Here is a 57,185-nt window from a genome sequence, read left to right as displayed (position 1 = left end):
GGTAGGAAAAGACCCGTTATAATGAGCCCGATTTTAACCGCAAGCCAAGCGCGCTCCATCCACATCGAGCGCGCCTTTTTATTGGAGAGATTACATGCCGTCGTTCGACGTGGTATCCGAACTGGACAAACACGAACTCACCAACGCGGTCGAGAACGCCGTGAAGGAACTCGATCGTCGTTATGACCTGAAAGGCAAAGGCAGCTTCGAGTTCAAGGAAAAAGACCTGACCGTCAGCCTCACCGCCGAAGCCGCTTTCCAGCTCGAAGCGATGATCGAAATCCTCAAGCTGGCGCTGACCAAGCGCAAGATCGACGTGCAATGCCTCGAGGTCAAGGACGCCTACGCTTCGGGCAAGCTGATGAAGCAGGACGCCATCCTCAAGGAAGGCATCGACAAAGAGCTGGCGAAGAAGATCGTCGGCCACATCAAGGAAGCCAAGCTCAAGGTCCAGGCCGCCATTCAGGGCGAGCAGGTGCGTGTCACTGGCAAGAAGCGCGACGACCTGCAGGAAGCGATCGCGGCCCTGCGTGCCAAGGAATTCGGCATGCCGCTGCAGTTCAACAACTTCCGCGACTAAGCTTGGTCTGAAGGCTATGTGGGAGCGAGCCTGCTCGCGAATGCGGTGTTTCATTCAGCGAAAAGTTGACTGACACGCCGCATTCGCGAGCAGGCTCGCTCCCACAGTTGTTTTGAATACACCCCGGGAAGCCGGAAATCAGGAGATAGAACATGGATTTGAATGCGGAAGTGGACCACCTGGTCAAGGCGTCCCAGGCGTGGATCCCGATGATCATGGAATACGGCAGCCGCGTACTGCTGGCAGTGATTACCCTGGCCATCGGCTGGTGGCTGATCAACAAGGTCACGCAGAAACTCGGCGGTCTGCTCGCTCTGCGCAATGCCGACCTCGCGCTGCAAGGCTTTATCAGCAGCCTGGCCAATATCATTCTCAAGGTGCTGCTGATTGTCAGCGTCGCGTCGATGATCGGCGTCGAAACCACCTCGTTCGTCGCGGCCATCGGTGCTGCCGGTCTGGCGATCGGTCTGGCCTTGCAAGGCAGCCTGGCCAACTTCGCTGGCGGCGTGCTGATTCTGCTGTTCCGTCCGTTCCGTATCGGTGACTGGATCGAAGCCCAAGGTGTAGCGGGTACCGTCGACAGCATCCAGATTTTCCACACCGTGCTGCGTACCGGCGACAACAAGACCATCATCCTGCCCAACGGCAACCTGTCGAACGGCATCATCACCAACACCAACCGCCAGCCAACCCGCAAAGTCGTGTTCGATGTGGGCGTGGATTACGAAGCGGATCTGCAGAAGGCCCGTCAGGTATTGCTGGATCTGGCCAAGGATCCCCGCGTCATGCAGGACCCGGAGCCACAGGCAGTGATTTCGACATTGGGTGACAGCTCGATCACTGTTTCCCTGCGCGTATGGGTTAAAACTGCGGATTATTGGGATGTGATGTTCATGTTCAATGAACAGGCGCGAGATCGTTTGAAGGCTGCCGGGATTGATATTCCGTTTCCGCAGCGGGTTATACGCGTAGTGCAGGAATCTGCCACGCAGTAATCGTCTTTGAAGTTGGCTTGGCAGTCAGCAACTAATATAAAACCCGAGCAGTGTGCGCACTCTCGGGTTTTTTATCGGCGGGATAAAACTATGCGGGCTAATAAGTAGCTGGCTAATGTTTTTTCTGTTTGATCAGTTATTCATCCATAAAAAAACCGCCCTCCTGATTCAGGAGGGCGGTTTTGTTAGAGCAGAGCTCTACAGTACGTCAGCTTCGCAACCTTATTAGAGGATGCTCAGTGGATATTCAACGATCAAACGCAGGTCGTTGTTATCACCACCGTTGTAAGAAGTGTTGGAGCGATACCAGGCGCTACGCAGGCGGAAAGACAAGTCTTTCGCTGGACCGTTTTGCATAACGTATTTGGATTCGAAGTCCAGTTCGTGCTCTTTGCCCTCTTCAGCGCCGGTGCTGATGTTGTCACCTTTGATGTAACGGGTCATGAAGCTCAGACCAGGTACGCCGAAGGTGGCCATGTTCAGGTCATAACGGCCCTGCCACGAACGCTCGTCTGCACCGTTGAAGTCAGAGTACTGCACGGAGTTGGCGAGGAAGATAGTGCCGCCGCCGTCCACGCCGTACACGTAACCGGTGTCACCGCTGGAGCGCTGGTGGGCGAGGGTGAATTTGTGCGCGCCGATGCTGTAAGCAGCGCTAAGGGACCAGATGCGGTTGTCGATGTCGCCGGACAGGTCTTGACCTTGGCTCTTGCTCTTGTACCCGTTGAAATCGAAGTTCAGAGACTGTTCGTCGTTGATCGGCAGGGTGTAGTTCAGATTGACGTATTGCTTCTTGAAGTGGTCTTCCACGTCGGATGCTGCAACACCGGCGACAAAACTGTCGGTGAACTGATAGGTAGCACCGGCGATGTCAGCGGATTTCAGGCCACCTTCAACGATGGAGTCACGACCCATCTGGCTTTGCGCGCTCAGCGCGGTAAAGCGACCTGCGCTCAGTTCCAGGCCCGGGATCTCTTTGGATACGAGCATGGTGCCGGTAGCGGTCTCAGGCAGCAAGCGGCTGTCGTCGGTGGAAAAAACCGGGCTGGCGACAAACTGGTTACCGTATTTCAGGACGGTGTCGGAAAGACGGAACTTGACTGCTCCACCGCTTTTCGACTGAGTATCTTCAGCTCTGCCGTCGCTATCGGGAGCGAACAGACCGTTGCCAGTGCGGCCGCGTCCAGTGTCCAGCTTGATGGAGCCAAGACCGAAAGCGTCTACACCTACACCGATGGTGCCTTGGGTGAAGCCGGACTCGTAAATGGCATGCATGCCAATACCGGTTTCTTCACGATAGCCCTGGCGCTCACCCGACGGGCTGCTTTTCAGGTTTTCGTTCTTGAAATCACGGTTCATATACAGCATGCGAGTCTTGACGCTGAAGCTGCTGTCTTCAACAAAACCTTTCGATTCATCCTGAGAAGACGCCATTGCGAACTGCGAGGTGCCTGCTGCAACAGCCAGGGCGATCATGCTCCACTTCATCACGCGCATCGTGATTTGCTCCTTTGGTTTTTAGAAGAGTACTGCCGTCCCACCTGTTTTATTATCTGGGCGGCTCTTTCTTTTTGTGTCGGCGCAAACTTATATCACGCCGACATTGTTGGCGATACTTGCGAAATCAACCTTTCAGCCTCTTTACGGCGTTGTCGCAGAAGGAGCGCTGGATGTCGCAAATCCACAGTACCGATGCAACCGGGCTGACAACTTTATCGCTGTTTCCGGGCCTTTTTGCATCGCTAAAAAAGAGTCCCTGGCAAAACACTTGAATCTCCATCGGGCAACCCTGCCACTGTTTTTATTGGCTTCAGGCGACCACTTCCAGTGGTGCGCTTATAGTCCATACCTTTACGAATGCAACAAGCGTGCACAAACCGCAAAAACGCTGCGGTTATTTTTCTGTGTGCAGCTCTCAGATGTGAAAACCTTGTGAAAACGGGGTCTCGGGGCTGTTTTGTTACGGGCTTGACGACGATCCCCCAATGGTGTTGCAACGCACCAAAGACGCGCAGGACAACCAAAAACGTTACCGGTTCACCCCGCATTGAGTATTTGGCGGATGCCCGACCCACTGAGCGTAGACGTGTTGTGCAGTTTTGGTGCAAAAAAATCACAATCGGGCCCGAGTAAAACTGGCGCCGCCCGATTCGAGGGTCGACAGATCAGGGGTTTTCATGCGGATCTTCACGTCAAGGCTCATGTCCGGGGCTGTATTGGTGCGTCGGCGAGATAAATGTCTTATGTCGGCGCGCTTACTGAATTACTGTCGGAGGGAAGCGTGAAGCCCGCTGCATTCGCAGGTATGCTGCCGTTCTGTCGCTTGGCGCGCTGCTTTCACGGCGCCGCCGCTAAGCTGAGTCATAGGATCAGCGGGAGTGCTCACAGTGTTTGCTTTGGATTCACGACTTCAACAGGACGCCCTGGTCATCGGCGACTTTCCGTTGTGCCGGCTGTTGCTGTCCAACGACAGCAATTACCCTTGGTTCATCCTGGTACCTCGTCGCGAGGATATAAGCGAGTTGTTTCAGTTGGATGTCGCCGATCAGCAACAGCTATGGCGGGAAACCAACACCCTTGCCGAGTTACTCAAGGATTCGTTCGACGCCGACAAGCTGAACGTGGCAACCCTGGGTAACGTTGTCAGTCAGTTGCACATGCATGTGATCGTGCGTAAACGCGACGACGCCGCCTGGCCGGCGCCGGTCTGGGGCAGGCACCCGGCCAAGCCGTACAGCGCGGAACAGGTAGCAGCCATTCGCGAGCGCTTGCGTCTGGTGCTGACCGAAGAATTCACCTTTGTGGAGGGCTGAGTCATGAGCCTTGAAGAGCGCGTAACCGATCTGGAAAGCCGTCTGGCCTTTCAGGATGACACCATTCAGGCTTTGAACGATGTGCTGGTGGCCCAGCAGAAAGTCATCGAGCGCCTGCAATTGCAGATGGAAGCGCTGATCAAGCGTCACGAAGAAATGGTCGGGCAGTTCGGTGCTTTTGAAGAAGATGCGCCACCGCCGCATTATTGAGCCATTCGGCAGGCATAAAAAAACCGCGAACAGCCAGGCTGTTCGCGGTTTTTTTGCTTTGGATCAGCGACGCGGCAGAGCGGCGATCACGTCCTCGGCTTGCAGGCCCTTGTCGCGGTTCATCACCGAGAACTCGACGCGCTGGCCTTCGACCAGGACGCGGTGGCCTTCGCCACGAATGGCGCGAAAGTGCACGAAAATATCATCGCCGGAATCCCGGGAGATAAACCCGAAACCCTTGGAAGTGTTGAACCACTTCACGGTGCCGGTATCGCGATTGCTCATGTCATAGGTAGTCGGCGCAGCGGCCGGTGACGATTTGTAGAAGCTGACAGCCAAATGCAGCAGCACGGCAACCAGGGCGATCACCAGGCTGAACAACACCGCCGGCTGGCCAGCGATGACCGGCATCGGCGCGATAAGGGTCAAGGTTTGCAGGACGACAGTCAGTACCAGAAGGGCGCTGACCAGATTTTGCAGATGCTGGCGCGGGCCTTTGTTCCAGTAGGGAATCACTGGAGCGATGACCAGGTTCAGCAGGCCGAAAAAGGCCAGGTAAAGTGCATCGGGCTGTTGCAGGTAAGGAACGGCTTCGGCTTTCAGGCTGGGTATGAACGACAGCAGCAAGGCTGCTGCGCCCATTAGCAGGTGGACGATTTTCAACATTTTGATTGGCTCACGTTATGACGGCTCACAAGGAAGAGCTGAAGGCGCACGGTTCGCTTCAGGACAAAATAAGAGGCGGTGGACACGTACACGGCATCAGCCTATGCGCAACGCCCCGAAAAATAGGGCATGGCGACACACTGCCTATTTAACAGCAAAGCCTGCGGCTACTCAAATCAGCCCGGCCAGCGGCAGAGAAACGGTCGATTTGTCGCAGTCTGTTCGCCCTTTCATGGCTGCATACCGGCGAATGCCTTGCTAAAGTGGGGCTGAACCTGCTGGATGAATTCAATCACTGTTAGGGGGTAAGCATGGCAATTGATATCGGTATCAGCGAAGAAGACCGCAAATCCATCGTCGAAGGGCTGTCGCGGCTGCTGTCGGACACCTACGTGCTGTATCTGAAGACCCATAACTTTCACTGGAACGTCACTGGCCCGATGTTTCGCACGCTGCATCTGATGTTCGAGGAGCAATACAACGAGCTGGCGCTGGCCGTCGATTCGATCGCCGAGCGTATCCGCGCGTTGGGCTTCCCGGCGCCGGGTGCCTACGCGACCTACGCGCGTCTTTCTTCTATTAAAGAAGAAGTCGGTGTGCCGAGCGCCGAGGACATGATCAAGCAATTGGTCGAAGGCCAGGAAGCGGTGACCCGCACCGCGCGCGGTATCTTCCCGCTGCTGGACAAGGTCAGCGACGAGCCGACCGCTGACCTGCTGACCCAGCGTATGCAAGTGCACGAGAAAACTGCGTGGATGCTGCGCGCGCTGCTCGAGGAGTGACCCGGCCGCTGCGGACGGCGTGAGGTCGTCCGCATGCTCTCCAGACTCTTACCGTTGTCGTTGGCTTATCCTACGAGGCTGGTCAACAAGTCGTATGGCGCTAACTTTGTCACTGGGTTTTTATGAAGGCGCAGGATGTTGCCTTATAAATCAGCAGTCATGGCAAAGGAGTGTCAACGCTATGGTAGAAGGAGACAGGCGAAGCGACAGGATGTCGGCTTCGCGGCACGTAATTAAAGTCGACCCGTTTGTCAGCGAGTTCGACATGAATCTGATCCGGCCGTTGTCGCGATCGATTCGCCTCAACGGTTTTGCGACCTGCCTGCGCCTGGAGCAGGTCTACTGGAATATTCTCGGCGGCATGGCCGAGGACAATCATTGTTCGGTCAGCACACTGTTATCCCACGTCGATCGCGAGGTGCATCTGCGTTACGGCGGGGTGAAGAATTTCAGTGCGCTGGTACGGGTGGTTTGTGTCATGAAAGGGATCAAAGATCTCGCACCCGCCGTTTCGCGCTGAAACGGCGGTTGCAACGAGGTTGCAGGCTGTGCAGCGTTACGGCTGCACAGCCTGCATTTAATCGATATAATCCCGCGCTTTCGCCGCAAAGCCCTGCGCGCGGCAGCAATCTGATCGCCGAGACACCTCCATGCCAATGTACGATTACCAATGTGCTTCCTGTGGTCATCAGTTGGAAGCCATTCAGAAGATCAGCGACGCACCGTTGGTCGATTGCCCTGCCTGCCAGGCGCCCGAACTGAAGAAGCAGCTGTCCATGCCGGGTTTTCGCCTCAGCGGCAACGGTTGGTACGAGACCGACTTCAAGACCGGAGCCAAGAAGAATCTGGCCGGTGGCGACAAAGCTGACTAGGGTTCCAACCCTGAACGAACGACACGCGTGAGTTTCCGCCTTGCTTGATGGCGGCGGGATCTCCACCGAATTTCGAATTACGAGAAGCGAACCACACCATGATGCGCAGCCACTATTGCGGCCAACTGAACGAAAGCCTGGAAGGCCAGGAAATTACCCTTTGCGGATGGGTTCACCGTCGCCGCGACCACGGCGGGGTGATTTTCCTCGACATCCGTGATCGTGATGGTCTGGCCCAGGTGGTGTTCGACCCGGATCGCGCCGAGAGCTTCGCCGCCGCCGATCGCGTGCGCAGCGAATACGTCGTGAAGATCACCGGCAAGGTGCGTCTGCGTCCGGCCGGCGCGACCAACGCCAACATGGCCTCGGGCATGATCGAAGTGCTCGGTTATGAACTGGAAGTGCTGAACGAGTCGGAAACCCCGCCGTTCCCGCTCAACGAGTTCTCCGACGTCGGCGAAGAAACCCGCCTGCGCTATCGCTTCCTCGATCTGCGTCGTCCGGAAATGGCCGAGAAGCTGCGTCTGCGTTCGCGCATGACCACCAGCATCCGTCGCTTCCTCGACGAGAACGGCTTCCTCGACGTCGAAACGCCGATCCTGACCCGGGCCACTCCGGAAGGCGCGCGTGACTATCTGGTGCCGAGCCGTACCCACGCCGGTTCGTTCTTCGCCCTGCCGCAATCGCCGCAGCTGTTCAAGCAACTGCTGATGGTGGCCGGCTTCGACCGTTACTACCAGATCGCCAAGTGCTTCCGTGACGAAGACCTGCGTGCCGACCGCCAGCCGGAATTCACCCAGATCGACATCGAGACCAGCTTCCTCGATGAAAAAGAGATCATGGGCCTGACCGAGCAGATGATCCGCAACCTGTTCAAGGAAGTGCTGGATCTGGAATTCGGCGAATTCCCGCACATGACCTTCGAAGAAGCCATGCGCCGCTACGGTTCGGACAAGCCGGACCTGCGTATTCCGCTGGAACTGGTCGACGTTGCCGACCAGCTCAAGGAAGTTGAATTCAAGGTGTTCAGCGGCCCGGCCAACGATCCGAAGTGCCGCATCGCCGCACTGCGTGTTCCAGGCGGGGCGAGCATGCCGCGCAAGCAGATCGACGACTACACCAAGTTCGTCGGCATCTACGGTGCCAAGGGCCTGGCGTACATCAAGGTCAACGAGCGTGCCGCCGGTGTTGAAGGTCTGCAATCGCCGATCGTGAAGAACATCCCGGAAGACAAGCTCAACGTGATCCTCGATCGCGTTGGCGCAGTCGATGGCGACATCGTGTTCTTCGGTGCCGACAAGGCCAAGATCGTCAGCGAAGCCCTGGGCGCGCTGCGCATCAAGCTCGGTCACGACCTCAAGCTGCTGACCTGCGAGTGGGCACCAATGTGGGTCGTCGACTTCCCGATGTTCGAAGAGAACGACGACGGCAGCTTCTCGGCGCTGCACCACCCGTTCACCGCACCGAAGTGCACCCCGCAGGAACTCGAAGCCAACCCGGCCGGCGCACTGTCCCGTGCGTACGACATGGTGTTGAACGGCACCGAGCTGGGCGGCGGTTCGATCCGTATCCACCGCAAGGAAATGCAGCAAGCGGTATTCCGCCTGCTGGGCATCAACGAAGCGGAACAGGAAGAGAAGTTCGGCTTCCTGCTCGACGCGCTGAAGTACGGTGCACCGCCGCACGGTGGTCTGGCTTTCGGTCTGGACCGTCTGGTGATGCTGATGACCGGCGCCCAGTCGATCCGTGAAGTGATCGCCTTCCCGAAAACCCAGAGTGCTGCCGACGTGATGACGCAGGCTCCGGGCGTGGTCGATGCCAAGGCACTGCGCGAGCTGCACATTCGCCTGCGCGAAACGCCAAAGGCTGAGTAAGACGGGCCTGAAGGCGCATCTTCGGATGCGCCTTTTTTCTTTCTCAGGTCGAATTTTTCAATTGCCGGCCGCTGCCTCGGCAGGGCGGGCAAGGTTTCAAAGAGCATTCGGAGCAAGTTATGGCAGGTCATTCCAAGTGGGCAAACATCAAGCACCGCAAAGAACGTCAGGATGCCAAGAGGGGCAAGATCTTCACCAAGTGGATCCGTGAACTGACCGTTGCGGCCCGTCAGGGTGGCGGTGATCCGGGTTCCAATCCACGTTTGCGCCTGGCCCTGGACAAGGCGTTGAGCGCCAACATGAGTCGCGACATCATCGATCGCGCGGTTGCGCGCGGTGCCGGTGCCACTGAAGCGGACAACGTCGAAGAACTGACTTACGAAGGTTACGGCCCGGGCGGCGTGGCGGTGGTGGTCGAGTGCATGACCGACAACCGCAACCGTACCGCTGCTGCTGTGCGTCATGCGTTCAGCAAGTGTGGCGGCAACCTCGGCACCGACGGTTCGGTGGCCTATCTGTTCGAGCGCAAGGGCCAGATCAGTTTCGCCCCGGGTGTCGATGAAGACGCACTGACCGAAGCGGCGCTGGAAGCCGATGCCGATGACGTGGTCACTCACGACGACGGTTCGATCGACGTGTTCACCTCGTTCACCGGTTTCTATGCGGTGCGCAACGCGCTGGAAGCGGCCGGGTTCAAGGGCGATGATGCGGAAATCGTCATGCAGCCGACCACCAGTGCCGAGCTGGATCTGGAAGGTGCGGAGAAGGTGCTCAAGCTGATCGATATGCTTGAGGATCTGGATGACGTGCAGAACGTCTACTCCAACGCGGATATCCCGGAAGACGTCGCCGCTCAGCTTGGCTGATAAGCGACTAGTCTTCCCTGTGGGAGCGAGCCTGCTCGCGAAAGCGGTGTGTCATTCAGCACCTGTATCTGCTGACATACCGCCTTCGCGAGCAGGCTCGCTCCCACATTTGCTATTGGCTGTCAGGTAAATCGTTTTTATGAATCTGCAGGCTTTATGACTCTAATCCTTGGTATCGACCCCGGTTCGCGCATCACCGGTTACGGGATCGTTCGCGATACCGGGCGGGGTGGCTGCATCTATGTGGCCTCGGGCTGCATTCGCACCGGCTCCGGCGAGCTGCATGAGCGTCTGCAAATCGTCTATCGCGGCGTGCGCGAAATCATCAAGACCTACGGCCCGGTGACCATGGGTATTGAAAAAGTGTTCATGGCGAAAAACGCCGACTCGGCGCTGAAGCTCGGACAGGCACGGGGCGCTGCGATTGTCGCCGGCGCCGAAGAGTGTCTGGAGATCGCCGAGTACACCGCCACGCAAGTCAAACAGGCCGTCGTCGGGACTGGTGCGGCCAATAAGGAGCAGGTGCAGATGATGGTCATGCACATGCTCAAGTTGACCAGCAAGCCGCAGATCGACGCCTCCGACGCCCTCGCGATCGCCATTTGCCATGCGCACACGCGCTCAAGCCTGCTGCCGCACGGGCTGGGAACCGCACGCAGTCGTGGCGGGCGCCTGCGTCTCTGATAGCATCAGCATCAATTTTCCTGAAAGTGGCTTTGCGGTGCCTGTGTTGCCGGCGCGCAAGCCACCTTCAATCGTCGCCAGCCCACGGCTGGCCAGCGCTCAAGGATTCAAAACGTGATTGGACGCTTGCGCGGCACCCTGGCTGAGAAACAGCCGCCGCACCTGATTCTCGATGTCAATGGCCTCGGCTATGAGGTGGAAGTGCCGATGACCACGCTTTATCGGTTGCCGTCGGTCGGTGAACCGCTGACCCTGCACACCCATTTGGTCGTACGCGAAGATGCGCAATTGCTCTATGGTTTTGCCGGCAAGCGTGAGCGAGACTTCTTTCGCGAGCTGATCCGGCTCAACGGGGTCGGACCGAAACTGGCGCTGGCGTTGATGTCGAGCCTGGAAGTCGATGAGTTGGTGCGCTGCGTGCAATCTCAGGACACTTCGGCGTTGACCAAGGTCCCGGGGGTTGGCAAGAAGACCGCCGAGCGTCTGCTGGTGGAATTGAAAGACCGCTTCAAGGCCTGGGAAACCTCGCCGGCGATGTTCGCGCTGGTGCCGAATCAGCCGGACGGCCCGGCGCCGGTCAACAGCGCCGAGACCGATGCGGTCAGCGCGTTGATCTCGCTGGGCTACAAGCCGCAGGAAGCGAGCAAGGCGATTTCCGCGATCAAAGACAAGAACCTGAGCAGCGAAGACCTGATCCGCCGCGCTCTGAAGGGAATGATTTAAGTGATTGAAGCTGATCGTCTGATCGCCGCCGCGCACAGCCCGCGCGAGCGCGAAGAAGTCCAGGATCGGGCCATCCGCCCGGTCAGTCTGGCCGACTACATTGGCCAGCCGACCGTGCGCGAGCAGATGGAGCTGTTCATCCAGGCTGCGCGTGGCCGCAGTGAATCCCTCGATCACACCCTGATCTTCGGCCCACCGGGGCTGGGCAAGACCACGCTGGCCAACATCATTGCCCAGGAAATGGGTGTGTCGATCAAGAGCACCTCCGGGCCAGTGCTGGAACGCCCGGGTGATCTGGCCGCGTTGCTGACCAATCTTGAGCCGCACGACGTGTTGTTCATCGACGAAATCCATCGTCTGTCGCCGATCGTTGAAGAAGTGCTGTACCCGGCGATGGAAGATTTCCAGCTCGACATCATGATTGGCGAGGGGCCGGCGGCGCGTTCGATCAAACTCGATCTGCCGCCATTCACACTGGTCGGCGCCACCACCCGCGCGGGCATGCTGACCAACCCGTTGCGTGATCGCTTCGGTATCGTCCAGCGCCTGGAGTTCTACAGCACGGCGGATCTGGCAACCATCGTCAGTCGTTCGGCGGCGATTCTCGGTCTGCCGCTGGACCCGGAAGGTTCGTTCGAGATCGCCCGTCGCGCCCGTGGCACGCCGCGAATTGCCAACCGTCTGCTGCGACGGGTGCGCGACTTTGCCGAAGTCCGCGCCAAGGGTCACATCACCAAAGCGGTGGCGGATCTGGCGCTGAACCTGCTGGACGTCGATGAACACGGTTTCGATCACCAGGACCGGCGGCTGCTGCTGACCATGATCGAGAAGTTCGACGGCGGCCCGGTCGGTATCGACAGTCTGGCGGCGGCGATCAGTGAAGAGCGCCACACCATTGAAGACGTGCTCGAACCGTATCTGATCCAGCAGGGCTATATCATGCGCACGCCACGGGGCAGGGTGGTGACGCGGCATGCCTACCTGCACTTTGGTTTGAATGTTCCGTCACGCATGGGCGAGATGCCCGTGGCAGACGAGTTTCTCGACGCCGTCGACGATTGATACACATTTGCTGGTGATTTATTCAGGGTTTGTACTGTCAGACGACGGTACTTTTGCGTTAAAGCTTTGAAACTACGAAAAACAGTTGTCTGGCCGGATTGGCAACCTGAGGAGTAAGCACTAGAGTATGCGCGCGCAAAACGGGCTTGAGCCGTTCGCACATCGTTGTCGCGTTTATTACGAGGACACCGATGCGGGCGGCATCGTGTATTACGTTAATTACCTCAAGTTTATGGAACGGGCTCGAACCGAGCGGCTACGGGAACTGGGCTTTGCCCAATCTGTGCTTGCCGGAGAGGGCCTGTTGTTCGTCGTGCATTCCAGCGAAGCGCGCTACCACGCGCCGGCGCGACTGGATGACGAACTGCTGGTAAGCGCTGATGTAATCGAATTGAACCGTGCCAGCCTGCGCTTCAAGCAGCAGGTCAGGCGGGCCACGGATAATGTGCTGCTCTGCGAAGGGCAGTTTTTGGTGGCCTGCGTGCGCACCGACAGTTTGAAACCCCGGGCCCTTCCCGAAGACCTGCGTGCGGCCTTCGCCGACGCGGTCGGCCCGGGTACACACTCAAAGCAGGAGATAAAGCGTGGAAGCTAACGTCGTCGACCATTCCTCCATGTGGAGCCTGGTCAGCAATGCCAGCATCGTGGTGCAGTTGGTAATGTTGACCCTGGTGGCCGCATCGGTGACCTCATGGATCATGATCTTTCAGCGCAGCAATTTGCTGCGCGCCGGTCGACGCGCCCTGGAGAGCTTCGAAGAGCGCTTCTGGTCGGGTATCGACCTGTCCAAACTGTACCGTCAGGCTGGCAGCAACCCTGATCCGGATTCGGGCGTGGAGCAGATCTTCCGTGCCGGTTTCAAGGAGTTCTCCCGTCTGCGTCAGCAGCCAGGTGTCGATCCTGAAGCCGTGATGGAAGGTGTCGCCCGTGCCATGCGCGTGGCCATCTCGCGCGAAGAAGAGAAGCTCGAGCAGAGCCTGCCGTTCCTCGCCACCGTCGGTTCGGTCAGCCCGTATATCGGTCTGTTCGGTACCGTGTGGGGGATCATGAACTCCTTCCGCGGTCTGGCCAGCGCTCAGCAAGCGACCCTCGCCACCGTTGCTCCGGGTATCGCCGAAGCCCTGATCGCCACCGCGATCGGCCTGTTCGCTGCGATCCCGGCGGTCATCGCTTACAACCGTTTTGCTGCGCGCAGCGAAACCTTGCTGGGCCGCTACTACACCTTCGCCGATGAATTCCAGGCGATCCTGCACCGCAAAGTGCACACCAGCGAAGAATAAGCAGGTATTTCCCGATGGCTTTAATCGCTCGAGCTCGCAAAAAGCGCAAGCCGGTCGCCGAGATGAACGTGGTGCCCTACATCGACGTGATGTTGGTGCTGCTGGTCATCTTCATGGTGACCGCGCCGATGCTCAATCAGGGCGTGAAAGTTGATCTGCCCAAGGTTTCCAGCGAAGCCTTGCCGCAGGACAACAACACCCAGGTCCTGACCATTTCGATCAAGGCTGACAAGACCTACTACTGGAACCTTGGCAGTGAAGTCGACACCGAGAAGCAACAGGACAGGGCCATGACCCTGCCACAGATGACTGACGCGGTGACCAAGATCATCCGCGCCGGCACCGAGGGCGGCAAACGCACCCAGGTATTCATTCGTGGTGACAAGACTGTCGACTACGGCGCCGTGATGGGTGCCATGGGCGGGTTGCAGAAAGCCGGGGTCGGTAACGTTGGTCTGATTACCGAGGCCCCCTGATGCAGCAACAGCGAGAGCCGTCCGCCTCGGAAAGCTACTTCTGGCCTAGTGTTCTGGCAATCGTCCTGCACGTGCTGGTGTTCGGCATGCTGTTCGTCAGTTTTGCCTTCACGCCCGAACTGCCGCCGGCCAAGCCGATCGTCCAGGCGACTCTGTACCAGCTGAAATCGAAAAGTCAGGCGACCACCCAGACCAATCAGAAGATTGCGGGTGAGGCGAAGAAATCCGCCGCGCGCCAGACCGAAGTCGAACAGATGGAACAGAAAAAGATCGAGCAGGAAGCGGTGAAGGCGGCGGAACAAAAGAAAGAGGAAGCGGCTCAAAAGGCCGAGGAAGCCAAGAAGGCCGACGAGGCGAAGAAAGCGGACGAAGCAAAAAAGGCTGATGAAGCCAAGAAAGCCGACGACGCGAAAAAAGCCGAAGCGAAAAAGGCCGAAGAGAAACAATTGGCTGATATAGCCAAGAAGAAGGCCGAAGACGAAGCGAAGAAGGCTGCTGAGGAAGAGGCGAAGAAAGCCGCTGCCGAAGAAGCCAAGAAGAAGATCGTCGAAGACGCGAAGAAGAAAGCCGCCGAAGACGCCAAGAAGAAAGCTGAAGCTGAAGAGGCGAAGAAGAAAGTCGCCGAAGACGCGAAGAAGAAAGCTGCTGCCGATGCTGCGAAGAAGAAAGCGCAGGAAGCGGCACGCAAATCTGCCGAAGACAAAAAGGCCCAGGCCCTGGCAGATCTGCTTTCCGACACGCCGCAGCGTCAGCAGGCCCTGGCCGATGAGCAGGGTGACGAGGTTGCCGGTAGTTTCGATGACCTGATTCGCGCTCGCGCAGCAGAAGGCTGGGCTCGTCCTCCTTCGGCGCGCAAAGGCATGACGGTCGTGCTGCAAATTGGCATGTTGCCGGACGGTACGGTGACCTCGGTCAGCGTGGCCAAGTCCAGCGGTGACGGTCCGTTCGATGCTTCGGCAGTCGCGGCAGTGAAGAATATTGGACGTTTGACAGAAATGCAGGGAATGAAGCCGAGCGATTTCGCTCCGTATCGTTCATTCAAGATGACATTCACACCTGAGGATCTAGCCTTGTGAGAAACCTTCTTCGAGGAATGCTGGTCGTGATCTGCTGCATGGCAGGGATCGCGGCGGCAGATGAAAAGAACATTCTGGTCACCAGCGGCAGCGATCGGGCTACTCCGATCGCCGTCGTACCGTTCGGCATGCAGGGCGGCGCCGTGCTGCCGGATGACATGGCTGAAATCATTGGCAACGATTTGCGCAACTCGGGCTATTACTCGCCGATTCCGAAAGCCAACATGATCAGCCAGCCAAGCCAGCCGAGCGAAATCATCTTCCGTGACTGGAAGGCGGTGGGTGCTCAGTACATGATGGTCGGCAGCATCGCTCCAGCGGGCGGTCGCCTGCAGGTGCAGTGGGCACTGTTCAACGTCGCCACCGAGCAGAAAGTGGCGGACGGCAGTGTTTCCGGTACGACCGACCAGATCCGTGACATGGCGCACTTCATCTCCGATCAGTCGTTCCAGAAGCTGACCGGCATTGAAGGTGCCTTCTCGACGCGCCTGCTGTACGTGACGGCCGAGCGTTTTTCCGAGAAGAACACCCGTTACACCCTGCAACGCTCCGACTATGACGGTGCCCGCGCAGTGACTCTGCTGCAATCGCGCGAGCCGATCCTGTCGCCGCGTTTTGCACCAGACGGCAAGCGTATCGCCTACGTGTCGTTCGAGCAGAAGCGTCCGCGTATCTTCATGCAGAACATCGACACCGGTCGCCGTGAGCAGATCACCAACTTCGAAGGCCTCAACGGCGCGCCAGCCTGGTCGCCGGACGGCAATCGCCTGGCGTTCGTGCTGTCGAAAGACGGTAACCCGGACATCTACGTAATGAACCTCGGTTCGCGTCAGATCAGCCGCGTAACCAATGGCCAGGGCATCAATACCGAACCGTTCTGGGGCAAGGATGGCTCGACCATCTATTTCACCTCGGACCGTGGCGGCAAGCCGCAAATCTATAAAACCAGCGTCGGTGGCGGTGGTGCCGAGCGTGTGACGTTCGTGGGCAACTACAACGCCAACCCGAAACTTTCGGCTGATGAAAAGACTTTGGTGATGATCCATCGTCAGGATGGCTTCACCAATTTCAAGGTGGCAGCTCAGGATCTGCAGCGGGGTAGTGTAAAGATCCTCACTGATAGCACTCTGGACGAGTCACCTACTGTTGCGCCCAACGGCACCATGGTAATCTACGCCACCCGCCAACAGGGCCGGGGAGTCTTGATGCTCGTGTCCATTAATGGGCGCGTGAGGCTCCCGCTTCCTACCGCTCAAGGCGAAGTCAGAGAACCGTCCTGGTCCCCTTACCTGAAGTGAGCGGGCGCTACACGTTTTACTTAACACACTGGGGTTCATTAGGAGTTTCACGATGGAAATGCTGAAGTTTGGTAAATTTGCTGCGCTGGCTCTGGCCATGGCTGTAGCTGTAGGTTGCTCGTCCAAAGGCGGCGACAACGCCGGTGAAGGCGCTGTTGATCCAAACGCTGGTTACGGCGCAAACACCGGTGCCGTTGACGGTTCCCTGAGCGAAGAAGCTGCTCTGCGCGCAATCACCACCTTCTACTTCGAATACGACAGCTCGGACCTGAAGCCAGAAGCCATGCGCGCTCTGGACGTTCACGCCAAAGACCTGAAAGCAAACGGCGCTCGCGTTGTTCTGGAAGGCAACACCGACGAACGTGGTACTCGTGAGTACAACATGGCACTGGGCGAGCGTCGTGCGAAAGCCGTTCAGCGCTACCTGGTACTGCAAGGTGTTTCCCCAGCTCAGCTGGAACTGGTTTCCTACGGCGAAGAGCGTCCAGTTGCTACCGGCAACGACGAGCAGTCCTGGGCCCAGAACCGTCGCGTCGAACTGCGTAAGTAATTCGATATGCGAACGTGCCGTCGTGCTGTAACTGTTCTGGCTCTCAGCCTCGCGCCGCTTGCGGCGTGGGCTGCGGTTCCTGTGGTCGATGACAACTCCGGTTATAACAATAGCGGGAGCAGTTATCCGCCTGCGGGTTACGGTACGAACGGCGCCTATGCCGGGGGAGCGGCTTCGGCCCCTGCCTCGGCACAAGGCATGCTGTTCAACCAATTGCAACAGATGCAGGATCAGATCTCGCGCCAACAGGGCGTGATCGAAGAACTGCAGAATCAGGTTTCGCGCATGAAGCAGGAATCCCTGGAGCGATACCAGGATCTTGATCGGCGCATAGGATCCGGCGTTGCACCAGCCGCGACTCCCGAGAATTCTTCTGCCGGTGGCGATGCAAGTGCTGCTGCCGGTGCTGCCGCAGGCGCGGGTGCTGCTGCGGCAGCCCAGGCCCCTGCTGCGGGTAGCGAACCGGCTGATCCGGCCAAGGAAAAGCTGTATTACGATGCCGCTTTCGACCTGATCAAAGCCAAGGATTTCGACAAGGCCAGCCAGGCCTTCGCCGCTTTCCTGCGCAAATACCCCAACAGCCAGTACGCGGGCAACGCCCAGTACTGGTTGGGCGAAGTGAACCTGGCCAAGGGTGATCTGCAAGGTGCAGGTCAGGCCTTTGCCAAGGTTTCGCAGCTGTATCCCAAGCACAACAAAGTGCCGGACTCGCTGTACAAGCTGGCTGACGTAGAGCGCCGCCTCGGTCATACCGACAAGGTCAAAGGCATTCTGCAGCAGGTGGTGTCCCAATATCCGGGCACTTCCGCCGCGCAGCTGGCCCAGCGTGATTTACAGCGCATGTAAGCCTGTTCATCCGTGTTTTGAAGAAACCCGCGCTTGTCGCGGGTTTTTTCGTTAGAATTCACGCCCTTTTTCTGAAACACGCTTCTTGTGGTCTACGCGTTGGCGGGATTGCCTGAAGTGCCTGACGGAGGCGGACAGCCTGTTTAGCTGTTACGCCCGTGGCGACTATGCAAGACACATTGAGAATTACCGAAGTTTTCTACTCGTTGCAGGGGGAAACTCGGACTGCCGGGCTGCCCACGGTTTTCGTGCGCCTGACCGGTTGCCCGTTGCGTTGCCAGTACTGCGACAGCGCTTACGCGTTCAGCGGCGGCACCGTCCGCACCCTCGACGACATCCTTGAGCAAGTGGCCGGTTATCGTCCGCGCTACGTTTGTGTCACCGGCGGTGAGCCGTTGGCTCAGCCGAACGCCATTCCTTTGCTTGAGCGGTTGTGTGATGCCGGTTACGAGGTGTCGCTGGAAACCAGCGGCGCCCTAGACGTATCCGCTGTCGATCCGCGTGTCAGTCGCGTCGTCGATCTGAAAACGCCGGGCTCGAAAGAAGCCCATCGCAACCGTTACGAGAACATCGAACTGCTGACCCGCAACGATCAGGTGAAGTTTGTCATCTGCTCGCGGGAAGACTATGACTGGGCGGTATCGAAGCTGATCCAGTACGGGCTTGATCGACGGGCGGGTGAAGTGCTTTTCTCCCCAAGTCATCATGACCTCAATGCCAGGGATCTGGCGGATTGGGTGGTGGCAGACAACCTGCCAGTGCGGCTGCAACTGCAGTTGCATAAATATCTATGGAATGATGAGCCGGGGCGCTGAGATGATTGAACAACTGAACACTACCGAAAAACGTGCCGTTATCCTGCTTTCGGGCGGCCTCGACTCGGCCACCGTCGTGGCGATGGCACGCGCCGAAGGCTACGCCTGCTACACCATGAGTTTCGATTACGGTCAGCGCTCGCATGCCGAATTGCATGCCGCCGCCCGCGTTGCTCGCGATTTGGGTGTGGTCGAGCACAAGGTCATCGGACTGAACCTCAATGGCATGGGCGGCTCGGCGCTGACCGACACCAGCATCGATATTCCGGAAGAGCTGGGCGAAGGCATTCCGGTGACTTACGTGCCGGCGCGTAACACGGTTTTCCTGTCGTTGGCATTGGGTTGGGCCGAAGTGCTCGGCGCCCGCGACATCTTCATCGGCGTCAACGCAGTGGATTATTCCGGCTATCCGGACTGCCGTCCCGAGTTCATCGAGTCGTTCGAGCGCATGGCCAATCTGGCGACCAAGGCTGGCGCAGAAGGCAATGGCTTCCGCATCCAGGCGCCGCTGCAGAACCTGAGCAAAGCGCAGATCGTTCAAGCCGGCGTTGAGCTCGGCGTTGATTACGGTTTGACGGTTTCCTGCTATCAGGCCGACGATGACGGCCGCGCCTGCGGCAAATGCGACAGCTGCCGCCTGCGTGCGGAAGGCTTCGCGGCAGCTGGTGTGGGTGACCCAACTCCTTATTTTTGATCTTTTTCAAAAAAGGTGTTGAATAGTCCTTAAAAATCAGTATTATACGCGCCACCACACAGCGGGTCGTTAGCTCAGTTGGTAGAGCAGTTGGCTTTTAACCAATTGGTCGTAGGTTCGAATCCCACACGACCCACCATATTTGGCGGTTTAGAAAATCCGGAAGGCCCACGAAAGTGAGGATTTCCGGGTTTTTTTTTGCCTGCAATTCGGGCGTTCGATGTTTCAGCGCGGCCACACCTGACGCAGGTCAGAATCATCTTTTGTATCAACGGGATATTCTGTAGCCTTGCGCAGCTTCAACGCTGTCCCGTGCCTGATGATACTCACTCTCCCGGCGGTACCCTCTAGCGGTCCGGAGCCGGGTGTATACTCGACTTTCGCGCGAATGCGCCTGCAGGTCTTGCGAACATGACGCAGATTTCCGAACGCCTTCTGGTTCAAGCCCACCTCGACGCCAAGCAGCCTAAACCGCTGACGGCAGAAGAGGAGGCTTATTACCGTTCCGCCATCGCCGCCGAGCTCAAGGCTCAGGACGCGGTGCTCGTGGCCCACTTTTATTGCGATCCGGTGATTCAGGCCCTGGCCGAAGAAACCGGCGGCTGTGTTTCCGACTCCCTGGAAATGGCCCGCTTCGGCAATGCCCATCCGGCCAAGACCGTGGTGGTCGCCGGCGTGAAGTTCATGGGCGAGACTGCAAAAATTCTCAACCCGGAAAAGCGCGTGCTGATGCCGACCCTGGAGGCGACCTGCTCGCTGGACCTGGGTTGCCCGGTCGACGAGTTCTCGGCGTTCTGCGATCAGCACCCCGAGCGAACGGTGGTGGTTTACGCCAACACCTCCGCCGCCGTGAAGGCGCGGGCTGACTGGGTGGTGACTTCGAGCTGCGCACTGGAGATCGTCGAAAGCCTGATGGACAACGGCGAGACGATCATCTGGGGCCCGGACAAGCACCTGGGCACGTATATTCAGCGCAAGACCGGTGCCGACATGCTGCTTTGGGACGGCGCCTGCATCGTCCACGAAGAGTTCAAGTCCAAGCAGCTCGAGGATATGAAAGCGTTGTACCCGGACGCAGCGATTCTGGTGCATCCCGAGTCGCCGACTTCGGTGATAGAGCTGGCGGATGCCGTCGGTTCCACCAGTCAGTTGATCGCGGCCGCGCAAAGCCTGCCGAACAAGACCCTGATCGTTGCCACCGACCGCGGCATCTTCTACAAGATGCAGCAGCTGTGCCCGGACAAGGTCTTCATCGAAGCGCCTACCGCCGGTAATGGCGCGGCTTGCCGCAGTTGCGCACATTGCCCGTGGATGGCCATGAACACCCTTGAGCGCACGCTCAAGAGCTTGAAGGAAGGCACCAACGAAATCTTTGTCGATCCGGCGCTGATTCCCCAGGCGATCCGCCCGTTGAAGCGCATGCTGGATTTCACCCAGGCAGCGCGGATGAAGCTGGCCGGTAACGCCTGAGTGAACCCCTTGTAGGAGTGAGCCCTGTGGTGAGGGGATTTATCCCCGTTGGGTGGCGAAGCCGCCCTAAATCAAACACCGCGGCATATCAGGGATACCGCGTGTGTTTCTTTACGACTGCTACGCAGCCGGACGGGGATAAATCCCCTCACCACAGGCCGACTCTTGAGTATGGAAATTATTTGCTCTTCTTCGGGATTCGTACCACACGGGTATCCGAATAAATGTCATGCCAGGTGCGCTTCTGCTTGTCGAACAGCGACCAGAAGAAACCCAACCCGATACACAACCATGACGCGATCGACACCATAAAGCGCAACAGCGCCTGCCACAGGCTGATGGCCGTGCCGTTGGCGTTCTGCACGCGGATGCCCCACACCTGCATGCCGAGTGTCTGCCCGCCGTGGGTCCAGAATTTGGCGAAGAAGCCGAATAATACCAACAGCAGCACCGTGGAGTAGAGCGGATCGCCATCGAGCTGGCCGGCGTCGGTCATCACCCGCAGCCGTTCTTCGCCGACAATCGCGGCCTGAATCAGCTTGTAAATGAATCCGGTGACGATCAGCAGGGCGGTGCACAGCAGGAAGTCGTAGAACATCGCAGCCAGACGACGACCGAGAGCAACGGGAGGAAAGTCCCCTTGCGGCGTGAGCAGGTGTTTCGACATGGCAGCCTCAAGGCGTGAATGGAAGCGCCATTTTACGGATTAGCGCGCACAAAAAAGCCCCTGATATCAATATCAGGGGCTTTTTCGTATCAGAAGATCAGGCTTCTGCTTGTACTTCGTCAGCCTGCATGCCTTTCTGGCCTTGCACAGCAACGAAAGTCACTTTCTGGCCTTCTTTCAGGCTTTTGAAGCCGTTGCCCTGAATGGCGCGGAAATGTACGAACAGATCCGGACCGCTTTCTGGAGTGATAAAACCAAAACCTTTCTCGTCGTTAAACCACTTGACGGTACCGCTCTGACGTGTGGACATTTCTTATTTCCTTTGACGCATAAATTGATGACAGCCCCTTTCACATGAAAGAGTACTGGAGCTGGTTGCAAGGAGTAAGAAGACGTCGAGCGGGATGTAGCTAACTTGTAGGCTACTGCCCAGGTCACGATTCCAAGCTGACCCATGCAAACACAGTGGACAAACTCTACGCCAACTATGGGAGAAAAAACAAGCCCTGCGAAGGCCCCGGTTTTACTGCTCTTCATGGCAGTTCGTCAGCAAACTAGTTCAGTCTTGGACGATTGTCTGGTTCTATTTTCAGCAAACGTTATAAGCAACGTTCATATTCGAAACGGATGTTAAAAAACGCACTGTTTTATGGCGATTGCGTTACACATTAGTGCACGTATAACGCAATCGCGTTACTTATAGAAACAGTCGATCAACCGCGATAGTAGCGTTGTGGAACAAATGGCATTTTGCTTACAAGCATTTGCACCTTTTTCCCACGGACGATGGCCCACACGGGTGTATCGAGTGCGACGTAAGCGCTGTCGAGGTAACCCATCGCCAATGGCCCGCCCAAGGTCGGACCAAAGCCACCGCTGCAGACGCTGCCGATGATCTCGCCGGCCTCGTTGACGATTTCTGCGCCTTCACGCACCGGGGTACGCTCCTGTGGCAGCAGGCCGACGCGTTTGCGTGCCACGCCATTTTGTTGCTGCGCGAATATCTGCTCCGCGCCCGGGAAACCCCCGGCCCGTGCGCCATCGGCGCGGCGTGGCTTGGAGATCGCCCACAGGAGGCTGGCTTCGATCGGTGTGGTCTCGGTGTTCATGTCATGGCCGTACAGGCACAGGCCGGCTTCCAGACGCAGCGAGTCGCGGGCGCCAAGGCCGATGGCCTGGACCTCTGGCTCGGCGAGCAGGGCGCGGGCTAGTTTCTCCGCTTCAGCGGCCGGGACGGAGATTTCGAAACCGTCTTCACCGGTGTAGCCCGAACGGCTGACAAAGCAGTCCACGCCCAGCAACGACACACGGTTGAACTGCATGAACGTCATCTTCGCCACGTCCGGCGCAAGACGCGCCAGCACGGTGACGGCTGCCGGACCTTGCAAGGCGAGCAGGGCGCGCTCTTCGAACAGCGCCGTAATGGTGCACTGATCGCCGATGTGTTTTTGCAGATGCGCGAGATCCTGATCCTTGCACGCGGCGTTGACCACCAGGAACAGCTCGTCATTGCCCAGATTGGCCACCATCAGGTCGTCGAGGATGCCGCCGCTTTCGTTGGTGAACATCGCATAACGCTGCATGCCTACCGGCAGGTCGACGATGTCCACCGGCACCAGGGTTTCCAGGGCTTTGGCCGCATTGGCGCCGGTCAGACGAATCTGGCCCATGTGCGAGACGTCGAACAACCCGGCTTGCTCACGGGTGTGCTGGTGTTCTTTCATCACGCCGAGCGGGTATTGCACGGGCATGTCGTAGCCAGCGAACGGCACCATGCGCGCGCCGAGTTCGAGGTGCAGTGCGTGCAGCGGGGTTTTCGAGAGTTGTTCGGTGGACATGCGGGACTCCTTTGAATTTGGGTTGCGGGTGAGAGGCAAGATCAAGGGCCCCTCACCCCAGCCCTCTCCCGGAGGGAGAGGGAGCTGGTTACGTTTGGCTGAGTTCGTAATCAGCATTCGATAATGTTGACCGCCAGGCCGCCGCGGGCGGTTTCCTTGTATTTGCTTTTCATGTCGGCGCCGGTCTGGCGCATGGTGCGAATGACTTTGTCGAGGGAGACGAAATGCTGGCCGTCGCCACGCATGGCCATGCGCACGGCATTGATGGCTTTCACCGAACCCATCGCATTGCGCTCGATGCACGGGACTTGTACCAGGCCGCCGATCGGGTCGCAGGTCAGGCCGAGGTTGTGTTCCATGCCGATTTCCGCGGCGTTCTCGACTTGTTGCACGCTGCCGCCGAGCACTTCGCAGAGAGCGCCGGCCGCCATTGAGCAGGCCACACCGACTTCACCCTGACAACCGACTTCGGCGCCGGAGATCGAAGCGTTTTCCTTGTAAAGAATGCCGATCGCGGCAGCGGTCAGCAGAAAACGCACGACACCGTCGTCATTCGCCCCGGGGATAAAACGCATGTAGTAATGCAGCACCGCCGGAATGATTCCCGCCGCGCCATTGGTGGGCGCAGTAACCACGCGCCCGCCGTTGGCGTTTTCTTCGTTGACCGCCAACGCATAAAGATTGACCCAGTCGAGCACCGACAGCGGATCGCGCAACGCCGATTCCGGGTTCTTGCACAATTGCCGATGCAGCGCCGCCGCCCGGCGTTTGACCTTCAAGCCGCCCGGCAAAATGCCTTCGTTACGACAGCCGGCAGCGACGCAGTCCTGCATCACCTGCCAGATTTTCAGCAGGCCGGCACGGGTTTCCGCTTCCGGGCGCCAGGCGCTTTCATTGGTCAGCATCACCTGACTGATCGACAGGCCATAGGTGGCGCAATGACCGAGCAAATCCTTGGCACTTTTGAACGGAAAGGTCAGCGGCGTGGCGTCTTCGACGATGCGATCGGCACCGGCGGCATCTTCATCGACAACAAAACCACCGCCGACCGAGTAGTACTCGCGACTGCGGATCTGAATCCCCGCTGCGTCGAAGGCGCGAAAGATCATGCCGTTGGGGTGATAGGCCAACGGTTTGCGGATCATCGCCAGATGTTCTTTCTCGTTGAACGCGATGCTGTGTTCACCGAGCAGATTCAGTCGGCCATTGCCGCGAATTTCTTGCAGGCGCGCCGCGACGGTTTCGGTGTCGACAGTGTCCGGGTGTTCGCCTTCGAGGCCGAGCAGCACGGCTTTGTCGCTGCCGTGTCCTTTACCGGTAGCGCCGAGCGAACCGTACAGCTCGACACGGACGCTGGCGGTGCTGGTCAGCAGGTTTTCCCGGCGCAGCCCTTCGGCGAAACGCGCAGCAGCACGCATCGGGCCGACGGTGTGGGAACTGGAGGGACCGATGCCAATCTTGAACAGGTCGAACACGCTTAACGACATGAGTGGTTCTCCGGTTTCTTGTTATAAGGATTGGCGCAGTTTGAGATCGGTGCAGATCCCTTGTGGGAGCGAGCCTGCTAGCGAAAGCGTCGGATCAGCCAACATTTACGCTGGCTGAAATGGCGCCTTCGCGAGCAGGCTCGCTCCCACAGGGGGATCTAGGGTGTTGCTGAAATCGGGGCCGATATTCAGCCCCTCATTCCATTAAGCGTAGCTTTCGATCGACGGGCAGGCGCAGACCAGGTTGCGATCGCCGAAGACGTTGTCGACCCGGCCGACCGGCGGCCAGTATTTGCCTTCGATCAGCGACGCGACCGGGTACACCGCTTGCTCGCGGCTGTACGGGTGGGTCCATTCGCCAACCAGTTCCGCTGCGGTGTGCGGGGCGTTTTTCAATGGGTTGTCTTCCTTGTCCAGCGTGCCGTTTTCCACTGCGCGGATTTCTTCGCGGATGCGGATCATCGCGTCACAGAAGCGGTCCAGTTCTTCCTTGGATTCGCTTTCGGTCGGCTCGATCATCAGCGTGCCGGCGACCGGGAACGACATGGTCGGCGCGTGGAAACCGAAGTCGATCAGGCGTTTGGCGACGTCATCGACGCTGATGCCGCTGCTGTCTTTGAGCGGACGCAGATCGAGGATGCACTCGTGCGCCACCAGGCCGTTGCTGCCGGTGTACAGCACTGGGTAATGCTCTTCGAGGCGACGGGAAATGTAGTTGGCATTGAGGATCGCCAGTTGCGAAGCGCGCTTCAGACCAGCGCCGCCCATCATGCGGATGTACATCCAGGTGATCGGCAGAATGCTTGCGCTGCCGAACGGTGCCGCGCAGACCGCGCCTTCCTTGCGTTCCATCTGGCCGTGGCCGGGCAGGAACGGGGTCAGGTGCGATTTGACGCCGATCGGGCCAACGCCCGGGCCGCCACCGCCGTGCGGGATGCAGAAGGTTTTGTGCAGGTTCAGGTGCGAGACGTCGCCGCCGAACTTGCCCGGTGCGCAGAGGCCGACCATGGCGTTCATGTTGGCGCCGTCGATATACACCTGGCCGCCGTTGTCGTGAATGATCGCGCAGATCTCGCGGATGCCTTCTTCGAACACGCCGTGGGTCGACGGGTAGGTGATCATCAGCGCAGCGAGGTGCTCGCGGTGCTCGATGGCTTTGGCGCGCAGGTCTTCGATGTCGACGTTGCCGCGGGCATCGCACGCGGTGACGACCACGCGCATACCGGCCATTTGCGCGGTGGCCGGGTTGGTGCCGTGGGCCGACGACGGGATCAGGCAGATGTCGCGGCGCTCGTCGCCACGGCTCTGGTGGTAGGCGCGGATCGCCAGGAGACCTGCGTATTCGCCTTGCGAACCAGCGTGCGGTTGCAGCGAGATCGAGTCGTAACCGGTGGCGGCGCAGAGCATCGCTTCCAGCTCATCGGTCAATTGCTGATAACCGGCGCTCTGTGCGGCCGGAGCGAACGGATGCAGCGCACCGAATTCAGCCCAGGTGACCGGGATCATTTCGCTGGCGGCGTTGAGTTTCATGGTGCACGAGCCCAGCGGGATCATGGTGCGATCGAGTGCCAGGTCCTTGTCGGCCAGTTTGCGCAGGTAGCGCATCAGCTCGGTTTCCGAGTGATGACGGTTGAACACCGGGTGGCTGAGGATCGGCGACTGACGAACCAGTGCAGCTGGGATGGTGCTTTGCACCGAGGCGGCGAGGGTGGCGAAGTCCGGCAGGGTCTTGCCGTCGGCGAACAGGCTCCACAGGGTTTCGATATCAGCCTGAGTGGTGGTTTCGTCGACCGACAGGCCCAGACGCTGAGCGTCGATCACACGCAGGTTGATCTGCTGAGCGTGCGCCTTGGCGTGCAGCGCGGCGGTGTGTGCGCCGGTAGCAACGGTCAGGGTGTCGAAGAAGTTTGCCTGCTCGACTTGAGCGCCCAGCGCGGTCAGGCCCTTGGCCAGAATCGCGGTCAGGTGATGCACGCGGTTGGCGATCTGGGTCAGGCCTTTTGGACCGTGGTAGACGGCGTACATGCTGGCGATGTTGGCCAGCAGCACTTGGGCGGTACAGATGTTCGAGGTGGCCTTCTCGCGGCGGATGTGTTGCTCGCGGGTCTGCATCGCCAGACGCAGGGCCGGCTTGCCGAAACGGTCAACCGAGACACCGACCAGACGGCCCGGCATGTCACGCTTGAAGGCATCTTTAGTGGAGAAATAAGCGGCGTGCGGGCCACCGAAGCCCAGCGGCACGCCGAAGCGTTGCGCCGAACCGATGGCGACGTCGGCACCGAATTCGCCCGGTGCCGTCAGCAGCGTCAGGGCCAGCAAATCAGCGGCCACAGCGACCAAAGCGTTGGCGGCGTGGAAGCGCTCGGTCAGCTCGCGGTAGTCGAACACATCACCGTTGCTCGCCGGGTATTGCAGCAGCGCGCCGAAGAACGGCGTGACGTCAGTCAGTTCGCGTTCATCACCCACAACCACGTCAATACCCAGCGGCTCGGCACGGGTGCGCAGCACGTCGAGGGTCTGCGGATGGCTGTGGATCGAGGCGAAGAACTGGTGGCTGCCCTTGTTCTTGCTCAGGCGTTTGCAGAAGGTCATGGCTTCGGCAGCAGCAGTGGCTTCGTCGAGCAAGGAGGCGTTGGCGATCGGCAGGCCGGTAAGGTCGCTGATCATGGTCTGGAAGTTCAGCAGCGCTTCGAGACGGCCCTGGGAAATTTCTGGCTGGTACGGGGTGTAAGCGGTGTACCAGGCCGGGTTTTCCAGCAGGTTGCGAAGGATCGGCGACGGCGTGTGGCAGTTGTAGTAACCCTGGCCGATGTAGGTCTTGAACAGTTGGTTTTTGCCAGCGATGGATTTGATCATCGCCAGGGCGTCGGCCTCGCTGAGGCCGTCGTCCATGCCGAGCACGCTGGTGCCCTTGATGCTTTCCGGGATGACGCTGGCGCTCAGGGCTTCGAGGGAATCGAAGCCGAGGCTGTTGAGCATGGCTTGCTCGTCACCGGCGCGCGGGCCGATGTGACGGGCGATGAATTCGTTGGCGGTGCCGAGATTGATGGCGGTCATGGGGTAATTCCTCAGGCTTCGGCTTGGGCTTTGATCAGGCGGTCGTAAGCGTCCTGATCGAGCAATTTGCCGACAGCGGCGGCGTCGCTTGGCTGGAAGCGGAAGAACCAGCCTTCGCCCAGCGGATCTTCGTTGACCAGCTCAGGAGCGTTTTCCAGCGCCGGGTTGACTTCCAGCACGTCGCCATCGAGCGGCATGTACACGCCGCTGGCGGCTTTCACCGATTCCACGGTGGCGGCTTCAGCGCCTTTTTCGTAAGCCTGCAGCTCAGGCAGTTGCACGAACACCACGTCGCCCAAGGCGTTCTGCGCAAATGCGGTGATGCCGACAGTGACACTGCCGTCGGCTTCAGTGCGCAGCCATTCGTGATCTTCAGTAAAACGCAACTCGCTCATGGAAACTCCTCAGGGGCCAGACTCGTCTGGTGGACGCGGTGGAAAGCTTGGGGCGGGGAAGCCCTTAATAGATGAGGAGGCAGGTAGCAAGAATGCGGCCAAGGTTGATTTATCTATATAAATCAATGGCTTGTATTTTTCAGGTGGGTGTCGGCAGTTTGCACCTGTAGCGAAATCGCTACAGCTTGGGGCGAGGAAAAAAGCTTAATCGGATCAAAGCGTTGCGCAGCGCTGGTCACAGGCGGGTGTAGCGATATCGTTCCGCTGTAGCGCTTTCGGTACAGGTGGAGGTCGTTTTTGAACGGATTTCGAAATACACCATAAAACCCTGTGGGAGCGAGCCTGCTCGCGAATACGGTGTGTCAGGCGCCAGCCATTTTGCTGATAGACCGCTTTCGCGAGCAGGCTCGCTCCCACATGGGGAATTTCCTGCAATAGGGATGCGTGGTGAGTCAGGGTTTATTGGGAATGCCGTATTTGCGCAATCGGTGGGCAATGGCGGTATGCGAGGTTTGCAAGCGGCTCGCCAATTGCCGGGTCGAGGGATAGCTGACGTAGAGCTTCTCGAGCAGCTCTCTTTCGAACGATTCGACCGCTTGCTCGAGGCTGTCGACATCGGTATCGGCCTGGCGCGCCACCGAAGTGCCGGCGATGTCGAGGTCACCGATATCGACCAGGCTGCTCTCGCAGATCGCCGCCGCACGGAAAATCACGTTCTGCAATTGCCGCACGTTGCCCGGCCAGCGATTGCCGAGCAGCGCCGGATAAGTGCCGGGCGCCAGGCGGCAGACCGGGCGCTGGATCTGCGCGCAGGCCTGCTGCATGAAGTAGCGCGCCAGCAGCAGGATGTCCTGACCGCGTTCACGCAGCGGCGGCACTTCGACGTTGAGTACGTTGAGGCGATAGAACAGGTCCTCGCGGAACAGGCCTTCGCTGACCATTTTTTCCAGGTCGCGGTGGGTCGCGCTGAGGATGCGCACGTCGACCTTTACTTCCCGATCACCACCGACGCGGCGGAAGCTGCCGTCGTTGAGAAAACGCAGGAGTTTGGCCTGCAAGTACGGCGACATCTCGCCGATCTCATCGAGGAACACCGTGCCCTGATTGGCCAGCTCCATCAGCCCCGGTTTACCGCCACGCGCCGCGCCAGTGAAGGCGCCGGGGGCGTAGCCGAACAGTTCGCTTTCGGCGAGGTTTTCCGGCAGCGCTGCACAATTCAACGCCAGAAAAGGAGCACTGTGCCGAGCACTGATCGCGTGACAGGCTCGGGCCACCAATTCTTTGCCGGTGCCGGTTTCGCCTTGAATCAACAACGGTGCATCAAGGGCGGCGACCCTTTGCGCGCGGGCCTTGAGTGTGCGGATCGCCGGGGATTCGCCGAGCAGCGCGTCGAAGCCTTCGGCGTGATCGTGATGCAACGCCGAGAGCTGTTCGCCGATGCGGTTCGGTTGATACAGGGTCAGCAGGGCGCCGGCGTCGGTGATCGGCGTGGCGTCGAGCAGCAGGGTCTGGCCATTTACAGTGATTTCGCGCAACGGCAGGCGAAAGCCGTTTTCCAGCAGGGTATCGAGCAGGCCGGGATCATTGAACAGCGCCGAGACGCTTTCGCCGGCCGGTTCGCGACCGTACAGGGCAATCAGCGCCGGGTTGGCCAGCAGCACCTTGCCGGCGCTGTCGAGGGCCAGCACCGGGTCGGTCATCGCCGCGAGCAGAGCATCGAGCTGCAAGTGCCGGCGCTGGCCGGGCAGGATATCGACTACGGTCACCGCTTCCACGCCGAGCACGCGAAACAGCGCGTCTTTGAGTTCTTCGAGCACTTGCGGGCTGAGGGTCGGCGCGTCGATGTAGACGTTCGGCGGGATCATTTCCACCGCATCCAGATTGAGATTGCGCCCACCGAGGATAGCCAGGACTTCCTGGGTGATGCCGACGCGGTCGATGAAGCTGACGTGGATACGCATGGGGCGGTTCAGTGATCTGCAGAGCGGAGGGGGGCAAGTATGCCTTAAATCAAAAGCCCCCTCACCCCAGCCCTCTCCCGGAGGGAGAGGGAGCCGACCGAGGTGTCTGGGGTTATGCATCGACCTGAAAGTACCGGGCGATTATGGATTCAGTGATGCAGGATCAGGTCGACGCAATGCTGCAGCATCCCCCAATCAGTTCCCTCTCCCTCCGGGAGAGGGCTAGGGTGAGGGGCTTTTGATTTTTATTCGAAATGCTCGAGGTTCACCGGATCCCCCGACTGCATATTCAACTTCTGCCGAATGTCTTCAAACATCAAATCGTAATGCTTGTGCACCGAGCCGATCTGGCTGTGGGTCTTGGGGATTCCGTACTTCTCGGCGATCCGCGTGACATCGCGGGCGAAGTTGTAGGCTTCTTCCTTGGGCAGGAAAAACGTCTCCTTCATGTCCTTGCCCTGCATGCTGCCGTGCAGGGTGAACTGAATCCCTTTGCCTTTCTGCGGATCGGTGAACACTTCATAGTCCAGATGCACGTTGTAATTGACGTCATCGTCGGTCAGCGCGTGCCGCTCGATGTGCAGGTGACCGGGTTCGAACTGGGCCATTGAGCTACTCCTTTCAAGGCATGGGAGCGGGGCAGGTGTTGAATCTGCCCCGGTGTTTATTGTTATCGGTAGCTGATCCCCGGCTTCGCCGTGCTGACCCGCGTACCGGCGGTGCCCTGGACGATGGCTTCGATATCGGCCAGCGAACCGATCACCGCGACCTTGCCAGTATGGCGCGCGAATTCGCAGGCTGCCTGCACCTTCGGCCCCATTGAGCCGGCGGCGAAGCCGAGGCGTTCGAGTTCGTCCGGATGGGCTTCGGCGATGGCTTTCTGCGTCGGCTTGCCGTAATCGATGAACGCTGCGTTGACGTCAGTGGCGATCACCAGCAGGTCGGCTTCCAGTTGCTCGGCAAGCAACGACGAACACAGATCCTTGTCGATCACCGCCTCGATGCCCTTGAGGTTACGCTGCTCGTCGTACATGGTCGGAATCCCGCCGCCACCGGCGCAAATGACGATGCTGCCCTTGTCCAGCAGCCACTTGATCGGACGGATTTCGAAGATGCGTTTCGGCCGTGGACTGGCTACGACGCGGCGGAATTTGTCGCCATCCGGGGCAATCGCCCAGCCTTTCTCGGCGGCGAGTTTTTCCGCTTCGGCTTTCTCGTAAACCGGGCCGATCGGTTTGGTCGGGTTCTTGAAGGCCGGGTCGTTGGCGTCGACTTCGACCTGGGTCAGCAGGGTGGCGAACGGCACTTCGAAGTCGAGCAGATTGCCCAGTTCCTGTTCGATGATGTAGCCGATCATGCCTTCGGTTTCAGCGCCGAGCACGTCCAGCGGGTAAGGGGTGACAGAGGTGTAGGCCGCCGCTTGCAGCGACAGCAGACCGACTTGCGGGCCATTGCCGTGGGCGATGACCAGTTGGTTGCCGGGATGGATCTTGGCGATTTGCTCGGTGGCGATGCGGATGTTGGCGCGCTGGTTGTCAGCGGTCATCGGCTCACCACGGCGGAGCAGGGCGTTACCGCCCAGGGCTACGACGATACGCATGGTGCAATCCTTCTAAGCAGAGGAATGGCAAACGATTCGATCTCCCTGTCGGAACCGATATCCCTGTGGGAGCGCTGTGGCGTCAGAGATCAGCCAGGGTCGAAACCAGAATCGCCTTGATCGTGTGCATGCGGTTTTCCGCTTGCTCGAAGGCGATGCAGTCTGGCGACTCGAACACGTCGTCGGTCACTTCGATGCCGTTTTTCAGGTGCGGATATTGTTCGGCGATCTGTTTGCCGACCTTGGTGTCGCTGTTGTGGAACGCCGGCAGGCAGTGCATGAACTTGGTACGCGGGTTGCCGGTGGCTTTCATCAGGTCGGCGTTGACCTGATACGGGAGCAGTTGCTGGATACGCTCGGCCCAGGCTTCCACCGGTTCACCCATCGATACCCAGACATCGGTGTGAATGAAGTCGACGCCTTTGACCGCTTCTTTCGGATCTTCGGTGAGGGTGATGCGTGCGCCGCTTTCCTCACCGTATTTTTTGCAGCGCGCGACCAGATCGTCCAGCGGCCACAGCGCTTTCGGCGCGCAGATGCGCACGTCCATGCCCAGTTTGGCGCCGATCAGCAGCAGCGAGTTGCCCATGTTGTTTCGCGCGTCGCCCAAGTAGGCGTAGCTGATTTCGTGGATCGGCTTGTCAGCGTGTTCACGCATGGTCAGCACGTCGGCGATCATCTGGGTCGGGTGATATTCATCGGTCAGGCCGTTGAACACCGGCACGCCGGCGAACTTGGCCAGCTCTTCGACGATTTCCTGTTTGAAGCCACGGTACTCGATGGCGTCGTACATGCGCCCGAGCACGCGGGCGGTGTCCTTCATGCTTTCCTTGTGGCCGATTTGCGAGGAGTTCGGGTCGATGTAAGTGACGTTGGCGCCTTGGTCATAGGCCGCCACTTCGAAGGCGCAACGGGTGCGGGTCGAGGTCTTTTCGAAGATCAGGGCGATGTTGTTGCCCTTCAGATGCTGTTGCTCGGTGCCGGTGTACTTCGCGCGTTTCAGATCGCGGGACAGGTCGAGCAGGTAACGCAGCTCACGTGGGGTGTGGTGTTCCAGACTGAGCAGGTTACGGTTATGAATGTTAAACGCCATGATGATTCTCCTTGGATTCGGTAATCGGCCCGGCCGCTACGGGATGGGTGCGGCCGGGGGACGGTCGTTTAGTAATCGATCGGGTCGCGGATGATCGGGCAGGTCATGCAGTGGCCGCCGCCACGGCCCCGGCCGAGTTCGCCGGCGCTGATGGTGATGACCTCCACGCCAGCCTTGCGCAGCAGGGTGTTGGTGTAGGTGTTGCGGTCGTAGCCGATGACCACGCCCGGTTCCATCGCGACCACGTTGTTGCCGTCGTCCCATTGCTCGCGTTCGGCGGCGAAGCTGTTGCCGCCGGTTTCCACCACGCGCAGTTTCGGCAGGTTGAGCGCCGCAGCGACGGTGTCGAGGAAGCTGCCTTCTTCGCGGCGGATGTCGATGCCGCCCTGTTTGCTTTCGTCAGGGCGCAGGGTGAAGGCGACGATCTGGTTGACCACTTCCGGGAAGATCGTCACCAGGTCGCGGTCGCAGAAGCTGAACACGGTGTCCAGGTGCATTGCCGCGCGGGACTTCGGCAGGCCGGCGACGATGACCTTTTCCACCGCTTTGTTGTTGAACAGGTTCAGCGCCAATTGGCCGATGGCCTGACGCGATGAACGCTCGCCCATGCCGATCAGCACCACGCCGTTGCCGATCGGCATGACGTCGCCACCCTCAAGCGTTGAGTTGCCGTGGTCCTTGTCCGGGTCGCCATACCAGATCTCGAATTCGGCGTTGGTGAATTGCGGATGGAATTTGTAGATAGCGGTGGTCAGCAGGGTTTCCTGACGGCGCGCCGGCCAGTACATCGGGTTCAGCGTCACGCCCCCGTAGATCCAGCACGTGGTGTCACGGGTGAACTGGGTGTTGGGCAGCGGCGGCAGGATGAAGCTGGAGTGGCCGAGGAAATCGCGGAACATCTGGATGGTCTTGCCACCGAAGCTGTCCGGCAGATCATCGGCCGACACGCCGCCAATCAGGAATTCGGCGATGTGGCGTGGCTCGAGGCTTTTCAGCCAGGATTTCACTTCGCTGATCAGGCCCAGGCCCACCGAGTCGGCGGTCACCTTGCGCTCAAGAATCCAGTCCAGCGCTTCGGGAATGGCGACGATGTCGGTCAGTAGGTTGTGCATTTCCACCACGTCGATGCCGCGCTCGCGCATCTTGGTGACGAAGTCGAAGTGGTCGCGCTTGGCCTGCGCCACCCACAGCACGTCATCGAACAGCAGTTCATCGCAGTTGTTCGGGGTCAGCCGCTGATGGGCCAGACCTGGGGAGCAAACCATGACTTTACGCAGTTTCCCGGCTTCGGAGTGGACGCCGTACTTCACTTTTTCCGTGGTCATTTCTGTGTTCCTCCAGATGACAATTCAATCAGGGGTTACAGCGTCAGGAAGCCATCGTAGAGACCGTAGGCCGCCACCACGGCGCCCACGACCACTGCGGCGAAAATCAGCTTCTCGACGTTGGTGAAAACCGGTTGTTTGAGTTCCAGCTTGGCCTTGGCGAACAGGATCGCGCCAGGCGCATAGAGCAAGGCCGACAGCAGCAGGTACTTGACCCCGCCGGCGTACAACAACCACACCGCATAGATCAGGGCGATACCGCCGATGATCAGATCCTTGCGCCGCTCGGCGGCAAAGCCTTCGTAGCTCTCGCTGCGCACCGCCAGCAGCAGGGCATAGGCCGCCGACCACAGGTACGGCACCAGAATCATCGAGGTGGCGAGGTAGATCAGTGACAGGTAAGTGCTGGCCGAGAACAAAGTGATGATCAGGAACACCTGCACCATCGCGTTGGTCAGCCACAGCGCGTTGACCGGCACATGGTTGGCGTTTTCCTTGCGCAGGAACTCCGGCATGGTGTGGTCTTTGGCGGCGGCGAACATGATCTCCGCACACAGCAGCACCCACGACAGCAGCGCGCCGAGCAGCGAGATGATCAAGCCGACGCTGATCAGCACCGCACCCCAGTGACCGACCACATGCTCAAGCACGGCGGCCATCGACGGGTTCTGCAGTTTCGCCAGTTCCGGCTGGGTCATGATGCCCAGCGACAGCACATTCACCAGCACCAGAAACAGCAGCACGGTGATGAAGCCGATCACGGTGGCCTTGCCGACGTCCGAGCGTTTCTCGGCGCGGGCAGAGAAGATGCTCGCGCCTTCGATGCCGATGAACACCCAGACGGTGACCAGCATCATGTTGCGCACCTGGTTCATCACACTGCCCAGATCAGGGTTTTTCACGCCCCAGATGTCGGCGGTGAAGATGTCCAGTCTGAACGCGAAGACTGCGATCAACACGAACAGCAGCAGCGGCACGACCTTGGCGACGGTGGTCACCAGGTTGATGAACGCCGCTTCCTTGATCCCCCGCAGCACGAGGAAATGCACGCCCCACAGCAGCAAGGACGCGCCGATCACCGCCGCCGGGGTATTGCCTTCGCCGAAGATCGGAAAGAAATAGCCGAGGGTGCTGAACAGCAGAACGAAGTAGCCGACGTTGCCCAGCCAGGCGCTGATCCAGTAGCCCCAGGCCGATGAGAAACCCATGTAGTCGCCGAATCCGGCCTTGGCGTAGGCGTAGACACCGCCGTCCAGGTCAGGCTTGCGATTGGCGAGGGTCTGAAAGACGAAAGCGAGGGTGAGCATGCCGACTGCGGTGATGGCCCAGCCGATCAGCACTGCACCGACGTCGGCGCTGGCGGCCATGTTTTGTGGCAACGAAAATATCCCGCCTCCGATCATTGAACCGACTACCAGTGCAACCAGTGCACCGAGTCTTAGTTTTCCGGGCGCTTCAGACATTTGCATGACTCCATTGCAGGAAAGGAGAGCTCACAGCCTAGTACTGTTGTCTGTTCGGACAGCTGACATGGATCAGTGCATGGTCACATTCCATTGTTAATGAATGACTTGTGCGCCCGTTGCGGGCATAACGCTGTAGTCTCAAAGTCCCATTCCAGAGCCATTTCGCTGAAACAATCGGGAATAGCTATTAATGCTTTCGAACTATGACGCTAGTTGCTTTTCAGCGATTGGCAAATGTCGGTCATCTGTTTTCAGCACAGAATCGAATAATCAAGATCGGCGCACAAAACTGACTTAATGTGCTACGCCTTATCGTGGTCGGCTATATATAACGCTGCGAGATTCGGCATTACCTGATAAACGTCATCTACCCTTAGGCTTTTAGTCGGGTGTTGTTACAAATAAACAACAACGACTCTTGCAAGGAGATCTGCATGTCGCAACCGACGCAAAAGCTGCGCCTTGGTGCGTTGATCGCGCTGGTGGTGGGGTCGATGATCGGCGGGGGGATTTTCTCCTTGCCGCAAAACATGGCGGCGCGCGCCGATGCCGGGGCGATCCTGATCGGCTGGGGCATCACCGCGATCGGCATGCTGACGCTGGCCTTCGTCTTTCAGACCCTGGCCAATCGCAAGCCGGAGCTGGACTCGGGCGTCTACGCCTACGCCAAGGCCGGGTTTGGCGACTACATGGGATTTTCATCAGCGTGGGGTTACTGGATCAGTGCCTGGCTGGGCAACGTCGGCTATTTTGTCTTGCTGTTCAGCACCCTTGGCTATTTCTTCCCGGTGTTCGGTCAGGGCAACACGCCGATCGCCATCGGCTGCGCTTCGGTACTGTTGTGGGCGGTGCATTTTCTGGTGATGCGCGGGATCAAGGAGGCGGCGCTGATCAACCAGCTGACCACCGTGGCCAAGGTCGTGCCGCTGATCATGTTCATCGTCATCGCTGCGGTGGCATTCAAGGCTGACATCTTCACCCGCGACATCTGGGGCCGCAGCAACCCGAACTTCGGCGGGGTGATGGACCAGGTGCGCAACATGATGCTGGTCACCGTGTTCGTCTTCATCGGCATCGAAGGCGCCAGCGTCTATTCGGCTCGCGCAGAAAAACGCAGCGACGTCGGCCGCGCCACGGTGATCGGGTTTCTCGGCGTGCTGGCGCTGCTGGTACTGGTCAACGTGCTGTCGCTGGGGATCATGAGCCAGCCGGAACTGGCCAATCTGCAGAATCCTTCGCTGGCAGCGGTGCTCGAGCACATCGTCGGGCCGTGGGGCGCATTGCTGATCAGCGTCGGGTTGGCGATTTCCTTGCTCGGTGCTTTGTTGTCCTGGGCCTTGCTCTGCGCGGAAATCCTTTTCGCCACGGCCAAGGACAAGACCATGCCGGCGTTCCTCAAGAAGGAAAACAACAATCACGTGCCGGTCAACGCGCTGTGGCTGACCAATGTGATGATCCAGATTTTCCTGCTGATCACGCTTTTTTCGGCAGGCACTTACACCAGTCTGATTTACCTGGCGTCGTCGATGATTCTGGTGCCGTACCTGTGGTCAGCGGCCTACGCGGTACTGCTCAGCGGGCGCGGCGAAACCTACGAGCACGCGTCGGCCGAGCGCACCAAGGATCTGCTGATTGGCGGCATCGCCCTGGTTTACGCGGTGTGGCTGTTGTACGCCGGTGGGGTGAAATATCTGCTGCTGTCGGCGCTGCTGTATGCGCCGGGGGTGATTCTGTTTGCCAAGGCCAAGCGTGAACAGGGGCAACCGGTTTTCACTACGGTGGAAAAGGGGATTTTTGCTTGCGTGGTGATCGGTGCGGGGCTGGCGGCGTATGGGTTGTATAGCGGGGTATTGTCGTTGTGATCTGAAAAGCAGCCCCTCACCCTAGCCCTCTCCCAGAGGGAGAGGGGACCGACCGAGGTGTCTGGCGCTATACATCGACCTGAGCGATCGAGTCGATTATGGATTCGACAAAAATCTTTCACGTCGGCGTAACTCTCCAGTATCCCCCAATCAGTCCCCTCTCCCTCTGGGAGAGGGCTAGGGTGAGGGGCTTCTCATGGCCAACAGGGAGGATGCGAGCCCAACTCCGTCGCCGGCCAATTCCACTGCACCGCCGTCCCGCTGATCTGCACCGGCACGCGCAACCTTCGCGCCGGCCCCCACGCGGTGTGTTCAATCGCCGGATCCTGATCCAGTGCATCTTCGGCCCGCAGCAGGTCATGCGTCCCCGGGCCATGCTCGACCAACAGCTTCGCCGTACGCGCCAGCGACAACCGCGCCGAACCTCCGCAACCGTTGGCCAGTCGTTCAGTCAGCAGCCTTATCGCGCTCGCCGCCAGCAGATACCCGGTTGCATGATCCAGCGCCTGCACCGGCAGCGGCGTCGGTTTATCGCTGTGCTTCCAATGCTGTCCGGCCTCGGCGATGCCGCTGCTCATCTGCACCAGGCTGTCGAAGCCCCGGCGGTTCTGCCAGGGGCCGCTCCAGCCGTAGGCATTGAGGCAGACGTCGATCAGCCCCGGTGCCAGTTGCCTTCGACGTTCAATACCAAACCCCAGATGTTCCAGCGCATCGGCGCGGTAGCCGTGCAGCAAAATGTCGGCGTCTTGCAATAAACCTTCGAACACTGCGCGATCCGCTGGCACTTGCAGATCCAGTCGCGCACAGCGTTTGCCCACGGTCATTTCCGGAACCACGCCGGGTTCGTTCCAGCTCGGTGAATCGATGCGCAAGACGTTGGCGCCGAGCCCGGCGAGAAAGCGGCTGGCGGTGGGGCCGGCGAGGACGCGGGTCAGATCGAGCACTTTGATCCCGGCCAGAGGCCGTGCGATCGAGCCTTGCCATGGGCTGCGGTTCTCGTCCGTCTGCTCGATGAATTGCACCAGCGCTTCGGCATTCACCGCCAGCCCTTGCGGATGCTGCTGCCACTGCGCCCAACTGCGCATTTCGGCGGCGCAGCCGTTGGCGTCGACCACTGCTTGTTCCAGATCCGCACTGTCCCATTGCGCGACTTTCGCCGCCATTGCGGCACGATCGGCGCAGGCGCCGAGCACGCGTTCAGCGGCGGCGCGGTGATGCGGGGCATTGGTGTGCAGACGGATCCAGCCGTCCCGGGTCGCATAGTCGCCGGCGATCGCATCCCATAACGGCGGCACCTGCCAGCCGATCGGGCGCAGCGAGGTGGAGAACCACAACGAGGCCAGACGGCGGTCGACTGCAACCGCAGGCAAGTGCCCGGTTTGCTGGTGAAGCAATTCGCTGAGCGCTTGCCCGGCAGCGGCGATGCTGGCGCAGGCCAGCTCGGTCACGGCGAAGGCCGAGGGCAGCGCGCCGTCACCGATGAAGGGGATTGGCGTGCGAGGCAGGTCGAGTGCGGTTTGGATGGACGTGAGCAGATCAGTCATCGAAGGCCCTCCGGAACGAGAGGGCGATGATAGTGCAAAACATAATCGGGCTGGATTGAGGATCGTTCCCACGCTCCGCGTGGGAATGCCGCCCGGGACGCTCTGCGTCCCAATCGAAAGCTGGAACGCGGAGCGTCCCTTGATGCATTCCCACGCGGAGCGTGGGAACGATCGATGCTGGATTGTTACACGCGAAACTGATCCATCAATTTCATCTGCTGGCTCGCCAGGCTGTTGAGCTGGCTGCTGATCGCTGCCGATTCGGTAGCCTGTTCGGTCAGGGTTTCGGTGACGGTGCGGATCGCCGAGACGTTGCGGTTGACCTCTTCGGCCACGGCGCTCTGTTCTTCGGCGGCACTGGCGATCTGCAGGTTCATGTCGCTGATCACCGTCACCGCATCGCTGATCTTGCCCAGCGCATCGACCGCCTGACGAATCTGCCCGGCGTTGTTATGCGCCTGGGTCTGGCTCGAGTGCATGGTCGCGACCACGCCACGGGTGCCGGTCTGGATGCGCTCGATGACGATGCGGATTTCTTCCACCGAATCCTGCGTGCGCTTGGCCAGGTTGCGCACCTCGTCGGCGACCACGGCAAAACCGCGACCGCTTTCGCCGGCGCGGGCGGCTTCGATGGCGGCATTGAGGGCCAGCAGGTTGGTTTGTTCGGCGATGCTGCGGATTACTTCCAGCACCGAACCGATCTGCTCGCTGTTCACTGCCAGCGCTTCGACTTCGGTCACTGCTTTGCTGACCTCATCGGCCAGCTGATTGATGTCGCGGGTGCTGCGCTCGATGATCGCCATGCCATCCTTCGCCGACTGATCGGCACCCTTGGCCGCGTTTGCCGCGTTCGAGGCACTGTTGGCGACGTCGTGGGCAGTGGCGCTCATTTCGTTGGAGGCGGTGGCGACCTGATCGATCTCGCGGAATTGCACCTGCATGCCTTCGCTGGTCTGGCGGGCAATTTCCGATGACTGATCAGCCGTGCCACGTGCTTCGGTGATGCTCTGTTTGATCTGCGCGATGGTCGGCTGAAGCTTGTCGAGGAAGCGGTTGACCCAGTTCACCAGTTCGCCCAGTTCATCTTTCTTGCTGTAGTTCAGGCGCTGGGTCAGATCGCCTTCGCCGCTGGCGATGTTCTTCAACATGTCGGCGACGCTGTTGATCGGACGGGTGACGCCGGAGGCGGTGAGCCAGATCAGCAGCAGGCCGACCAGACCGGCCACGCCCGCCACCAGCAGGGCAGTGATCACGCCGGTGTGTTGCGCGTCATCGAGTACCGCTTGCAGCTTTACCGAATCGGCCAGCAGCACTTGCTCCGGCAGGTCGATGACCACGCCCCAGGCGCGCGAATTGCCGATCGGGTCGACCGGGTAAATCGCGCGAATCAGCTCGCCCTGTTCGAGGATTTTCGCCGTACCGCTGCCGACCAGTTGCAATACATCTTGGCCGTCAGCGCCGAGGGTATCGCTGATTTTTTTGCCGACCCGCGTCGCGTCAGCACTGTCGGCCGCCAGCACACCGCTGCCGGAGACGATCAGCATGTGCCCGGCGTTGTTGAACAGGCTGCGCTGCGAGTCGACGGCGGCGGCTTGCAGGGCGTCGAGCGCGATGTCGACACCGACCACGCCGATCGCTTTGCCATCCACCAGCAGCGGCACGGAAATGGTCGTCATGAGCATTTCCTTGCCACCGACGGTGTCGGCATACGGGTCGAGCAGGCAGGTGCGTTTGTTGTCGCGAGGGCAGGTGTACCAACTGTTGTACGGCGTACCGCTGACGCTGAGGGTGGTTTTGGTCAGGTCGTCTTCGACCATGATCGTATTCAGCGCGGCGCCGGCGGCACGGCTCCAGTACGAGGCGAAGCGCCCGGCTTCGTTGGACTGCCGCGCGGCATCGTTGGCGAATTCGCTGTCCTTGCCGTCGAGGCCGTTGGGTTCGAAGGCGAGCCAGATGCCAAGGACTTTATCGTTGCGCTCGAAAGCGGTTTTCAGACTCTGGTTCAACTCTTCCCGAACGGCGCCGGCTTCGAGTGAACGCTTGGCGGCCATCGTCCGCAGATCCTTGATCTGATCGGCGAGGGCGGTGACCACGAGCAGGCTTTCACCAAAGGTTTTCTGCACCCGCACCGCCTGTTCGGCGGCCTTGGCCTGCAGCAGGTTCTGCACGCTGGCGGTGAGCAACTGGTTGCTGGATTGACTGACCAGCGCGTCGTTCTGGTTGGTCTGGTAGATGTTCATGCTGACAATCAGCGCCACCACACCGAGCAGGCACAGGCCGGAGAGCAGGACAATTTTCAGTCGAATGGAAAGGGCGTCGAACATGGGCGATCTCGCGAATGGAATAAACAGGTGGCTGGGCCGGAAGCCCGGTTTGCCAAGTCCATTCAGCGCCATTCAATCCTCATCGGCGTCGAGCGAAACGGCATGAGGCGCTTGCCGACGGACGGTCGCTGCTAAACGTTTGCGCAGGGGAAAGTGCTGAAAAGGCTTTAATTACAGGGATGTTTCACTACCGCGACGGGCGTCTCCGGGCGCGACCAGATCCACAGGTTGCCCATGGCCATGCCGGCAATCGCCAGATAGATCGGCCAGCCGTGATCGAGCATCACCAGCATCAACGTCGCACACAGCAGCATGCTGACGGTGGCACTGAGCTTGGCCTTGCGCGCGATGATCCTGCCGTTGCGCCAGTTACTGAGGATCGGCCCGAACAGGCGATGATTTTCCAGCCAGGCACTCAAGCGCGGCGAACTGCGGGTCGCGGCCCACGCGGCAAGGAGGATGAACTCGGTGGTCGGCAGGCCGGGCACGGCAATGGCAATCAGGCCGATGCCAAGGCTGACATAGGCCAGCAGGCCGAACAGCAGACGGGCGAGTTTTGATGGGGCGGGTGCGGGCATGGCTCAGCGGCGGCTTCTGAAGCGGAACGGGGATCTTACAGATTTGTGGTGAGCCCTGTGGGAGCGAGCCTGCTCGCGAAAGCGGTTGATCAGGCACATTGATGTTGAATGTGCTGCCGTCTTCGCGAGCAGGCTCGCTCCCACAAGGGATAAGAGTTGCTTCAGGCTACTTCGGCTTCTATGGCATAAGCCCGTTCCAGCAGCACGGTAAAGCGATTGAACGCATCCAGTGCACCTTGCTCAACTTCCGCTTCTTCCTCTGCCGTGAACGGCAACGCATCGAGGGTGCGCACAAAGCTTTTCCAGCCCTCGGCGCGGCCACCTTGCGGTTCAGCCAGATGCCGGGCACCGAAGCTTTCGCTCAGCTCCAGTGCCACCGCGCGCTTGATCAGGAACGCCGCGCCGAGCTTGGAACCCTCGGAAACAAAGATCCAGCCCAGCGCTCGCGCCTTGCTCGGGTTTTTCAGCGCGCCGGCCACCGGCGCCGGGACTTCGGTGTCGAGGTCGGCGAGGTCAGCCTTGGCGGCTTCGGCGCGGCAACGGGCTGGAAGATCCGGGACGATCGCGGTCAGTTCGGCATCGTTGTACAGCTCGACCAGTTCCGCCTGGAACAGGTATTGCGCGACGACGAAACGGGCGAAGCTGGCGCGGGTTTCGAATGGTGCGTGGGCTTTGACCAGCGCATCGAGTTTGCTGTGCGGCTCATGGGTGATCTGGTTCAGGCGTTGTGAACGCAGGGCTTTTTCCGGGGCGGTCATGGGGTGTCCTTGATAAATGAGGCGCTTGATAACAAGACGTACGGGCAGGTGCCGGACAGTAAAAAAACCTCACTGCGTGGCGCGAACGCACGCAGTGAGCCGGGCCGATCAGATGTCCCAGATCAGGTTGATCGCGAAGTTGCGTCCCGGTTGGGTCAGCCGATCGAGGTTGGCCGGTTGCGTCACCGAGGCTTCGCCGACGCTGTCGTAACCGCGCACGTCATCCCACAGCCAGTATTTCTTGTCGGTCAGGTTGTAGACGCCGCCGCTGACGGTGACGTCGTCGGTCACCTTGTAATAGCCGGCCAGATCGAGAATGCCGAAGCCCGGGGTCTTGAACTGACTGCTGACGCCGTCCGGCGACTTGAAGTTGCTGTCGTCGACGCGGTCCTTTTTCTTCACCACGGTCCAGCTCAGCAGGCCGCCATAGTTGTCCTGGTCGTAACCGAGGCCGAATACGCCGGTGAGCGGATTGACACTGTTGATCGGCTCGCCGCTGTCGTTGTTGCGCCCGTAGGCGTAGGCGATCGAGCCTTGGGTATACAGGCCTTGCGGCGCGCCGAACGCGTCCAGATTCAAGCGACCTTTGACTTCTGCGCCCTTGATGGTGGCGCGCTTGATGTTGTTGCTCTGGAAGGTCAACTCATCGTCGCCCGGCTTGACCGCATCCTCGTTGATGAAGTCGCGGTACTTGTTATAGAACACCGCGACGTCGAACGAGCCCTGCTCGAAATTCCCGCGCAGGCCGGTTTCGAAACCTTTGCTTTTTTCCGGCTCAAGGTCGGAGTTGGGCGCCACGGTGTAGCCGGTGGTGTTGTTCTCGAAACGCCCGTACAGCGATTTTGCCGTGGGCGTGCGGAAGCCTTCGGCGTACTGGCCGTACCAGGTGTAGTTGTCCGTCAGTGCATAGGTCAGGCCGAATTTTGGCGAGACTTTGTGCCAGGTCTTGTTCTTGTCGCTGACCGTGCCCTGGCCGTCGGCGTTCACGGTGTTGAGGAATTCCTCGGTGATGTGCGGCTTGAGCTGGGTGTAGTCGTAGCGCAGGCCCGGCAGGAAGGTCCAGTCGTTCCAGCTGATCTGATCCTGGGCGAACAGGCTGTAGGTGTTGATGGTCGGATCGGGGAAATCAGAGGCCTTGGCCAGCACGTCCGCCGCACTGGTCGCGCCAATCGCCGTGCAGCCGCGACCGACGGCCAGGCATGTGCCGTCGCCGCTGCGTGAGCCGGTGACTTTCTGCTGTTTGATCGTGGTGCCGTAAGTCAGCAGGTGATCGGTGTCACCGATGGCGAAGGCCTTGTCCAGTTGCGCATCGAACACCCACTGTTTTTCTTCGTAGATCGTGTCGCGGGTACGCAGCACTTTACGAGTGATCGGGTAGTACAACTCTTCGGTGCTCTGGTCGGTCTTGGCGATCTGGTGATTGAGGCTCCACTTGACGTTATCGACCAGCAGGCTGTCGAGGGCGAACGAGTGTTCGATACCGAAACGCTCGCGGGTGATGGTGTCGTTGCCGGTGCGCCACTGGTACATGCCGCCGGGCAGGACGCTGCTCGGAATGGTCGGCGCGCCGTTGAAATACGGGCCGCCGTAGGCACTTTTCTGGTCGGTGTCGCGATCGTCCTTGTACTTTTCGTAGGTCAGGCCCAGGCGCGAATCGTCGTTGTAGTTCCAGCCGAGCTTGGCCAGGACGTTGCTCGCGCGCACGTCTTCCGGATTGGCGGCGGTGCGCGCAAGGCCGGTGCCGTTGTTGCCGCCGAAGGACTCGGTGTCGTGTCCGTCGCGCTGGCTGTAATGCAGCAGACCGTCGAACTCACCGCTGCGCCCGGCGACGGTGGCCGATTTCAGCCAGCTGTCGTCTGCGGAGCTGTAACCGCTTTTCAAGCGTGCGCCGACATCCTTGCCCGGTTTGATGATGTCGTCGGCGTCCAGCGTGTAATAGCTGACCGCGCCACCAATGGCGTTACTGCCGTACAGCACCGACGCCGGGCCACGGAGGATTTCCACGCGTTTGACGATTTCCGGGTCGACGTAGTTGCGCTGGCTCTTGGCGTAGGGGCCGTTGAAGAAGCCGTTGGGGATTTCCACGCCATCGACCTGGGTCAGGATGCGGTCGCCATCGATACCGCGAATGTTGTAGCCGCTGATGCCGCCACGCTGACCGGCACCGCCAACGGAAACGCCCGGCTCGTAGCGCACCAGATCCTTGATGGTGTTGACGTTGTTGCGGTCAAGCGCTTGGCGATCATGCACGCTGACGGTCGAGGGCACGCTATTGACCAACTGTTCCTGGCGAGTGGCGCTGATGGTCACCTGATCGAGATTGAGCGTGCCGCTGCTGTTGCGTTTTTCCAGCACGACATTGTTGTTGCTCAGCTTGCGAAAGCTCAGGTTGGTCCCCACCAACAGGCGCTCGAGGGCTTTCTCCGGCGGCAGCGAACCGCGCACGCCCGGCGACGAGACGTTCTGTCCCAACTCGGCCGGCAGGCCGACCTGCCAACCGGTCACGGCGGTAAAGGCATTCAATGCCGAAACCAGTGGTTGCTGGCCGATGGCGAAGGCGTAATCGCCCATGTTGCGCGCCGGTTGTTCGGTGGCCGCCAGCAGCGGTGCGGTGCCAGCCATGAGGATGGCCGCAGTCAGCAGCGACAGTACGCGGGAAGGGGAAGCAGTCTGGCGGGTAAGGCGTGAGGACATCGATAGCGCTCCGTGTCGCACGAATCTTTATAGGTGCTGATCGGCATGGTTAGATGCGAATCAATTGCATTGGCTATAACGAGACGTACTGACATTGGCTATCGAGTAAAAATAATTCTCATTCAGTTCAGAATCACCAGCGCAGGGAATTCCTGCAGGCGTGCCGAGGTGATGTGGGCGAGGGAGCGGACCACGTCGAGCGGCTGGTCGAGACGGTAATTGCCGGTGACGGCGACGTCGGCCAATTGCTCGTTGTTGTTGATGATCCAGCCCGGATAGTAGCGGCGCAGCTCGGCCAGCACCTGATTCAGCGGGCAGTTCTCGAACACCAGACGGCCTTCAACCCAGGCCAGATCGGCATTGGCGTCGAGCTTGGCCGGGCGATCAAATCCGTTGGGGCCGATGCGAATGCTTTCCCCGGCACGCAGGCGCACCCGGGCATCGTTGTGGGTGGCGCGCAGATCGACATCGCCGCGCTGCACGTTCACTTGAGCGACCCCGTCGAGGTAGCGCACGGCAAATGCGGTGTCGTGCACGCTTGCCTGCACCGGGCCTGCGTCGATCTCCAGCGGCTGATTGCGCCCGCTGGCGATCTCGAAAAACGCCTCGCCCTGAAACAGCCGGGCCACGCGCTGTTGATCGTTGATGGTGCTGGAAAACGCCGAGTTGGTATTGAGCAGGACCTTCGAGCCGTCCTCCAGTTGCAGCCGCTGACGCTCGCCGACCACGGTGAGGTGATCCGCTTGAATGCGCATCGGCAGGTTGCTGAAACTGAACAGCCCGAGGATCAGCACCGCAGCGGTAGCCAGCGGTTTCCAATGCGGGCGCAAGCGTTTGAGAAAAGTGATTTTTACCGGTTTTGCCGCCAGAGCTTCGGCGCACAGCGCGACTTGCGGGCCATCCCAGATCGCCTGGGCCTTGGCGAACGCCTCGGCATTCAACGGATCAGCCGCCAGCCAGGCATGAAATTGCCGGGTCTGTTCCTCATCCGGGCTGCCGAGCACGATGAGCCAGTCCAGCGCCTGGTCCATTGCAGCTGCAGCGTCCCGCGCCGAATCGGGCGAAGGCGAGCGGTGGGTGTCCTTCACGGTGTTTCCTCGGGGCTTCTGGCTAGAAGCAGTTTCTAGCTTCAAGCTGCAGGCTGCAAGCCGGATGCAATACTGCTTTTTGTTTTAACTTGTAGCTTGCAGCTCAAAACTTGCCGCTGCCGTTATGTCGTTCGGCAACGCCGATGCAGATCGACATGATCAGTTTCAGTTCCTTCTGCACGGTGCTCAGCGAAACATCAAGTTCATCAGCGATTTCCTGATAGCTGTGCCCGTGCAAACGGCTGAGGATGAAGATCTGCTGCTGGCGCGGGCTGAGTTGGCTGAGGCTCACGTTCAAACGCTCCAGCAATTGTTCGGCATGGGCGGCGTCTTCAGCGCTGCTGGCGGGCGCGGCGATGCTCTGCACGACATCTTGCGGCACGTCGTCGACGATCGTCCGCGCATGAATCTTGCGCGCACGCAAATGATCCAGCGCCAGATTGCGCGCGGTCTGGAAGACAAAGGGTTCAAGGTGATCGATGGCCCGTTCGCTCAACGCCCGGGTCACGCGCAGGTAGGTCTCCTGCAACAGGTCTTCAGCGGTGCTGTGATTGTTGACCATCCGTTCCAGCGTGCGCAGCAGGGAAGTGCGCTGGGCGAGGAAGACGTGGTTGAAGCGCGATTGACTCACGGGAGGACCTGATCCATTTCGAGCGAATGATAATGCTTATCATCCAGCTGAATGGTCAAGTGCTGATTTCATCGACTGCCATGCATGTCGCTGTGGGAGCGAGCCTGCTCGCGAAGGCGTCGTGTCAGTCAGCTCCCATATCGACTGACAGAAAGCTTTCGCGAGCAGGCTCGCTCCCACAGGGATTGGGCTAGCCGCAATTACTCGGCGTTACACAATGCCAGGCAGTTATCCAGCATGCGGTTGGAGAAGCCCCATTCGTTGTCGTACCAGGCCAGCACTTTCAGCAACTTGCCGCTGACTTTGGTGTGGTTGGCGTCGAAGATCGACGACAGCGGGTTGTGGTTGAAGTCGCTGGAAACCAGCGGCAAGGTGTTGTAACCGAGAATCTTCGAATGCTGGCTGGCCGCTTTCAGCAGGGCGTTGACTTCGTCGGCACTGGCTTCTTTCTTCAGTTGCACGGTGAGGTCGACCAGCGACACGTTGATCACCGGTACGCGCACAGCCATGCCGGTCAGTTTGCCCGCCAGTTCCGGCAGCACCAGGCCTACCGCTTCGGCTGCGCCGGTCTTGCTCGGGATCATGTTCTGCGTGGCCGAGCGGGCACGGTACGGGTCGCTGTGATAGACGTCGGTGAGGTTCTGGTCGTTGGTGTAGGCGTGGATGGTGGTCATCAGGCCGCTTTCGATGCCCAACTCGCGATGCAGCACCTGCGCCACTGGCGCGAGGCAGTTGGTGGTGCACGAAGCGTTGGAAATGATCTGGTGCGACTGACGCAGAATGTCGTGGTTGACGCCATAAACGACGGTGGCGTCGGCGCCTTTGGCCGGGGCAGAAATGATCACCTTGCGGGCGCCGGCGCTGATATGCGCGGCGGCTTTGGCACGGTCGGTGAACAGACCGGTGCATTCGAACACTACGTCGATTTTTTCAGCGGCCCACGGCAGGTCGGCCGGGTTGCGAATGGCGCTGACCGCGATGCGGTCGCCATTGACCGTCAGGCTTTCGTTATCGTGCGCCACTTCGGCGTCGAAAGTGCCGTGGACGGTGTCGTATTTGAGCAGATGGGCATTGATCGAACTGTCACCCAGATCGTTGATCGCGACGATCTGCAGGTCTTGACGATAGCCTTGGGTATACAGTGCGCGCAGGACATTACGGCCGATGCGGCCAAAACCATTGATTGCGATTCGAAGAGTCATGGAACAGCGCCGCCGTCGTTTTGTTGTTGGAATTACAAGATTATTCGCATAAAAATAGAAAACAAGCCTTTTTAGTGGCAATATTTTGTTTTATCTACAACGAGTGACCTGAATCAACTGGTCCGAATGGTCAAAAAAGCCGTCTGTCATTCCAACAACAACGGCGTTTGATCAGCATAGACAATCAGGTCGCCACATCCGTTAGCCTGGAGTTCTACACATGCATCCCCGCGTTCTTGAGGTCACCGAACGGCTTATCGCCCGCAGCCGCGCCACGCGTCAGGCTTACCTTGCATTGATTCGCGGCGCCGCCACCGACGGCCCGATGCGCGGCAAGCTGCAATGCGCCAACTTCGCCCACGGCGTGGCCGGTTGCGGCACTGAAGACAAGCACAGCCTGCGGATGATGAACTCGGCGAACATCGCCATTGTGTCTTCGTATAACGACATGCTTTCGGCGCACCAGCCGTACGAAGTCTTTCCACAACAGATCAAGAACGCCCTGCGCGAAATCGGCTCGGTCGGCCAGTTCGCCGGCGGCACTCCGGCGATGTGCGATGGCGTGACCCAGGGCGAGCCGGGCATGGAACTGAGCCTGCCGAGCCGCGAAGTGATCGCCATGTCGACCGCCGTGGCGCTGTCGCACAACATGTTTGACGGCGCGCTGATGCTCGGCATCTGCGACAAGATCGTCCCGGGCCTGATGATGGGTTCGCTGCGCTTCGGCCATTTGCCGACGATCTTCGTCCCGGGCGGGCCGATGGTTTCGGGGATTTCCAACAAGGAAAAAGCCGACGTCCGCCAGAAGTACGCCGAAGGCAAGTCCACCCGCGAAGAGCTGCTGGAATCGGAGATGAAGTCCTACCACAGCCCGGGCACCTGCACCTTCTACGGCACCGCCAACACCAACCAGTTGCTGATGGAAGTCATGGGCCTGCACCTGCCGGGCGCCTCTTTTGTCAACCCGAACACGCCGCTGCGCGACGCGCTGACCCGCGAAGCCGCGCATCAGGTCACGCGCCTGACCAAGCAGAACGGCAACTTCATGCCGATCGGCGAAATCGTCGACGAGAAAGCGCTGGTCAACTCCATCGTTGCCCTGCACGCCACCGGCGGCTCGACCAACCACACCCTGCACATGCCGGCCATCGCCATGGCCGCTGGCATTCAACTGACTTGGCAGGACATGGCCGACCTCTCCGAAGTCGTGCCGACCTTGAGCCACGTCTATCCGAACGGCAAAGCCGACATCAACCACTTCCAGGCAGCGGGCGGCATGTCGTTCCTGATCCGCGAACTGCTCGGCGCCGGCCTGCTGCATGAAGACGTCAACACTGTGCTCGGTCATGGCCTGAGCCAGTACACCAAAGAGCCGTTCCTCGATAACGGCGAGCTGGTCTGGCGCGAAGGCCCGACCGACAGCCTCGACGAAAACATCCTGCGTCCGGTGTCCCGTGCGTTCTCGCAAGAGGGCGGCTTGCGGGTGATGGAAGGCAACCTCGGTCGCGGGGTGATGAAGGTTTCTGCCGTTGCGCTGGAGAACCAGATCGTCGAAGCACCGGCGATGGTGTTCCAGGATCAACAAGACCTGGCGGACGCATTCAAGGCCGGTCTGCTGGAGAAGGATTTTGTCGCCGTGATGCGCTTCCAGGGCCCGCGTTCCAACGGCATGCCCGAGCTGCACAAGATGACGCCGTTCCTTGGCGTGTTGCAGGATCGCGGCTTCAAAGTGGCATTGGTGACTGACGGGCGCATGTCCGGCGCGTCGGGGAAAATCCCCGCAGCGATTCACGTCAGCCCGGAAGCTTATGTCGGTGGCGCTTTGGCGCGCGTGCAAGAGGGCGATATCATCCGCGTCGATGGCGTCAAAGGCACCTTGGAACTGAAGGTCGACGCCGCCGAATTTGCAGCGCGCGAACCCGCCAAAGGCCTGTTGGGCAACAACATTGGCAGCGGCCGCGAGCTGTTTGGCTTCATGCGCATGGCCTTCAGCTCGGCGGAGCAGGGCGCCAGCGCCTTCACTTCTGCCCTGGAGACGCTTAATTGAAACTGGCTTTGGTCGGTGACATCGGAGGCACCAACGCGCGGTTCGCGTTGTGGCAAAACCAGCAACTGCAATCGGTTCAGGTGCTGGCCACGGCCGACTTTGCCAGTCCGGAAGAGGCAATCGCTCTGTACCTGAGCGGGCTCGGTCTGGCGCCGGGCTCGATCGGCTCGGTGTGCCTGTCGGTGGCAGGTCCGGTGAGTGGCGATGAATTCAAGTTCACCAACAATCACTGGCGGCTCAGCCGCAGCGCGTTCTGCAAGACCTTGCAGGTCGAGCAGTTGTTGCTGACCAACGACTTCTCGGCGATGGCGCTGGGCATGACCCGCTTGCAGCCCGGCGAATTCCGCGTGGTTTGCGAAGGTACGCCGGAGCCTCTGCGTCCGGCAGTGGTGATCGGCCCGGGCACTGGCCTGGGTGTCGGCACCTTGCTCGATCTCGGCGAAGGACGCTTTGCCGCGTTGCCGGGCGAGGGCGGCCACGTCGATCTGCCGCTGAGCAGCCCGCGTGAAACGCAACTGTGGCAGCACATCTACAACGAGATCGGCCATGTCAGCGCGGAAACCGCGTTGAGCGGCGGCGGCCTGCCTCGACTGTACCGGGCGATCTGCGCGGTGGATGGCCATGAGCCAAAGCTGGAGACGCCGGAAGCGATCACCGCCGCTGGCCTTGCCGGTGATCCGATTGCTTTGGAAGTGCTCGAGCAGTTCTGCTGCTGGCTCGGCCGCGTTGCCGGCAACAACGTGCTCACCACCGGCGCGCGCGGCGGGGTGTTCATCGTTGGCGGGGTAATTCCACGCTTCGCCGATTTCTTCCTCGCCAGCGGCTTCGCCCGCTGCTTCGCCGACAAAGGCTGCATGAGCGATTACTTCAAAGGCATCCCGGTGTGGCTGGTGACCGCGCCGTATTCCGGCCTGGTCGGCGCCGGCGTGGCGCTGGATCAAGCAACTCGACCCTGAAATGCAATCGCCCATGTGGGAGCGAGCCTGCTCGCGAAAGCGGTGTATCAGTCAGCAAATGCGTTGAAGGTAAACCCGATTCGCGAGCAGGCTCGCTCCCACAGTGGTTTTGTGGTGTTTGTAAAATCAGCGCTTAAGGCATAATCCGCCCCAACTCCAACAACAAGGATGCCTTCGAAGTGAGCTCAGTCAACAAGTCGATATTGTTGGTCGATGACGACCAGGAAATACGCGAGTTGCTGGAAACCTACCTGACCCGCGCCGGGTTTCAGGTGCGGGCCACCGCCGATGGTGCCGGTTTTCGTCAGGCGCTCAATGAGGCGCCGAGCGACCTGGTGATCCTCGATGTCATGCTGCCCGACGAAGACGGGTTCAGCCTGTGCCGCTGGGTGCGCCAGCATCCGCGTCAGGCGCAGGTGCCGATCATCATGCTGACCGCCAGTTCCGACGAAGCCGACCGGGTGATCGGTCTGGAACTCGGCGCCGACGACTACCTCGGCAAACCGTTCAGCCCGCGCGAACTGCAAGCGCGGATCAAGGCCCTGCTGCGTCGCGCGCAATTCGCCCACGAACGCAGCGGTAGCGAAGTGCTGGCCTTCGACGACTGGCGCCTGGACACAGTCAGTCATCGGCTGTTCCACACCGACGGCGAGGAAGTGATTCTTTCCGGCGCCGATTTCGCCCTGCTGAAACTGTTCCTCGATCATCCGCAGCAAATCCTCGACCGCGACACCATCGGCAACGCCACCCGTGGCCGCGATCTGATGCCGCTCGATCGCATTGTCGACATGGCCGTCAGCCGTTTGCGCCAACGCCTGCGCGACACCGAAAAACCGCCACGGCTGATCCGCACTGTGCGTGGCAGCGGTTATCAGTTGGCAGCCAATGTGGTTGCCGGCAATGCTCACTGAGGCGCTGGGCAAATTCGCCAGTCGCATACCGGTGCCGCGCTCACTGCTCGGGCGGATGCTGCTGCTGACTCTGCTGGCGGTGCTGTTCGCGCAGACGCTGTCGAGCGTGATCTGGGTATCGCAGTTGCGCGCCACTCAACTCGAAGGGCTGGTCACCAGCGCCCGCAGCCTGGCGCATTCGATGACTGCCAGCGTCAGCTATTTCCGTTCCTTGCCAGTGGCCTATCGACCGCTGGTGCTCGATCAATTGCGCAGCATGGGCGGCACCCGGTTTGTAGTGACGCTCAATGACAAACCGCTGGGCATGGACGTGCTGCCGGTGACGCCGCGCAAGGCTGCGGTGATGCAGGCGGTGGACGAAGTGCTGCGTCAGTCTCTGGGCCATGACACGGATATTTCGGTGACCTTCGTCAGCCCCGAAGACCTGCGGATTTTCAACGCCGGGCTGAAACTTGATGAATTGCCGCGCTCCTGGGCGCATTACGCGCTGACCCTGGAGCCGGTGAATCCGCCGGTACTGGTCACGCAGATTCAAATGGCCCCGGGCGAATGGCTGTACATCGCCTCGTTGCTGCCCGAGCCGTACACCAGTCTCGAAGAGCAAGGCCTGCCGGCGCAGCAGGTGTGGTTTATCGTCCTCACCAGCGGCTTCTTGCTGTTGTTCATCGGCCTGCTGGTGCACTGGCAGAGTCGGCCGCTCAAGCGTCTGGCGCGGGCAGCGCGGGATCTGTCGCTGGGCGCGGATGTCGAGCCGGTGGCGGAGGGCGGTGGCAGTGAAGTGGTCGAAGTCGGCCGCGCGTTCAACACCATGCGCGAACGCATCAGCCGCTACCTGACCGAACGCAGCCAGTTGTTCAGCGCGATTTCCCATGACCTGCGCACGCCAATCACCCGCCTGCGCTTGCGCGTCGAACTGCTCGAAGACGAACAGCTGCAAGCCAAATTCGGCCGCGATCTGGATGAGCTGGAGCTGCTGGTCAAAGGCGCACTGCAATGCGTCAAGGACACCGACATCCACGAGAACATCGAGCCGGTGGATCTCAATCATGTCCTCGATTGCCTGGTCGAGCCGTATCTGGCGCCGAACGGCAATGGCCGCGTCACCCAGCATGGGCGCGCGCTGTCGGCGTATCCGGGCAAACCACTGGCGCTCAAGCGCTGCATCGGCAACCTGATCGACAACGCCTTGAAGTACGGGCAGAACGCGCATCTGCACATCGATGACGATGACAGCGCCTTTGTCTTGCACGTCGACGATGAAGGCCCGGGTGTGCCGCAGCAGCGGCTGGAGCAAGTATTCGAACCGCACTTCCGTTTGGCGGGACAGCAGCAGGGTTATGGGTTGGGCCTGGGCATTGCGCGCAACATTGCCCATAGCCATGGCGGCGAGGTTACGTTGCAGAATCTGAGTGAGGGCGGGTTGCGGGTGACGTTGCAGTTGCCTCGGTCTGTGGATTAGCCCCGAAAAGCCCCTCACCCTAGCCCTCTCCCAGAGGGAGAGGGGACCGATTGGGGGATGCTGCTGAGCTGCGCTGACCTGTAAATGCGGTGGTGAATCCATAATCGCCAATATTTTTCAGGTCGACGGAGGACGCAAGACACCTCGGTCGGCCCCCTCCCTCCGGGAGAGGGTTGGGGTGAGGGTGCTTTTGCTCTTCTCTTTTGTCACGAGCCAGTGACAAACCCCGTCCCCTTCGTTACAAGCCCGCCCCGGCCCGTTGTTTAGACTGCCCGCAGTCCTAACAACAAAAAAGGGTCACGCCATGGACACCTTTCACCCAGACTTCAGCAGTTGGCTGAACGCCCCTGCCCACCAGCAATGGCTCGCCGCCGAAGGCCTGCGTCTGCTGGATTTCGCCAAGGCATCACGACTGCCCGAAGGCTTCGGCAACCTCGATGAGCGCGGCCGTTTGCCGGCGAACGCACGAGCCGAAACCATGAACACCGCGCGCATGACCCACAGCTTCGCCATGGCGCACATTCAGGGCCTGCCGGGGTTTGCCGAACTGGTCGACCACGGTATCGCCGCGTTGCGCGGGCCGCTGCGTGATGCGCTGCATGGCGGCTGGTTTGCGGTTGCCCAGCATCGTGACGACAACACCGGCAAGAACGCCTATCTGCATGCCTTTGTCGCGCTCGCCGCCAGCTCCGCCGTGGTCGCACAACGGCCCGGTGCCCAGGCTTTGCTCGATGACGCGATCGACATCATCGACACTTATTTCTGGAGCGAAGAAGAGGGCGCCATGCGCGAATTCTTCAACCGCGACTGGAGCGAAGAAGAAGCCTATCGCGGCGCCAACAGCAACATGCACGCGACCGAAGCATTCCTCGCGCTGGCCGATGTCACTGAAGATCCGCGCTGGCTGGTGCGCGCCCAGCGCATTGTCGAGCGGGTGATTCACGGCCATGCAGCGGCCAACGATTACATGGTCATCGAGCACTTCGATCGCGACTGGCAGCCGCTGCGCGAATACAACCACGACAACCCCGCCGACGGTTTCCGTCCTTACGGCACCACCCCGGGCCATGGTTTCGAATGGGCGCGCTTGCTCCTGCACCTTGAAGCCGCACGGGTGCAGGCCGGCATGCTCACGCCGGGCTGGCTGGCCGTCGATGCGCAAAAACTCTTCGAAAAAAATTGCCGCCACGGCTGGAATGTCGATGGCGCGGCGGGCATCGTCTATACCCTCGACTGGCACAACAAAGCCGTCGTTCGCCATCGCCTGCACTGGACGCATGCCGAAGCCAGCGCCGCCGCCAGTGCCTTGCTCAAACGCAGCGGCGACGCGCAATACGAATGTTGGTACCGGCTGTTCTGGGAGTTCTGCGAGACGAATTTCATCGACCGCTGCAACGGCAGCTGGCATCACGAACTCAATCCGCAGAATGTGCCGAGTGCCGATATCTGGCCGGGCAAGCCCGATCTGTATCACGCCTGGCAGGCTGTGCTGATTCCGCGATTGCCGCTGGCGCCGAGCATGGCCACGGCTTTGGCGCGGTTGTCCCTGCCTGTTCCTGTGTAACCATGTCGTGACATTTACGCGTCCCTTCGTTACCTGCGAAGCGAAACGCTCTGTTTAAACTCCGTGCAGCGCAAGCACCAGACTTGCAATGCATAACAACAAGAAAGGTACATCTCGAATGAATGCGATTTCTCGCCTCGCTACTGTCATTTCTGTCGCCTCCCTGTTCCCGCTCGCAATCCTGCCGCTCAGTGTTTCCGCTGCCGATTCCAAAGGTTCGGTGGAAGTCGTGCACTGGTGGACTTCCGGTGGCGAAAAAGCCGCTGTCGATGTGCTCAAGGCCCAAGTCGAAAAAGACGGTTTCACCTGGAAGGACGGCGCTGTCGCCGGTGGTGGCGGTGCGACTGCCATGACCGTGCTGAAAAGCCGCGCCGTCGCCGGCAACCCGCCAGGCGTAGCGCAGATCAAAGGCCCGGACATCCAGGAATGGGCGTCGACCGGTCTGCTCGACACCGACGTTTTGAAAGACGTCGCCAAGTCGGAAAAGTGGGACAGCCTGCTCGACAAGAAAGTCTCCGATACCGTGAAGTACGACGGTGATTACGTGGCCGTGCCGGTGAACATTCACCGCGTGAACTGGCTGTGGATCAACCCGGAAGTCTTCAAGAAAGCCGGCATCACCAAGAATCCAACCACCCTCGAAGAGTTCTACGCAGCCGGCGACAAGCTGAAAGCGGCGGGCTTCATTCCGCTCGCCCACGGCGGTCAGCCTTGGCAGGACAGCACCGTGTTCGAAGCCGTGGTGCTCTCGGTCATGGGCGTGGATGGCTACAAGAAAGCCCTGGTCGATCTCGACAACAAAGCGCTGACCGGCCCGGAAATGGTCAAGGCGCTCACTGAGCTGAAGAAAGTCGCGACCTACATGGACGCGGACGGCAAAGGCCAGGACTGGAACCTCGAAGCGGCCAAGGTCATCAACGGCAAGGCCGGCATGCAGATCATGGGTGACTGGGCCAAGTCCGAATGGACCGCCGCCAAGAAAGTCGCCGGCAAGGACTACGAGTGCGTAGCGTTCCCAGGCACCGACAAGGCATTCACCTACAACATCGACTCGCTGGCCGTGTTCAAGCAGAAGGACGCAGGCACTGCGGCCGGTCAGCAGGACATCGCCAAAGTCGTGCTGGGTGAGAACTTCCAGAAAGTCTTCAGCATCAACAAAGGCTCGATCCCGGTGCGCAACGACATGTTGACCAACATGGACAAGCTCGGCTTCGACTCCTGCGCACAGACCGCTGCCAAGGACTTCCTCGCGGACGCCAAGTCCGGCGGCCTGCAGCCAAGCATGGCGCACAACATGGCGACCACGCTGGCCGTGCAGGGCGCGTTCTTTGACGTAGTCACCAACTACATCAACGACCCGAAAGCCGACCCGGCGGATGCGGCGAAGAAACTCGGCGCGGCGGTTCAGTCGGCCAAGTAATGCTTGGCCCCTGTGGGAGTGGGCGTTTGTGGTGAGGGGATTCATCCCCGATGGGTTGCGAAGCGACCCCGGAAAGTTGCAGCGGCGCAGTGTGTGAAATACCGCATGTAATGATTTCGCGACTGCTGCGCAGTCGATCGGGGATAAATCCCCTCGCCACAGGGCTCACTCCTGCAAGGAAATGCTTTAGTAAACCCTTATTGTGGATTTCCCCATGAGTTCTGTTGCTGTGTTCAGCAAGGCCTCGCCGTTCGATGCATTGCAGCGCTGGCTACCCAAACTGGTGCTGGCGCCGAGCATGTTCATCGTGCTGGTGGGCTTCTATGGCTACATCCTGTGGACGTTCATTCTGTCGTTCACCACTTCGACTTTCCTGCCCAACTACAAGTGGGCCGGTCTGGCGCAATACGCGCGGTTGTTCGACAACGATCGCTGGTGGGTGGCGAGCAAGAACCTCGCCGTGTTCGGCGGCATGTTCATCGGCATTACCCTGGTGATCGGCGTGTTGCTGGCGGTGTTCCTCGACCAGCGCATCCGTCGCGAAGGCTTTATCCGCACCATTTACCTGTACCCGATGGCGCTCTCGATGATCGTCACCGGTACCGCGTGGAAATGGCTGCTCAACC

Annotated in this window: 53 protein-coding genes, 1 tRNA gene and 1 pseudogene (1 of these 55 cut by a window edge); 32 read left to right on the top strand and 23 right to left on the bottom strand. The window is 59.9% G+C overall.

The window, feature by feature from the left end:
- Positions 1 to 94 precede the first annotated feature (94 nt).
- Entirely contained in the window at positions 95 to 580 is a 486-nt protein-coding gene (locus OC605_RS09530) for a YajQ family cyclic di-GMP-binding protein (protein WP_016773491.1), read from the top strand.
- Between the two features lie 152 nt (positions 581 to 732).
- Positions 733 to 1,575 carry a mechanosensitive ion channel family protein gene (locus tag OC605_RS09525; protein ID WP_016773492.1) on the top strand — a complete coding sequence of 281 codons (843 nt, stop codon included), beginning with the start codon at positions 733 to 735 and terminating at the stop codon, positions 1,573 to 1,575.
- Between the two features lie 225 nt (positions 1,576 to 1,800).
- Here OC605_RS09525 and OC605_RS09520 read toward each other — a convergent pair whose 3' ends face one another.
- Complete coding sequence (locus OC605_RS09520; protein WP_071173364.1) at positions 1,801 to 3,072, bottom strand: OprD family porin; 1,272 nt, start codon at positions 3,070 to 3,072, stop codon at positions 1,801 to 1,803.
- A gap of 76 nt (positions 3,073 to 3,148) precedes the next feature.
- Here OC605_RS09520 and OC605_RS09515 point away from each other — a divergent pair, with 76 nt between their 5' ends.
- The 3 genes from OC605_RS09515 (at position 3,149) to OC605_RS09505 (ending at position 4,598) form a co-directional block, all read left to right on the top strand.
- A complete protein-coding gene (locus OC605_RS09515) occupies positions 3,149 to 3,511 on the top strand; it encodes a hypothetical protein (protein ID WP_262136752.1) in 363 nt (120 codons plus the stop codon).
- A 451-nt stretch (positions 3,512 to 3,962) separates the two neighbouring features.
- On the top strand, positions 3,963 to 4,388 hold the full coding sequence (locus tag OC605_RS09510) for an HIT family protein (protein ID WP_262136751.1): 426 nt from the start codon (positions 3,963 to 3,965) through the stop codon (positions 4,386 to 4,388).
- A gap of 3 nt (positions 4,389 to 4,391) precedes the next feature.
- Positions 4,392 to 4,598: a SlyX family protein gene (locus tag OC605_RS09505; protein WP_039758193.1), complete on the top strand. Its 207-nt coding sequence runs from the start codon at positions 4,392 to 4,394 to the stop codon at positions 4,596 to 4,598.
- Positions 4,599 to 4,661: 63 nt separating this feature from the next.
- On the opposite strand, the gene OC605_RS28015 is transcribed toward OC605_RS09505, so the two are convergent.
- Positions 4,662 to 5,264, bottom strand: a complete 603-nt coding sequence (locus tag OC605_RS28015) for a cold-shock protein (protein WP_016773496.1) — start codon at positions 5,262 to 5,264, stop codon at positions 4,662 to 4,664.
- 311 nt (positions 5,265 to 5,575) lie between these two features.
- On the opposite strand from OC605_RS28015, the gene OC605_RS09495 reads away from it, so the two are divergent.
- The 19 genes from OC605_RS09495 to nadA all read left to right on the top strand — a co-directional run bounded on the left by OC605_RS09495 (position 5,576) and on the right by nadA (position 20,632).
- Positions 5,576 to 6,046, top strand: coding sequence for a Dps family protein (locus OC605_RS09495; RefSeq protein WP_016773497.1), 471 nt, complete (start codon positions 5,576 to 5,578; stop codon positions 6,044 to 6,046).
- 181 nt (positions 6,047 to 6,227) lie between these two features.
- A complete protein-coding gene (locus tag OC605_RS09490; protein ID WP_262136750.1) occupies positions 6,228 to 6,566 on the top strand; it encodes a ribbon-helix-helix domain-containing protein in 339 nt (112 codons plus the stop codon).
- Between the two features lie 130 nt (positions 6,567 to 6,696).
- Positions 6,697 to 6,918, top strand: coding sequence for an FmdB family zinc ribbon protein (locus OC605_RS09485; RefSeq protein WP_016773499.1), 222 nt, complete (start codon positions 6,697 to 6,699; stop codon positions 6,916 to 6,918).
- Between the two features lie 98 nt (positions 6,919 to 7,016).
- On the top strand, positions 7,017 to 8,792 hold the full coding sequence (gene aspS / locus OC605_RS09480) for an aspartate--tRNA ligase (RefSeq protein WP_024014090.1): 1,776 nt from the start codon (positions 7,017 to 7,019) through the stop codon (positions 8,790 to 8,792).
- Between the two features lie 119 nt (positions 8,793 to 8,911).
- The gene (locus OC605_RS09475; protein ID WP_262136749.1) at positions 8,912 to 9,658 is read left to right on the top strand and encodes a YebC/PmpR family DNA-binding transcriptional regulator; all 747 of its coding nucleotides are present in this window, start codon (positions 8,912 to 8,914) and stop codon (positions 9,656 to 9,658) included.
- Between the two features lie 156 nt (positions 9,659 to 9,814).
- Entirely contained in the window at positions 9,815 to 10,342 is a 528-nt protein-coding gene (gene ruvC / locus OC605_RS09470; protein WP_016773501.1) for a crossover junction endodeoxyribonuclease RuvC, read from the top strand.
- A gap of 114 nt (positions 10,343 to 10,456) precedes the next feature.
- Positions 10,457 to 11,065, top strand: a complete 609-nt coding sequence (gene ruvA / locus OC605_RS09465; protein WP_024014088.1) for a Holliday junction branch migration protein RuvA — start codon at positions 10,457 to 10,459, stop codon at positions 11,063 to 11,065.
- Positions 11,066 to 12,127 (top strand): Holliday junction branch migration DNA helicase RuvB, encoded by a 1,062-nt coding sequence (ruvB, locus tag OC605_RS09460; protein ID WP_024014087.1) that lies wholly within the window; start codon positions 11,066 to 11,068, stop codon positions 12,125 to 12,127.
- A 127-nt stretch (positions 12,128 to 12,254) separates the two neighbouring features.
- On the top strand, positions 12,255 to 12,722 hold the full coding sequence (gene ybgC, locus OC605_RS09455) for a tol-pal system-associated acyl-CoA thioesterase (protein WP_130927192.1): 468 nt from the start codon (positions 12,255 to 12,257) through the stop codon (positions 12,720 to 12,722).
- On the top strand, positions 12,712 to 13,407 hold the full coding sequence (tolQ, locus tag OC605_RS09450; RefSeq protein WP_008080223.1) for a protein TolQ: 696 nt from the start codon (positions 12,712 to 12,714) through the stop codon (positions 13,405 to 13,407). Before ybgC ends, tolQ begins: the two co-directional genes overlap by 11 nt.
- 23 nt (positions 13,408 to 13,430) lie before the next feature.
- Complete coding sequence (tolR, locus tag OC605_RS09445) at positions 13,431 to 13,883, top strand: protein TolR (RefSeq protein WP_160767866.1); 453 nt, start codon at positions 13,431 to 13,433, stop codon at positions 13,881 to 13,883.
- Positions 13,883 to 14,959 (top strand): cell envelope integrity protein TolA, encoded by a 1,077-nt coding sequence (tolA, locus tag OC605_RS09440; protein ID WP_016773505.1) that lies wholly within the window; start codon positions 13,883 to 13,885, stop codon positions 14,957 to 14,959. The genes tolR and tolA overlap by 1 nt, the downstream gene beginning before the upstream one ends.
- Positions 14,960 to 14,976: 17 nt before the next feature.
- Positions 14,977 to 16,257 carry a Tol-Pal system beta propeller repeat protein TolB gene (gene tolB, locus OC605_RS09435; RefSeq protein ID WP_016773506.1) on the top strand — a complete coding sequence of 427 codons (1,281 nt, stop codon included), beginning with the start codon at positions 14,977 to 14,979 and terminating at the stop codon, positions 16,255 to 16,257.
- Between the two features lie 52 nt (positions 16,258 to 16,309).
- The gene (gene pal / locus OC605_RS09430; protein WP_003178634.1) at positions 16,310 to 16,807 is read left to right on the top strand and encodes a peptidoglycan-associated lipoprotein Pal; all 498 of its coding nucleotides are present in this window, start codon (positions 16,310 to 16,312) and stop codon (positions 16,805 to 16,807) included.
- 6 nt (positions 16,808 to 16,813) lie between these two features.
- Complete coding sequence (gene ybgF, locus OC605_RS09425; protein WP_024014085.1) at positions 16,814 to 17,653, top strand: tol-pal system protein YbgF; 840 nt, start codon at positions 16,814 to 16,816, stop codon at positions 17,651 to 17,653.
- Between the two features lie 167 nt (positions 17,654 to 17,820).
- Positions 17,821 to 18,468: a 7-carboxy-7-deazaguanine synthase QueE gene (queE, locus tag OC605_RS09420; protein WP_041479789.1), complete on the top strand. Its 648-nt coding sequence runs from the start codon at positions 17,821 to 17,823 to the stop codon at positions 18,466 to 18,468.
- Between the two features lies 1 nt (position 18,469).
- Positions 18,470 to 19,162, top strand: coding sequence for a 7-cyano-7-deazaguanine synthase QueC (gene queC, locus OC605_RS09415; protein WP_262136748.1), 693 nt, complete (start codon positions 18,470 to 18,472; stop codon positions 19,160 to 19,162).
- A gap of 63 nt (positions 19,163 to 19,225) precedes the next feature.
- Positions 19,226 to 19,301: transfer RNA gene (locus OC605_RS09410), tRNA-Lys, on the top strand.
- A 272-nt stretch (positions 19,302 to 19,573) separates the two neighbouring features.
- Complete coding sequence (gene nadA / locus OC605_RS09405) at positions 19,574 to 20,632, top strand: quinolinate synthase NadA (RefSeq protein ID WP_016773509.1); 1,059 nt, start codon at positions 19,574 to 19,576, stop codon at positions 20,630 to 20,632.
- A gap of 178 nt (positions 20,633 to 20,810) precedes the next feature.
- Here nadA and OC605_RS09400 read toward each other — a convergent pair whose 3' ends face one another.
- The 12 genes from OC605_RS09400 to arcD (OC605_RS09345) all read right to left on the bottom strand — a co-directional run bounded on the left by OC605_RS09400 (position 20,811) and on the right by arcD (OC605_RS09345) (position 35,518).
- Positions 20,811 to 21,299, bottom strand: a complete 489-nt coding sequence (locus OC605_RS09400; protein WP_262136747.1) for an RDD family protein — start codon at positions 21,297 to 21,299, stop codon at positions 20,811 to 20,813.
- A 97-nt stretch (positions 21,300 to 21,396) separates the two neighbouring features.
- Positions 21,397 to 21,609: a cold-shock protein gene (locus tag OC605_RS09395; RefSeq protein ID WP_003227496.1), complete on the bottom strand. Its 213-nt coding sequence runs from the start codon at positions 21,607 to 21,609 to the stop codon at positions 21,397 to 21,399.
- Between the two features lie 403 nt (positions 21,610 to 22,012).
- Positions 22,013 to 23,137 carry a glycine cleavage system aminomethyltransferase GcvT gene (gene gcvT / locus OC605_RS09390; RefSeq protein ID WP_123443684.1) on the bottom strand — a complete coding sequence of 375 codons (1,125 nt, stop codon included), beginning with the start codon at positions 23,135 to 23,137 and terminating at the stop codon, positions 22,013 to 22,015.
- Positions 23,138 to 23,247: 110 nt separating this feature from the next.
- Positions 23,248 to 24,624, bottom strand: a complete 1,377-nt coding sequence (locus tag OC605_RS09385; RefSeq protein ID WP_016773512.1) for an L-serine ammonia-lyase — start codon at positions 24,622 to 24,624, stop codon at positions 23,248 to 23,250.
- Positions 24,625 to 24,828: 204 nt separating this feature from the next.
- The gene (gcvP, locus tag OC605_RS09380) at positions 24,829 to 27,681 is read right to left on the bottom strand and encodes an aminomethyl-transferring glycine dehydrogenase (protein ID WP_262136746.1); all 2,853 of its coding nucleotides are present in this window, start codon (positions 27,679 to 27,681) and stop codon (positions 24,829 to 24,831) included.
- An 11-nt stretch (positions 27,682 to 27,692) separates the two neighbouring features.
- Entirely contained in the window at positions 27,693 to 28,076 is a 384-nt protein-coding gene (gene gcvH / locus OC605_RS09375; protein ID WP_016773514.1) for a glycine cleavage system protein GcvH, read from the bottom strand.
- A gap of 452 nt (positions 28,077 to 28,528) precedes the next feature.
- A complete protein-coding gene (locus OC605_RS09370; protein ID WP_073472002.1) occupies positions 28,529 to 30,037 on the bottom strand; it encodes a sigma-54-dependent transcriptional regulator in 1,509 nt (502 codons plus the stop codon).
- A 245-nt stretch (positions 30,038 to 30,282) separates the two neighbouring features.
- On the bottom strand, positions 30,283 to 30,645 hold the full coding sequence (locus OC605_RS09365; RefSeq protein WP_042607276.1) for a DUF5064 family protein: 363 nt from the start codon (positions 30,643 to 30,645) through the stop codon (positions 30,283 to 30,285).
- Between the two features lie 62 nt (positions 30,646 to 30,707).
- Positions 30,708 to 31,637, bottom strand: a complete 930-nt coding sequence (arcC, locus tag OC605_RS09360) for a carbamate kinase (protein WP_024014075.1) — start codon at positions 31,635 to 31,637, stop codon at positions 30,708 to 30,710.
- An 82-nt stretch (positions 31,638 to 31,719) separates the two neighbouring features.
- On the bottom strand, positions 31,720 to 32,730 hold the full coding sequence (locus OC605_RS09355) for an ornithine carbamoyltransferase (protein WP_262136745.1): 1,011 nt from the start codon (positions 32,728 to 32,730) through the stop codon (positions 31,720 to 31,722).
- Between the two features lie 68 nt (positions 32,731 to 32,798).
- On the bottom strand, positions 32,799 to 34,055 hold the full coding sequence (gene arcA / locus OC605_RS09350; RefSeq protein WP_016773516.1) for an arginine deiminase: 1,257 nt from the start codon (positions 34,053 to 34,055) through the stop codon (positions 32,799 to 32,801).
- A 35-nt stretch (positions 34,056 to 34,090) separates the two neighbouring features.
- Positions 34,091 to 35,518, bottom strand: coding sequence for an arginine-ornithine antiporter (gene arcD / locus OC605_RS09345; protein WP_262136744.1), 1,428 nt, complete (start codon positions 35,516 to 35,518; stop codon positions 34,091 to 34,093).
- A gap of 437 nt (positions 35,519 to 35,955) precedes the next feature.
- On the opposite strand from arcD (OC605_RS09345), the gene arcD (OC605_RS09340) reads away from it, so the two are divergent.
- A complete protein-coding gene (gene arcD / locus OC605_RS09340; RefSeq protein WP_073472012.1) occupies positions 35,956 to 37,383 on the top strand; it encodes an arginine-ornithine antiporter in 1,428 nt (475 codons plus the stop codon).
- A gap of 194 nt (positions 37,384 to 37,577) precedes the next feature.
- Here the strand turns inward: arcD (OC605_RS09340) and OC605_RS09335 are convergent, their stop codons facing one another.
- The 9 genes and pseudogenes from OC605_RS09335 to gap all read right to left on the bottom strand — a co-directional run bounded on the left by OC605_RS09335 (position 37,578) and on the right by gap (position 48,202).
- Complete coding sequence (locus tag OC605_RS09335; protein WP_262136743.1) at positions 37,578 to 38,927, bottom strand: CoA transferase; 1,350 nt, start codon at positions 38,925 to 38,927, stop codon at positions 37,578 to 37,580.
- 185 nt (positions 38,928 to 39,112) lie between these two features.
- Positions 39,113 to 39,868 (bottom strand): methyl-accepting chemotaxis protein, encoded by a 756-nt coding sequence (locus tag OC605_RS28155; RefSeq protein ID WP_371699605.1) that lies wholly within the window; start codon positions 39,866 to 39,868, stop codon positions 39,113 to 39,115.
- Between the two features lie 102 nt (positions 39,869 to 39,970).
- A pseudogene (locus OC605_RS28150) lies at positions 39,971 to 40,978 on the bottom strand (HAMP domain-containing protein); the annotation flags it as partial.
- 440 nt (positions 40,979 to 41,418) lie between these two features.
- The gene (locus OC605_RS09325) at positions 41,419 to 41,829 is read right to left on the bottom strand and encodes a YbaN family protein (RefSeq protein ID WP_186567664.1); all 411 of its coding nucleotides are present in this window, start codon (positions 41,827 to 41,829) and stop codon (positions 41,419 to 41,421) included.
- A 161-nt stretch (positions 41,830 to 41,990) separates the two neighbouring features.
- Positions 41,991 to 42,587 (bottom strand): biliverdin-producing heme oxygenase, encoded by a 597-nt coding sequence (locus OC605_RS09320; protein WP_186567665.1) that lies wholly within the window; start codon positions 42,585 to 42,587, stop codon positions 41,991 to 41,993.
- 108 nt (positions 42,588 to 42,695) lie between these two features.
- A complete protein-coding gene (locus OC605_RS09315; protein WP_262136741.1) occupies positions 42,696 to 45,281 on the bottom strand; it encodes a TonB-dependent receptor in 2,586 nt (861 codons plus the stop codon).
- A gap of 122 nt (positions 45,282 to 45,403) precedes the next feature.
- Positions 45,404 to 46,369, bottom strand: a complete 966-nt coding sequence (locus OC605_RS09310; protein ID WP_262136740.1) for a FecR family protein — start codon at positions 46,367 to 46,369, stop codon at positions 45,404 to 45,406.
- A gap of 103 nt (positions 46,370 to 46,472) precedes the next feature.
- Positions 46,473 to 47,000, bottom strand: coding sequence for an RNA polymerase sigma factor (locus OC605_RS09305; RefSeq protein ID WP_262136739.1), 528 nt, complete (start codon positions 46,998 to 47,000; stop codon positions 46,473 to 46,475).
- A gap of 200 nt (positions 47,001 to 47,200) precedes the next feature.
- Positions 47,201 to 48,202, bottom strand: a complete 1,002-nt coding sequence (gap, locus tag OC605_RS09300) for a type I glyceraldehyde-3-phosphate dehydrogenase (protein WP_016773526.1) — start codon at positions 48,200 to 48,202, stop codon at positions 47,201 to 47,203.
- A 220-nt stretch (positions 48,203 to 48,422) separates the two neighbouring features.
- On the opposite strand from gap, the gene edd reads away from it, so the two are divergent.
- The 7 genes from edd to OC605_RS09265 form a co-directional block, all read left to right on the top strand.
- Positions 48,423 to 50,249 carry a phosphogluconate dehydratase gene (gene edd / locus OC605_RS09295; RefSeq protein ID WP_262136738.1) on the top strand — a complete coding sequence of 609 codons (1,827 nt, stop codon included), beginning with the start codon at positions 48,423 to 48,425 and terminating at the stop codon, positions 50,247 to 50,249.
- Positions 50,246 to 51,205 carry a glucokinase gene (locus OC605_RS09290; protein ID WP_186567667.1) on the top strand — a complete coding sequence of 320 codons (960 nt, stop codon included), beginning with the start codon at positions 50,246 to 50,248 and terminating at the stop codon, positions 51,203 to 51,205. The genes edd and OC605_RS09290 overlap by 4 nt, the downstream gene beginning before the upstream one ends.
- A gap of 179 nt (positions 51,206 to 51,384) precedes the next feature.
- Complete coding sequence (locus OC605_RS09285) at positions 51,385 to 52,116, top strand: response regulator (protein ID WP_039758123.1); 732 nt, start codon at positions 51,385 to 51,387, stop codon at positions 52,114 to 52,116.
- Entirely contained in the window at positions 52,106 to 53,575 is a 1,470-nt protein-coding gene (locus OC605_RS09280; protein WP_262136737.1) for an ATP-binding protein, read from the top strand. The genes OC605_RS09285 and OC605_RS09280 overlap by 11 nt, the downstream gene beginning before the upstream one ends.
- A gap of 304 nt (positions 53,576 to 53,879) precedes the next feature.
- The gene (locus OC605_RS09275; RefSeq protein WP_262136736.1) at positions 53,880 to 55,139 is read left to right on the top strand and encodes an AGE family epimerase/isomerase; all 1,260 of its coding nucleotides are present in this window, start codon (positions 53,880 to 53,882) and stop codon (positions 55,137 to 55,139) included.
- 118 nt (positions 55,140 to 55,257) lie between these two features.
- Positions 55,258 to 56,559, top strand: coding sequence for an ABC transporter substrate-binding protein (locus tag OC605_RS09270; protein WP_186567669.1), 1,302 nt, complete (start codon positions 55,258 to 55,260; stop codon positions 56,557 to 56,559).
- Between the two features lie 214 nt (positions 56,560 to 56,773).
- A protein-coding gene (locus OC605_RS09265) for a carbohydrate ABC transporter permease (protein ID WP_016773533.1) crosses the window boundary here: on the top strand, positions 56,774 to 57,185 show its beginning. The gene runs 497 nt beyond the window's last position; 412 of the gene's 909 nt are visible here — the first part of the coding sequence; its start codon is at positions 56,774 to 56,776; its stop codon lies beyond the right edge, outside the window.

It is taken from the genome of Pseudomonas sp. Marseille-Q5117 (genome assembly GCF_946901175.1).
Classification (GTDB): Bacteria; Pseudomonadota; Gammaproteobacteria; order Pseudomonadales; family Pseudomonadaceae; genus Aquipseudomonas; species Aquipseudomonas iranensis.
Note: the sequence above shows the minus strand (reverse complement) of the source record. Positions and strands in the feature narration are given on the sequence as shown.

What these genes read in the sequence shown, in the direction of transcription:
- OC605_RS09530 (WP_016773491.1), top strand. Translation starts at nt 95, where the DNA reads ATGCCGTCGTTCGACGTGGTATCCGAACTGGACAAACACGAACTCACC.
- OC605_RS09525 (WP_016773492.1), top strand. Translation starts at nt 733, where the DNA reads ATGGATTTGAATGCGGAAGTGGACCACCTGGTCAAGGCGTCCCAGGCG.
- OC605_RS09520 (WP_071173364.1), bottom strand. Translation starts at nt 3,072, where the DNA reads ATGCGCGTGATGAAGTGGAGCATGATCGCCCTGGCTGTTGCAGCAGGC.
- OC605_RS09505 (WP_039758193.1), top strand. Translation starts at nt 4,392, where the DNA reads ATGAGCCTTGAAGAGCGCGTAACCGATCTGGAAAGCCGTCTGGCCTTT.
- OC605_RS28015 (WP_016773496.1), bottom strand. Translation starts at nt 5,264, where the DNA reads ATGTTGAAAATCGTCCACCTGCTAATGGGCGCAGCAGCCTTGCTGCTG.
- OC605_RS09495 (WP_016773497.1), top strand. Translation starts at nt 5,576, where the DNA reads ATGGCAATTGATATCGGTATCAGCGAAGAAGACCGCAAATCCATCGTC.
- OC605_RS09490 (WP_262136750.1), top strand. Translation starts at nt 6,228, where the DNA reads ATGGTAGAAGGAGACAGGCGAAGCGACAGGATGTCGGCTTCGCGGCAC.
- OC605_RS09485 (WP_016773499.1), top strand. Translation starts at nt 6,697, where the DNA reads ATGCCAATGTACGATTACCAATGTGCTTCCTGTGGTCATCAGTTGGAA.
- aspS (WP_024014090.1), top strand. Translation starts at nt 7,017, where the DNA reads ATGATGCGCAGCCACTATTGCGGCCAACTGAACGAAAGCCTGGAAGGC.
- OC605_RS09475 (WP_262136749.1), top strand. Translation starts at nt 8,912, where the DNA reads ATGGCAGGTCATTCCAAGTGGGCAAACATCAAGCACCGCAAAGAACGT.
- ruvC (WP_016773501.1), top strand. Translation starts at nt 9,815, where the DNA reads ATGACTCTAATCCTTGGTATCGACCCCGGTTCGCGCATCACCGGTTAC.
- ybgC (WP_130927192.1), top strand. Translation starts at nt 12,255, where the DNA reads ATGCGCGCGCAAAACGGGCTTGAGCCGTTCGCACATCGTTGTCGCGTT.
- tolA (WP_016773505.1), top strand. Translation starts at nt 13,883, where the DNA reads ATGCAGCAACAGCGAGAGCCGTCCGCCTCGGAAAGCTACTTCTGGCCT.
- tolB (WP_016773506.1), top strand. Translation starts at nt 14,977, where the DNA reads ATGCTGGTCGTGATCTGCTGCATGGCAGGGATCGCGGCGGCAGATGAA.
- pal (WP_003178634.1), top strand. Translation starts at nt 16,310, where the DNA reads ATGGAAATGCTGAAGTTTGGTAAATTTGCTGCGCTGGCTCTGGCCATG.
- ybgF (WP_024014085.1), top strand. Translation starts at nt 16,814, where the DNA reads ATGCGAACGTGCCGTCGTGCTGTAACTGTTCTGGCTCTCAGCCTCGCG.
- queE (WP_041479789.1), top strand. Translation starts at nt 17,821, where the DNA reads ATGCAAGACACATTGAGAATTACCGAAGTTTTCTACTCGTTGCAGGGG.
- queC (WP_262136748.1), top strand. Translation starts at nt 18,470, where the DNA reads ATGATTGAACAACTGAACACTACCGAAAAACGTGCCGTTATCCTGCTT.
- nadA (WP_016773509.1), top strand. Translation starts at nt 19,574, where the DNA reads ATGACGCAGATTTCCGAACGCCTTCTGGTTCAAGCCCACCTCGACGCC.
- OC605_RS09400 (WP_262136747.1), bottom strand. Translation starts at nt 21,299, where the DNA reads ATGTCGAAACACCTGCTCACGCCGCAAGGGGACTTTCCTCCCGTTGCT.
- OC605_RS09395 (WP_003227496.1), bottom strand. Translation starts at nt 21,609, where the DNA reads ATGTCCACACGTCAGAGCGGTACCGTCAAGTGGTTTAACGACGAGAAA.
- gcvT (WP_123443684.1), bottom strand. Translation starts at nt 23,137, where the DNA reads ATGTCCACCGAACAACTCTCGAAAACCCCGCTGCACGCACTGCACCTC.
- OC605_RS09385 (WP_016773512.1), bottom strand. Translation starts at nt 24,624, where the DNA reads ATGTCGTTAAGCGTGTTCGACCTGTTCAAGATTGGCATCGGTCCCTCC.
- gcvP (WP_262136746.1), bottom strand. Translation starts at nt 27,681, where the DNA reads ATGACCGCCATCAATCTCGGCACCGCCAACGAATTCATCGCCCGTCAC.
- gcvH (WP_016773514.1), bottom strand. Translation starts at nt 28,076, where the DNA reads ATGAGCGAGTTGCGTTTTACTGAAGATCACGAATGGCTGCGCACTGAA.
- OC605_RS09370 (WP_073472002.1), bottom strand. Translation starts at nt 30,037, where the DNA reads ATGCGTATCCACGTCAGCTTCATCGACCGCGTCGGCATCACCCAGGAA.
- OC605_RS09365 (WP_042607276.1), bottom strand. Translation starts at nt 30,645, where the DNA reads ATGGCCCAGTTCGAACCCGGTCACCTGCACATCGAGCGGCACGCGCTG.
- arcC (WP_024014075.1), bottom strand. Translation starts at nt 31,637, where the DNA reads ATGCGTATCGTCGTAGCCCTGGGCGGTAACGCCCTGCTCCGCCGTGGT.
- OC605_RS09355 (WP_262136745.1), bottom strand. Translation starts at nt 32,730, where the DNA reads ATGGCGTTTAACATTCATAACCGTAACCTGCTCAGTCTGGAACACCAC.
- arcA (WP_016773516.1), bottom strand. Translation starts at nt 34,055, where the DNA reads ATGACCACGGAAAAAGTGAAGTACGGCGTCCACTCCGAAGCCGGGAAA.
- arcD (WP_262136744.1), bottom strand. Translation starts at nt 35,518, where the DNA reads ATGTCTGAAGCGCCCGGAAAACTAAGACTCGGTGCACTGGTTGCACTG.
- arcD (WP_073472012.1), top strand. Translation starts at nt 35,956, where the DNA reads ATGTCGCAACCGACGCAAAAGCTGCGCCTTGGTGCGTTGATCGCGCTG.
- OC605_RS09335 (WP_262136743.1), bottom strand. Translation starts at nt 38,927, where the DNA reads ATGACTGATCTGCTCACGTCCATCCAAACCGCACTCGACCTGCCTCGC.
- OC605_RS28155 (WP_371699605.1), bottom strand. Translation starts at nt 39,868, where the DNA reads ATGCAGGTGCAATTCCGCGAGATCGATCAGGTCGCCACCGCCTCCAAC.
- OC605_RS09325 (WP_186567664.1), bottom strand. Translation starts at nt 41,829, where the DNA reads ATGCCCGCACCCGCCCCATCAAAACTCGCCCGTCTGCTGTTCGGCCTG.
- OC605_RS09320 (WP_186567665.1), bottom strand. Translation starts at nt 42,587, where the DNA reads ATGACCGCCCCGGAAAAAGCCCTGCGTTCACAACGCCTGAACCAGATC.
- OC605_RS09315 (WP_262136741.1), bottom strand. Translation starts at nt 45,281, where the DNA reads ATGTCCTCACGCCTTACCCGCCAGACTGCTTCCCCTTCCCGCGTACTG.
- gap (WP_016773526.1), bottom strand. Translation starts at nt 48,202, where the DNA reads ATGACTCTTCGAATCGCAATCAATGGTTTTGGCCGCATCGGCCGTAAT.
- edd (WP_262136738.1), top strand. Translation starts at nt 48,423, where the DNA reads ATGCATCCCCGCGTTCTTGAGGTCACCGAACGGCTTATCGCCCGCAGC.
- OC605_RS09280 (WP_262136737.1), top strand. Translation starts at nt 52,106, where the DNA reads ATGCTCACTGAGGCGCTGGGCAAATTCGCCAGTCGCATACCGGTGCCG.
- OC605_RS09275 (WP_262136736.1), top strand. Translation starts at nt 53,880, where the DNA reads ATGGACACCTTTCACCCAGACTTCAGCAGTTGGCTGAACGCCCCTGCC.
- OC605_RS09270 (WP_186567669.1), top strand. Translation starts at nt 55,258, where the DNA reads ATGAATGCGATTTCTCGCCTCGCTACTGTCATTTCTGTCGCCTCCCTG.